We start from the raw sequence: 54,701 nt of genomic DNA, 5'->3' as shown, positions 1-54,701 counted from the left end.
ACCGATAACGGCCCTGAAGTGGAAAGCGTGAACACGTTGACGAACGGCCTCGAGCGCGTCCAGGTTTTCTATCAAAACGCGGAGGAAGAGACCGCGCTGCGCCAGAGCTTTGACTGGACGCTGACTGAAGCCCGCTCGCTGACATTTGGGGCGGAAGCGGCGTTCAATGCCCTCGACGCCAGCCTGGCCCTGTTTGAAGATCTGGGCTCAGGCTTCGTGGAAATCCCCCTGCCCGTCAGCGACACCCGCGTTGAAGAAGTGCGCGGCGAGGCGTTTGCAGACGCTGTGTGGGTGATCAATGACGCCTTCTCCATGGAAGGCGGCCTGCGCTATGAGTATAGCGAGATTTCCCAGTCCGGCCCCGCCGGTCAGTCGCGCACCTTCACCTATCTCAAACCGCGCGCCAGCGCGACCTGGCGGCCGGGCGATCAGCGCCGTATGCGCGTCAGCATTGAACGCAATGTGGACCAGCTTGATTTCGGCAATTTCGCCAGCTCGGTGGACCTCAATTCCGATCAGGTCGATGTGGGCAATCCCGATTACCGACCCCAGACCGACTGGACGCTGGAAGCGGAGTTTGAGCAGCGGTTCAACGAAGACGCCTCGGTGACGCTGACGCTGGGCCGGGTCTGGCGTCAGGATCTGGACGATTACATCGCCATCATCACCCCGACCGAGGTGTTTGACGCACCGGGCAATATCGGCGACGGCGCGCTGAACCGGGTGACTTTGGACTGGACCAGCCCGCTGGGTTGGTTGGGCCTTCAGAACGCGACGCTCGACGGGTTTGTGGAATGGTTTGACAGCAATGTGGATGACCCGGTCACGGGCGTGGAGCGTTCCTGGTCAGGAATTTCGGAATGGGAGCTGCGTTTCGATTTCCGTCAGACCTTCCCCGAGCGTCAAATGGCCTGGGGCTGGGACTATTTCTATCTCTCGGACGCATCCTCCTACCGGGTCAGCCGATTCACCAACATTCAGCGCCCGGCCGGCGATCTGGATGTCTATGTGGAGACCACGCGCTGGTTCGGACTGACCACGCGACTGGGCGCCAATGGCATCCTCGACTCCACCGAAAGACAGGACCGCATCCTGTATGACGGTTCCCGCGCAGACGGTGTCGAACGCCTGCATCAACAGCGCTATTTCGAGAACGGCCCGCAGATCTTTCTCAGCGTACGCGGCGCCTTCTGACCCCAGGCCATCTGACAGTAATGTGAGAATTATTTCCTTTTCACTCTCTGATTTTTTGGCGGCGCGACCTAGTATCCGCCGCCATGAAACAGATGCTTATTCCCTGCCTGATGGGTTTGACCCTCAGCGCAACGCCTGCCCTCGCCCAAAGTCCCGTCGCGCCCGTACCCGAGCAAGCGGGCGCCGTGCTTTCCTATGAGCCGGATTTCTTTGCTGACTATAACCCGCAAACCGCGCTGGATCTGGTATCGCGCGTCCCCGGATTTGATCTGCAAGGCGGGAATGGCGGTCGCGGGCTGGACTCTGCCCTGGGCAATGTCCTGATTGATGGTCGACGCCCCAGCTCGAAAGCCGGCGTGACGACCTTGTTGCAGCGTTTGCCGGCCGCCACGGTTCTGAAGGTGGAGCTGATCCGGTCTCCCATACCGGGCATCGACATGGCGGGTCAGGATCAGGTGGTCAATGTGATCACCGATCGCTCGGGCGGTTGGAGCGGGGCCTGGAACGGTGAGGGTCGACTGTTTGAAAGCGGACGGCTGGTCCCGCGGGGTGAGGCGTCCATGACGCAGTCATCCTCGAACGCCACACTGACTTTGGCGGTCAATCTCAGCGCTCACGCCAATGGACGCGACCAGATCCGGCAGAACTTCGACCTGACCAACGGCGCCGAGCTGGAACGCCGGATCGAAGACCGCTTTCAGGAGCGGTTCTGGGACCTGACCCCGTCGGTGGGCTATCAGCGCCAGTTTGATGCCGGACATAGCCTGCGTGTGGATGCACGGGTCTGGGCATGGGGTTTCGCCGAAAACCGCACCGGTTTGTCTCAGGACGCACAAGCAATGCTGCTGGGCTCCGCCGCCAGCCGGTCTGAGACTGAAGCGTACGGCACTGAAGTGTCCGCCGATTATGACCATCGCCTCAACGCGGCGTGGTCGCTGAAACTGACCGGGCTTCAACGCCTGACCACAGAAGACAGCAATGACCGCTTTATCAATTTCGAAGCCTCCGGGGCGATTGGCCGCGTAACCCGGATCGAGGAAGCGGAAGACGAGGGCGAAACCGTCCTGCGTATGGAAGCGCGGCGCGCCACCTCACCCGCCCGCTCGCGCACTTTCATTCTGGAAGGGGCATATAACTTCCTCGAGGGCGATTTTGACCTGTTTGAGGATGACGGCGCAGGCGAGGTCGAAGTGGTTTTGCCCGTGTCGGACACACGGGTGGAAGAGCATCGGGTCAATGCCGGCGTGAGTGAGCTATGGCGCCTGTCGCCCCGATGGACGCTGGACGCCACGGCCGCGGTGGAGGTCAGCCGCATCGCCCAGACCGGGGATGCCGAGAAGGAACGCACCTTCACCTATTTCAAGCCTGAAGCGACCCTGACCTGGACCCCGCGTGAGGCCGATCAAATCCGTTTCAGCCTGCGCCGCAGCGTGGGGCAATTGTCCTTCGGAGACTTCATCTCGTCTGTGGATGTGGTCGATGACACCGAAAGCCTGGGCAATCCCGATCTCGAGCCGGAACGCACCACCGCCGCTCAAGTCGAATGGACCCGCCGTTTCTGGCAAGAAGGCGCCTTCACCGTGATCGTGCGGCATGAATGGGTCGAGGGCGTGCTCGATAGCGTGCCAGCCGGCGTGTCAGGCGACGCCCCGGGCAATCTGGGCGATGGCCAGCGCAGCTGGATCGAGTTTGAAGTCGACCTTCCGACCGATCGGTTGGGCGTGAACGGCGGCCTGCTGGCCCTCAGCGGTCGCCTGCGCGACACCAATGTGCCCGATCCGGTGACCGGCGACGACAGACGTTTCCGCGGTGATGAAGACTGGCGGTTCAGCCTCGACTTCCGCCAGGATCTGCCTGATTGGGGCGTGGCGTGGGGTTTTGACTATTCTGTGCAGGGTGATGAGGACTTTTATCGCCGCCGGGAGTTCAGCCGCACTTCTGCAGCCCGGCTCAATCTGGATGTCTTTGTGGAAAAACAGATCTGGGGCGATATGACGGCCCGGCTGGGGCTTGATCTCAATGGCGGGGATGCTGGCCGGGAGCGCTATCGCTGGCCTGTGAGCCGGGCTATCGGCTTTCCGACCCAGCTGGAACGACGCGAACAGGACGCAGACGGTTTTGTGACCTTTGCCTTGCGCGGCGTCTTCTGACACGTCTGAATTGTAATCCCGGCGCGGCGCACAATCTGATAGGTTTATGACAGCAGGGCGAAACGCCGGGCGATGCGTGCGATCGGGCGATCCTGCTGGGAGGAGATCGTCATGAACCGCGTCATAGAGGCGTTCACAGCTGCGGCGCTGTCCTTGGGACTCGCCGCCAGCGCCTGCGCTCAACCCAGTGTGATTGAGCTGGAACGCACCCCGTCTGGCTATTTCGTCGCGCCCGTCTTTATCGGGCCTGACGGGCCCTACCCGTTCGCGCCCGACACTGGAGCCAGTCACACCGCCATCGCCCAGACCCTGGCTGAAGCCCATGGCTTCATCAGCACACGTGAGCGACTGGACGCGGTTCAGACGCTGACGGCGGAGGTTCAGGCCGAACGCCATGTCCTGGTCGATCTGCGTCTGGGGTCCTTGCCTCTGGGTGTGATCGACACCGTGGTCACCCCCACTTCTCCCGAGATTCAGCTGGAGCTGTTCGGCCTTCTGGGCAGCAACGCCTTTACAGGCCGCGCCATCACACTGGACTATCCACGGGCGCGGATGGAGGTGGACGCCTCCCCGCCCCGCCATGCGGATGCGCGGATTGATCCGGTGCGCCAGGTGCTTGTCGGCGCGGCGCAAGCGCGCAGGGTCGACGGTGATATTGCTGTGCTGATCGACACAGGCTCCCCCATCACGCTCGTCAACCCGGCGCTGGCGCGTCAGCTCAAGCAGAGAAGACCGCTCAGCATCGTGAATGTCGGCAGCGTGTCGCGTATTCCTGAAACCGTGGAAACAGAAGACAGGGTCGTGCTCAGCCGGTTCCGCATGGGCGGCGTTTGTCTGCACAGCATGGCGGTGAGCGAAGCGGATCTGGACGTGTTCCACGCCATGGGCTGGGATGACCAACCCGCCATGATCGTCGGACTCGACCTGTTGCAAAGCACCAGCCTGACCATCGATTTCGAGACAGGCCGGGCGCAGATCGATCCGGGCCCCGAACGCTGGCGCTGCCGCGGCGGGCGGCGCGCCCAGCTGAGCCATTAAAAAAGCCCCGGAGCCAGGCTCCGGGGCTTTTCTCTTGGCGCAAGGTCTTGCGCTTACAGCAGGTCGCGAGCGTCCTGATCCGGGCCGGCGGCTTCCGCCTTGGCGCTGATCTGGTCTTCCGCACGGCCATGGCCGAGGCCCTTCAGCCAGAAGCTGAGCACGCCGAACACAACGCCGAGGATGATCGCGAACAGACCGATCGAACCGAACACGGAGGCGTAGCCGTTGAGCGCCCGTTCAGGATCAAGCACCTGGCCCGCCACGGTGTCGGTGGCGGTGAAGGTGGCGATGATCCCCGCCACATATTGCGCAAAGGCCGAGGACAGGAACCAGCCCGCCATCATGGTGGAGACGACCGCCGCCGGGCTGAGCTTGGTGATGGCCGACAGGCCCACAGGGCTCAGGCACAGCTCGCCGGTGGTGTGCAGCAGATACGCGCCGGCGAGGAAGATCAGCGGCACGCGATAATCATCGCCTGCGAACTGTACGCCCCAGACCAGCACCATGAAGCCCAGCCCCACCTGAACCAGCGCGAGGCCGAATTTCAGCGGCGTATTGGGGTTCTTCTGCAGCTTGGCGAGGAACGCCCAAAGAGCTGCAAAAGCCGGTGCGAACAGCAAGATGAAGCCGGCGTTGAAGGACTGCACCTGGCTGGCGGTGATCGAGGCCGAGCCCACCGACAGATCGGTGTTGCGCGCCGCGAACAGGTTCATGGACGAGCCCGCTTGCTCAAAGAGCGCCCAGAACACGACCGACACCAGAATCAGGATCAGCGCCAGGATCAAGCGTTCCGCCTCAACCCGGGTGCAATTCTTGACCATGTAGACGCCCATATAACCCAGGAAGCCCAGGCCGCCGATCAGCAGGAAGAGCGCCAGCAAATCCTGTTCGCCCATGCCCGGCAGGGTGAAACGCACGGTGTGCGCCTGAACCATGAACCAGACCACCACCACGGTGACCAGACCGACGCCATAGAGCAGCCATTCGGTGTTGAGCGGGCCCAGCGCCTTGGCCTTGAGTTTTTCAAGGCTCGGCGGATTGCCCACATGGTCAATGAGGTTCTTGCCCGGCAGGAAGAACAAGGCGCGGCCGCGCACGAACACGATGAAGCCCAGCGCCATGCCGATCCCGGCCAGGCCGAAGCCGGCCCACCAGCCCACGGTCTCGCCCAGAAGGCCGCACAGAATGGCCGCCCAGAACGAGCCCAGATTGATGCCGTAATAGTAAAGCGTGAACCCGCCATCGCGCCGCGGATCATTCTCTTCATAGAGCTGGCCGACGATGGAGGAGATGTTGGCCTTCAAGAAGCCCACGCCCACAATGATCAGCGCCAGCGCGAAGTAGAAGATGTTCAGGAAGGTGCGATCCCGCTCCGCTTCCAGAATTTCAAACTCGCCCTGGGGCAGAACCGCCGGGATCGACGCCGAGGCCGGCAGATCCGCGATCAGGAAATCGCCCTCGCCATTGGCGGAGAATTGATAGAGCGCGCCATCAACCTCCAGCCCGACGTCGCGCAGGGAGCCGCGGCCTTCGGCCACCAGCTCGTATTGCTGGCCCTGATAGCTCAGCTGTTGGGTCGCAGGCTCGCCTTCAATGCCCATGGTGGCGTGACCGGCCACCAGAAGCAGCGCGCCAAAGGCAATGGCTTTGCGATTGCCCAGATACCGGTCGGCCAGATACCCGCCCAGAAGCGGCAGCAGATACACAAGCGCGGTATAGGCGCCGTACTGAGCGCTGGCGAGGCTGTCGTTAAACAGGAAATGCTGAGTGAGATAGAAGATCAGCAGGCCGCGCATCCCGTAATAGGAAAACCGCTCCCACATCTCGGCGAAGAAGAGAATGTGCAGGCCTTTGGGATGCTTGCGCATCTCTAAAAAGACCGGAATGGCGGTGGCGATCGTGATCACGATCCCCGCCAGAACGACAATATTCATGTGCTGAGGTCCTCCCCATCACGGCCCGACGCCCCTCATGCGTCTGTCAATTCAAGGGCCGCGATCAACTTCATGAAGAAAATACTACCGCGCAAAACACCACGCGCGCCGCGGAGTCGCAAGGGCCTTGCGGCAGTGGGGGTATTCACTGAGGTGGGGGCCTAGAAACGCGCAACCCTCACTACCCTGCCTCTTTCCCGGCGAAGGCCGGGATCTGCTGACAGCGTCTCAGCGATCAGAACAGAGCGAGTCCGCCATATCCCGGATCGCTGCGCGTTCGGGATGACAGAGAGCGGATGAAGCTGAATTCCCGGGCGAGCATGGCGAGACCCGGGACCTCTCTCCGCATAAAGCGCCCTATCCTGGTCGAGCCCCCGGCTCTGCGCTGCGCTTGGCCGGGGTTTCAACAAAGAGTTAGTACGCCGCCTCTTTGAAGATCGGCTCGACGCTTTCGCCCCAGGCGCCGTGATAGCGCTCCAAAAGGCGTTCGGCGGGGCTGATCCCGGTCTTGGCGATTTCGTCGAGATCATCGAGGAACAGCGCTTCGTTCTCGCCATGGGCGTTCAGGCGCTGGCGCGCTTTCAGGCCCGCGCGGGAGATGGCGAGCGCTTGCGTCGCGATCTCTTGCAGGGTGGTGTTGCGGAACGGGGTTTTGAGCGCCGTTTTCGCCGCGCCCAGGCGCATGGCGTCACGTTCTTCCGCGGTCCAGTCTTTGACCAGATCCCAGGCCGCATCGAGCGCGCTCTGATCATAGAGCAAACCCACCCAGAAGGCCGGCAGGGCGCACAAGCGGTTCCACGGGCCGCCATCGGCGCCGCGCTGCTCGAGGAAGGTTTTCAGACGCACTTCGGGAAACAATGTCGAGAGATGATCTTCCCAGTCTGACAAGACCGGCAGTTCGCCGGGCAGGATCGGCAGCTCGCCTTTCAGGAAATCGCGGAAGCTCAGGCCCGACGCGTCCTCATAAACCGAGTTGCGCTTGACGAAATACATCGGCGCATCGAGCGCCCAGTCCACATACTGCTCATAGCCGAAGCCCTCTTCGAAGGCGAAGGGGAGCATGCCGGTGCGGTTATTGTCGGTGTCGGTCCACACATGGGCGCGATAGCTCAGAAAGCCGTTGGGCTTGCCGTCGCCGAAGGGCGAATTGGCGAACAATGCGGTGGCGATGGGCTGCAGCGCCAGCGAGACGCGCATCTTCTTGACCATGTCGATTTCAGAGCTGAAATCGAGATTGGTCTGCACCGTGCAGGAGCGAAACATCATCTGATGGCCCAGCGTGCCCACTTTGGGCATGTAGGCTTTCATGATGTTATAGCGGTCCTTGGGCATCATCGGGGTCTCTTCAAGAGACCATTTCGGCGAAAAGCCGAGCCCCAGGAACCCCGCGCCGACCTCGTCAGCCACCTCGCGCACTTCGCGCAAATGCCCGTTCACCTCGCGGCAGGTCTCGTGCAGGGTTTCCACCGGCGCACCCGACAACTCGAACTGCCCGCCGGGCTCGAGAGTGATCGAGCCGCCATCGCGCTTGAGCGCCACCGGCTTGCCGTTCTCCTCGACCGCCTCCCAGCCAAAGCGCGTCAGGCCTTCGAGCAGCTTGCGCACGCTGGGGCCGTCGCTCTCATAGGGCAGCGGGGCATGGTCTTTCAGCGCGAAGCCGAACTTTTCATGCTCGGTGCCGATGCGCCATTGACCTTCAGGCTTTTCACCCGCGGCGATATGGCCGATCAGCTGGGATTTGGTCTCGATCGGGGGGCCTTCGCCGCCTGCGTTATAGGTGCCGCTCATGGGTGGTGGTCTCCCCGCCAAGGCAAATCAGTGTGCCGCACAGTTAGGGGGCCGATCTCCCTACGGCAAGCAGGGAAACAGGTTTTCGGTCACAAGCGTGTGAGGGCGCAGGCGCGAAATCACCAATCCCCAAGGCAGGATTGCCAGACTGACAAGGCCGCTGCGACGGCGGTGTCGGCGCGCAGAATACGCGGCCCCAGGCTGACCGGCAGGACGCAGGGTTGCGCGTGCAACAGCGTGCGTTCTTCGACGGAAAATCCGCCTTCAGGCCCCGTCACCAGCGCCCATTTGCCGCCGCGCTCTCGCCCGGATAACGCCTGGTGAATGGGCAGAGCCCGGCCATGCTCGCCGCCCCAGGGCTCGGTCTGGCTGTCGCCGCTTTCATCAGCGAACATCAAGGTGCGGTCCGGCTCCCACTCCTTGAGCATCTGGGTCAGGCTCACCGGCTCTGAAATCTGCGGGATGTCCAGACGCTCGGTCTGCTCGGCGGCTTCGCGCGCCAGCGCCTGCAGCCGGTCGGTGCGCACCCGGTCTGACTGGGTGCGTTGAGTGATCACCGGCGTGATCGCGGACACGCCCAGCTCGGTCGCTTTCTCGACGATGAAATCGGTGCGCGCCTTTTTCACCGGAGCGAAGAACAGCGCCATGTCCGGCGTCGCACACTGGCTGCGGCGCTGTTGAACGATCTGAAGGCTGGCGCGTTTTCTGTCAGCGCGCGCCACTTCAGCGCGCCACTCGCCGTCGCGGCCATTGAACAGCCGCACGCCATCGCCTGGCTTGCGGCGCATGACATTGACCAGATAGTGCGCCTGGTCCCGATCAAGATCCAGCACAGCGCCATCAGTCAGCGGCGCATCAATAAAAAGACGCGGTTCGACACTCATGAATTGCGTTCTAGCGGCCCGTCGCCCACGTTCAAGCTCTGTGTTGCGCCTGATACGCACACCTACGATCCGCACCTGAAACCGCCCCGGCCAAAGGAGCCCGTCATGAAGTCCATCAATCCCTATACCGGCGACACTGTGTTTGAAGCGCAGTCCCATGGGCACGCGGCGATCGAGGCGGCCCTGACCCGCGCTGTGCATGCCGTGCAAAAGCTCAAGGCCATGGGGATGGACGCCAGGCTCGACGCGCTACGCCGGGCCGCGGACATTCTGGACGATCAGCGCGACGACATCGCCGAGCTGATGACGCGCGAAATGGGCAAGCCAATCAAGCAGGCCCGCGCGGAGGTGGAGAAATGCGCCTGGGTGTGCCGCTATTACGCCGATGAAGCGCCGGACATGCTCAAGCCCGATCCGATCGAAGCGCCCGAAAAAGGCGCGTGCAGCCTTCACCACCTGCCCATCGGGCCGGTCTTCGCCGTGATGCCGTGGAATTTTCCGTTCTGGCAGGTCTTCCGCTTCGCCGCCCCCAATCTCGCCGTCGGCAATCCCGGGCTTCTCAAGCACGCCTCCGCCGTGCCGGGCAGTGCGTTGAAGATCGCACATGTTTTGTCCAAGGCCGGCTTTCCCGAAGGCGCGTTCCAGACGCTCCTGATCGGGTCGGACAAGACTGAGACCATCATCACCGATGATCGCATTCGCGGCGTCACCCTGACCGGCTCTGAAGGCGCGGGCTCGGCGGTGGCGTCTCTGGCGGGCAAGGCGATCAAGCCGTCGGTGATGGAGCTTGGCGGCTCTGACGCCTTCATCGTCATGCCCAGCGCCGACCTTGATAAAGCGGTGGAGTCCGCCGTCACCGCCCGCACCCAGAACAATGGCCAGTCCTGCATCGCGGCCAAGCGCTTCATCATCCACCAGGACATCTACGAGGCGTTCACCGCCAAGTTCGTGCAATCCATGAAGGCGCTCAAAATCGGCGATCCAATGGACGACAGCACCGATATCGGGCCGCTATCCAGCGCGGACGCCGCCGATGAGGTGTATGATCTGGTCCGTCAGACGATTGATGGCGGCGCACGCGTGCTGTTCGCGCCCGAGCGCAAGGACCGCGCCTTTCTCACGCCCGGCGTTCTGGCGGACATTCCGCGCGGCACGCCCGGACATGATGCTGAAATTTTCGCGCCGGTGGCCCTGATGTTCAAAGCCGAGGACGTGGATCACGCCATCGCCATCGCCAACAACCACCCCTATGGCCTCGGCTCGTCATTCTGGTCGAAAGACAAGAACGAGATCGAAACCGCCTGCACCGACCTGGAGGCGGGCTCCACCTATGTGAACCAGATGGTGGCGTCTGATCCGCGACTGCCTTTCGGCGGGGTGAAAAAGTCCGGCTATGGCCGTGAGCTGGCGCGCGACGGGCTGCTCGCCTTCACCAACCCCAAGACCATCGCCATCACCGGGCTCGACTAGAGAGCCCGCGCGGGGCGGGTGGAAAATCTGCCCGCCTTGCGACCCTCAGGCTCTTTCGAACCGGCGCGCGGCGCGCTATCGATGCATGATGACCATCGCCCCTGATCGCCGCGTCGCTGATTCCGTGCCTGCCTCCTGGGTGGACCGCGCCCCCTCAGCCCTGCGCCCGTATTTGCGGCTGGCGCGCTATGACCGGCCCGTGGGCTTCTGGCTCTTGGCGATCCCGTGCTGGCAAGGTCTGGCGCTGGCGAGCGTTCAGGCGGGGCTCGATTGGATGGACCTGTACTGGGCGATCCTGTTTGGCGTGGGCGCGATCGCCATGCGCGGGGCCGGCTGCACCTATAACGACATCATCGACCGCGATATCGACGCGCAAGTCGCCCGCACGGCGGACCGTCCGCTGGCGGCGGGCACGGTCAGCCTGAAACAGGCCTGGGCGTTTCTGATCGCGCAATGCGGGGTGGGCCTTCTGGTGCTGATCCAGCTGCCCCTCTCCGCGATTCTGACCGGGCTTGGCGCACTGGCGCTGGTGGCGGGCTATCCCTTCATGAAGCGCATCACCTGGTGGCCGCAAGCCTGGCTGGGCCTGACCTTCAACTGGGGAGTCCTGGTGGCGGGCGCCGCCGCGCTCGGGACGCCCTTTGCGCCGGAAATCCTGCTTCTCTACGCGGCGAACCTGTTCTGGACGCTGGGCTATGACACGATCTACGCCTGTCAGGATATGGAGGACGACGCCATGGTGGGGGTGAAATCCTCCGCCCGCGCGCTTGGCGGCCAGATCAGCCTGGGCGTTTTAGTGTTTTATCTCATGGCGGCGGCGCTGGCCGCGCTTGCGGGGCTGGTCGCGGGCGCCGGGCTGATGTTTGCGCCGGCCTTCGCGGTCTTCGCCGCGCATCTGCTGCTTCAAACCCGCAAACTTGATCCGACCGACGGGCGCGAATGCCTGCGCCGGTTCAAGGCGAACCAGATCACCGGCTTGTTGCTAGCGGGCGCGTTCTTGCTGGGCGCTCTGTAAGCGAGCACGCTGGCTTCACCAGCATGTGACTGGTCATGACGCGCTCTGAGCTTAACTGTGAAGGGTGACGCCAAGAGGAGGCCTTCTCATGACCACGCTCAGCCGCCGCCTGTTTCTCGCCACCGGCCTTGCCGCATTCGCCAGCCCCGCGTTCGGGCAGAGCGATCAGGACGGGCTGGACGTTGCGCTGTTTGATCACCCCGGCATCACGCCCTGGGGCGAGGCCGAGATTGATTTCATGAGCCTGACGCGCGATCAGTGGCGCGAGCGCCTGAATGGCGAGCAATTCCGCGTCTTGCGCCAGGAAGGCACCGAACGCGCCGGGACCAGCCCGCTCAATCGCGAGCATCGCGACGGCATCTTCGTCTGCGCGGGCTGCGCCCTGCCGCTCTTCTCGTCCGAGACCAAGTATGAAAGCGGCACGGGCTGGCCCAGCTTCTGGGCGCCGATCCGCGGCGCGGTCGCCACCAAGGCCGATTATCGTCTGTGGACGCCGCGCACCGAGTATCATTGCGCCCGCTGCGAAGGCCATCAGGGCCATGTGTTTGACGACGGCCCGCGCCCGACGCGCCAGCGCTGGTGCAATAACGGCGTCGCCCTCAATTTCGTGCCGCGCCCGGATAACGCCTGACCTGTTGTTCCTGAAAGGATCTGACGATGAGCAATGACAATTACGCCCATGCGACGCGCGCCAACGCCGACTACGCCGCAGGCTTTGATCGCGGCGGCAAGCCCATCCCGCCCGCCAAGCAGGCGGCGATCCTGACCTGCATGGATGCGCGCATCATTCCCACAGAAGCCCTGGGCTATGAGCTGGGCGACGTGCATGTGATCCGAAACGCCGGCGGCCGCGCCAGCGACGATGCGATCCGCTCGCTGGTCATTTCCCACAAACTGCTGGGCACGAAAGAGTTCTTCGTGATCCACCACACTGATTGCGGTATGGCCTTGTTTGATCAAGAGACCATGGAGCGTCTTCTGGCTTCCAGCCTGAACACCGCAACGCCCGGCCCGGACGGCTGGAGCGATCCGGGCGGATCAGACGGCTCTGACGCCGGCAAGGATGTGGACTGGCTGACCTTCAAGGACGCCGCCGACGCCGTCACCGAGGATGTGGAACGCGTGCGCGAGCACCCGCTGGTGCCGGGGCGCATTCCGATTTACGGCTTCATGTATGATGTCGACACCGGAAAACTCACCGAAATCGAAGCCGCCAGCGCCATCGGCAAACCCCGCTGAGACTCTGACGCCCGAACAGGTTCTGACCGCGCATTGCCGCATCGCAAGCGCGCCGCTGACGCCGGAACTGCGCTTTCACCTCGCCGATCCGGCGAGCGATCTGTGGCGGGAAGAGGAAGACGTGCTGGTCGCCAAAGGTCTGCCCGCGCCCTTCTGGGCGTTCGCCTGGGGCGGCGGGCAGGCGCTGGCGCGGCTGGTGATGGAGCAGCCCGATCTGGTGCGCGACAAGCGCGTGCTCGATTTCGCCTGCGGCTGCGGTATCGCGGGCATTGCAGCGGCGAAGGCGGGCGCGGACCTTGTCACCGGGACCGAGATCGACCCTTTCGCCGTTCACGCCGCCCGCGCCAACGCCCGGCTCAATGACGCAGACATGCAGGTGCTGCACGCAGACCTCGTAGGCTGTGACGATGGCTGGGATTTGGTTCTGGCGGGCGATGTGTTTTACGAGACCGAAGCGGGCGCCGCGATTACGGACTGGCTTGAACGCCTGCATGACCGCGGCGCGACCGTGTTGATCGGCGATCCGGGCCGCGCCTATCTGCCCAAGGACAAGCTGAGCGTCATGGCCCGGTTCGAGGCGCCCAAAGCGGGCGATCTGGAAGACCAGGATGTGGGCGCGGCGCGGGTCTGGCGCTTTCACGCCGAGCCCCGCGGCCTGCCCGAGTTGGACTAACGCAGATTGGCGTAGCCGCCATCGAGCGCGATGATCTGCCCCGTCACATAATCAGACGCGGGAGACGCCAGAAACGCCGATAGGCCGATCATGTCGTCCGGCGCGCCGATGCGGCCCAGCGGGATATGCGCCGAGACCGCGTCGCGGCCTTCGGGATTGCCCAGGGCGAACGCGGTCATCTTGCTCTCAAACGGGCCCGGCGCGATGGCGTTCACGGTGATCTTGTCACGCGCCAGGCGCCGCGCCATCACCTTGGTCAGATGGTGCACCGCCGCCTTGCTGGCCGGATAGGCATAGGTGTCTTCCATCATCGGCACGGCGAGGCCTTCGATGGAGCCGATATTGATGATCCGGCCCCGGCCCGCCGCTTTTGACGCCGCCTGAAGCTGGGGCAGCAAAGCCTGGGTCAGGAAGAAGATGGATTTGACGTTCAGATCCATCACCCGGTCCCAGCCGTCTTCTGGAAACTCTTCCAGCGCCGCGCCCCAGGTCGCCCCGGCGTTGTTGACCAGGATGTCGATGGCGCCGGTTTGCTCAGACAGCCATTTCGCGAAGGCCTGCCCGCCTTCATTCGTCGACAGATCAGAGGGGATGGCGTGAACCTCGCCGAACGCCGAGAGCCGCTCCTGCGCAGCTTTCACCGCGTCGGGCTTACGCGAGGTGATGAACACCCGCGCGCCTTGCTGGAGCAGGCCGGTGGCGATCATCTCGCCAATGCCGCGCGTGCCGCCGGTGACGACGGCGGTCTTGCCGGTGAGGTCAAAGAGTTGGGTGACGGACGTCATGATCGCGCTCCTTCATTCAATAAGCGCTTAAGCAAGCAGCTAAGACGGGCGGAGGGAAGAGGGGTTCGCTTTATTTTTCAGGCTCTGCCCCGGTTCAGCAGCGGGGAAAGTCTTTCACACCCGAATGAATCGCGACATGAAACAGGCATGGCTCGCGTTCGCGCCGTTGACCGGCGACTCTTTTTGCTGATCGAAATCGCCGCCCGGCGCCTGAGCCGGGAAGCGGATGCGCGACTGCGCGCCGAAGCCAATGTCACCGCTAGCCAGTCCGCCGTCCTGTTTTTGCTGCTACGCCGCGGCGAACGACGCCTGGGCTCGATCGGCGACATGCTGGCGCTCGGCGCGCCGGCGGTGACGGGCCTTATCAACCGGATGGAGACCGCCGGTCTGGTGATGAAACGCAAGGATACGAGCGACCGGCGCGGCGCCCTGGTGGATTTGACCGAAGCGGGCCGCCGCGCCGCTGAGCGCGCCGACCAGGTGCTGCGCGGGTTCAACGCCGAGCTCGATGAGAAATTGGGCGAGCCTGACGCCGCCGTGGTCTATGACGCCCTGACCCGGCTGGCGATGGATCGCGACGAATAATCAAACCGCCCGCGTTCAATTTCTGGACGCCGTTCACGCTGCGGCGTAGCCTTCCTTCACAGAAAAGAAGAGTTGGGGAGGACGGGTCATGGTTCGATTGATTGTGGGGGTGCTGGGCGTCGTCCTGGTGCTGGGCCTGGTGCGCATCGGCTATGTGGTCACCCGCGCGAGCGGGACGCTGAGCCATCCTGAATACACCGACAACGCCGCCTGTACGCCGGTCGAGATCGCGCCCGGCACTGAAGACGTGACCTATGATGCGGTGAGCGGGCTGGCTTTCGTGTCCGCCGCCGAGCGCCGCTCCGGTGAGATGCATCCGCGAAATGGCATTTATGTGTTTGACCCTGACGACGCCGACAGCGTCCGGCTGGTCTCGATTGATGCGCCGGCGGATTTTCGCCCTCACGGCATCAGCCTGTGGCGTGGTCAGAGTGAAAGCGGCGAGCCCCTCGCCCGTCTGTTTGTGATCAGCCACCCCTATAGCGGCCATCAGGTGCTGATCTATGACGTGGCCGAGGATGGCGCGCTGTCGCATCTTCAGACCGTGAGCTATGACGCCCTGCGCTCGCCCAATGACATTGTCGGGGTCGGGCCAGACCAGTTCTACGCCACCAATGACGTCTATTTCGGCGACACGCCGATGGGCTATCTCGAAGCGTTCCTGGGCCTGCCTCTGGGCTCGATCAGCTATTATGACGGCCAGGAGGGCCGCATCGTCGCCGAGGGCCTGGCCTACGCCAACGGGATCAACATCAACGCCGACGGTTCCGAGCTTTACGCCTCGGGCTTTATCGGGCGCACGCTGCATGTCTTTGACCGGGATGCAGACACAGCCGAGCTGACGCGCACGGCACGGCATCCGGTTCCGCTGGGCCTTGATAATATCGAGATCGGTTCAGACGGCGCGCTCTATATCGCAGGGAATGTCAGCGTGTTTGAGTTCCTGGCGCACCAGTCAGACCCTGAAGCCCGCGCGCCGGCCCAGGCCGTCCGGGTTAACCCGCAAACGGGGGACTGGACGACGGTGTTCGCCGATCCCGGCGAGGCGATCGATTCCCCCTCCGTGGCGACGCGTGTCGGCGATCAGCTCTTGCTGGGCGCAGTGTTTGATTCCCACGTCCTCGTCTGCCCCTATGGAGCCAATTAATGCCTAAAGAGTCCAAGGATGGCGTAATGACTGACCTGATCTGTGTAAGCGACGCGAACGGCGTACGCACCCTGCGCTTTGATCGCGCTGACAAGAAGAACGCCATTACCCGCGCCATGTATTCGGCGATGGCGGAGGGCCTTGAAGAGGCCAATACCCGGTCTGACATCCGCGTCGTGGTCATCGCCGGCGGCGAAGGCTGTTTCTCCGCCGGCAACGACCTGATGGATTTCATGGAGGCCCCGCCCCATATCGGCGGCGGCGAAACCCCGCCCGTCGAGCGTTTCATGATGGCGCTGATGATGTGCGAGAAGCCGGTAATCGCGGCGGTGGACGGGCTAGCGGTCGGCATCGGCACGACGCTTCTTCTGCACTGTGATCTGGTCTACGCCACCGAGCGGGCGCTGTTCACGACGCCCTTTGTCAATCTGGCGCTGGCGCCGGAATACGGTTCCTCCCAGATCTTGCCGGGCATTGTCGGCCGGGCCGTGGCCAGCGAGATGCTGCTTCTGGGCGCGAAATGGGATGCGAAGAAAGCCGAAGCGAAAAACCTGATCAACGCGGTTCTGCCGGCCGAAGGCTTTGACGCGGCGGTCGAAGAGATCGCACAGCAGATCACCCAGCTGGCGCCGGGCGCGGTGAAAACCGCCAAAATGCTGATCAATCTGCCGCCCGAAGACATCAAGGACCGCATCGTGCGCGAAGGCGGCCTGTTCGCCGAGCAATTGCGCACCGATGAGTTCAAGGAAGCCGTGACGGCCTTCATGGAGCGCCGGACGCCGGACTTCTCAAAGTTCGGATAGGCGTTAGATTCAGACCGCCCCTGGCGGTCTGACCTCTCATCTGGAAATCCATAGTTTCAAAATTCGACGCAGACGCGCGCCGGCCTGCTGCTTAAGTTGAACCGAGCAAGCAATGCCGGAGGACGTCATGACCGATTTCACGATTACCGAAGAGCGTTCGCAAACCAAGGGTCGCTATGTGGCGACGGCTGACGGCAAACCCGAGGCCGAGCTGACCTATTCGATCGCCAATGACCATATGATCATCATTGATCATACCGGCGTGCCCGATGAGTGGCGCGGCATGGGCGTGGGAAAAGCGCTGGTTCAGCGCGCAGTCGAGGACGCCCGCGAGCGCGGCGTTCAAATCATTCCGCTCTGCCCGTTCGCCAAAGCCCAGATCAACAAGACCCCGGACTGGCACGACGTGCTTGAGCCCAAAACAAAATCCTGAAAACGCATAGAAAAACGGGCGGACCAGAGGTCCGCCCGATCAAGTCTGTGCTCACAGGGGAGATTATGAGTTCAACCTAGCCCGCGAGTTGTTTAAATTTGGTTAGTGAGCTTTTTCACTGAATATATTTTCTCACAAGCTGCTTGACCCTGCCCCTAAGCGCGCGGACCCTCAGAAAAAAGGGGAGGATTTTCAATGCGCCGTCTTATTTGGGTGATCGCGCTGATCGCCGCACTTGTGGTCGGCGGCTGGCTCTATGTCAGCCAGTCCAGCTGGGGCCGGATCTATTTGCCGTCCGGCGCCGGACTCACCGCCAAACAGGCCTGTTCGCTGACCTTTGTCTCCGGCCTGGATCCGGAACGCGCCAAGACGGTGTATGTCGATCCTTTGCTGGGCCCCGCGCAATCGGTCATCAGCCTGGATGTCGACACCGAGGCGCGCACCGCAACGAGCGCCATCCTTGGGCTGTTCTATCGACAGACCGCCGTTTTCCGCGACGGGCTTGGCTGCACCCTGGTGCATGACCCCAACCAGTTTGACGCCGGTCTGACCGTGCCCATGCCGCCTCCCTCGACAGTGATGGAGGTCGATACAGCCTGGCGAGACGCGCATTTTGATGCGGACGCGCTGAACGCGGCCATGGACGCCGCATTCACCAATGATGGCCGCAATACGCTCGCCACGCTGGTGCTGCACGACGGGCGGCTGGTGGCGGAACGCTATGCCGAGGGCGTGGATGCGCGCAGCCCGCTTCTGGGCTGGTCCATGACCAAATCCACCGCCGTGACGTTTGCGGGCGTGCTGGTGGAGCGCGGCTTGATCGACATGCGGGCCGAAGGCTTGTCGCCGGAGCTTAACGCCGTGGGCCGGCCGGACATCACGCTGGACGACATGCTGCGCATGACGGGAGGGCTGGACGGGTTCGAGCTGAATAACGGCCATGACCCCAACTCGGAAATGCTGATGACCCAGGCCGACATGGCCGCCTACGCCGCCTCGCGCAACAAGCTGCACGAGCCAGGCGAGGAATGGAGCTATCAAAGCGTGAACACCATTCTGGCGGGCGCCGCGATGGAAGAGTTCATGGGCGACACGCTCCCTGACCGGATCAGCACCCTGCGCGCCTGGCTGTTTGAGCCCTTGGGTATGAATTCAGTGGTGTTCGAACCCGATCAGTCCGGCACGCTGCAATGGTCGAGCTATATGTACGCCACCGCCCAGGACTGGGCGCGATTGGGCCAGCTCTATCTCGACAATGGCCGCGTGGGCGACACCCAGATCATCCCGCCCAACTGGCTGACCTATGTGGGAACCCCTACGGTTGACTGGTACGGCTCAGGCTTCTGGCTCAACATTGAGGGATTGCCTGCCGACACGGTCGCCATGCAGGGCTTTCAGGATCAGCGCGGCTATGTCATTCCGTCTGAAAATCTGGTCGTACTGCGCATGGGCGCCACCTTGGGCATGGAGAGCGGCGCGCCGGAATTCGGGGCGGCCGTCATCGCCGCCAAACGCGATACTCCGGTTCAGGACGTCCTCACTGACGGCCAGCAGGCTGACGGCTAGTCCACGTCTGTGCGTTGCAGGATACGGTCGAACGGGTGCGGGGTCACCCGTTCGGCCTTGCTCATGAAATCATTGAACATGGGGTGACGCCCGCGCCAGCCGCGCACCGTTTTGCGCGCCCTATCTGAATTGGACAAAATCAATGCGGCGCCCATCGCGATCAGCACCAGCCCGAACGGCAAAGGCGTCCAGAACAGCGGCACGCCCAGCGCGATCAGCAGAAAACCCAGTGTTTGATATACGAACCTCATGCATCACAAATGCGCAGGGCGGCATTTGGTTGCAAGGGTGTTAACAGCGCTGACCTGAGTCCAGATTGACACGGGCAACGCAGCTCCGCGCTTGGCCCGCCTGCCGCGCAGGCCTAGTTTGCACTCCATCTGACAGGAGGGCCGGATGGCGTATAAATCTCTGCGCGACTTCATCGCTTTGCTGGAAGCGGAGGGCGAGCTCAAGCGCGTCGCCCGCCCGGTCTCCACCCATCTGGAAATGACCGAGATTCAGACCCGGCTGCTGAAAACCGGCGGTCCGGCGGTCCTGTTTGAAAACCCGGTGCATAAAGACGGCCGGCCGAGCGAAATGCCGGCGCTGGCCAACCTGTTCGGCACGGTGGGCCGCGTCGCCCGCGCGGTGACGCTGGGCGGCGAGCCACGCAAGACGGCGTCCGATCTGCGTGAAGTGGGCGAGCTTTTGGCCTTTCTGCGTCAGCCCGAGCCGCCGCGCGGCCTTAAGGATGCGCTCGGCATGCTGCCTTTGGCCAAAACCGTGATGAGCATGCGCCCCGCCAATGTGCGCAAGGCGCCCTGCCAGGAAATCGTGCTGCAAGGCGATGACATTGATCTCGACCGTCTGCCCATTCAGGGCTGCTGGCCGGGCGAGCCCGACCCGCTAATCACCTGGCCGCTTGTCGTGACGAAAGGCCCGTCCGAAGACAAGCAGGACGACTTCAACTTAGGCATCTACCGAATGCAGAAGCTGGGCAAGGACCGCGCGATCATGCGCTGGCTCAAGCATCGCGGCGGCGCCCAGCATTTTCAGCGCTGGAAAAATGAAAAGCCCGAACCCCTGCCCGTGGCCTGCGTTCTGGGCGCCGATCCCGGCACCATTCTCGCCGCCGTCACGCCCGTCCCGGATACGCTGAGCGAATACCAGTTTGCGGGCCTGCTGCGCGGCCAGAAGGCCGAGCTGGTGGACTGCAAGACCGTGCCGTTGAAAGTCCCCGCCGAGGCTGAGATCGTGCTCGAAGGCCATGTGATGCTCGACGAGTACGAGGATGAAGGCCCCTACGGCGATCACACCGGCTATTACAACTCGGTCGAAAAATTCCCCGTCTTCAAGATCAGCGCCATCACCATGCGCAAGGACCCGATCTATCTGACCACATTCACAGGCCGTCCGCCCGATGAGCCGTCCGTGCTGGGTGAAGCGCTCAACGAGGTGTTCATCCCGCTGGTGCGCCAGCAATTCCCCGAGATCGTCGATTTCTGGCTGCCGCCCGAAGGCTGCAGCTATCGCATCGCCGTCATCTCGATGAAGAAGGCGTATTCCGGCCACGCCAAGCGGGTGATGATGGGCGCCTGGTCCTATCTGCGCCAGTTCATGTACACCAAATGGGTGATCGTGGTGGATGACGACATCAATGCGCGCGACTGGAAGGATGTGATGTGGGCGATCTCCACCCGCATGGACCCGGTGCGCGACATCACCCCGATCGAGAACACGCCCATCGACTATCTCGACTTCGCCTCCCCGGTGTCAGGGCTGGGGTCCAAGATCGGCCTCGACGCCACCAATAAATGGCCCGGCGAGACCAATCGTGAATGGGGCGAAAAGCTCTATATGGAGCAAGACGTCATCGACCGCGTCGACGCCATGTGGAGCGAGCTGGGGCTGGACTAAGACCCAGCGCCCGGCACAACGGCTTAGGCCGTCGCCGGTTTCGGTTTCATGACCAGCAAGGCCACGCCCACCACAAAGAACCACGCAATAAAGCCGAGCCCGAAAATCATCGTCGCGACCGAGGCCAAGACGGGCAGGGTTGAGGCTAAGCCCGCGCCGCCCACCACCAGCCCCAGCAGATTGACCGGCATGGGGAGGGTCCGGGACTGAAACCCGGCCAGGCTCAGCAGAACGATCCACATCCCGCCGGTGATCTCATTCCCGCCGCCCAGTCCGGCCGCCACCACGACCGTGCTCCGCCACAAGGATGCGGCGGCATCCATATCGGTTTCGGCGAGCTGGACGATCTGGCTGGTGGCCACATTGGTCAACATGCCCGTGGCCAGGATCAATCCCGCCCAGATCAGTCCGAACGCCGTCGCGGTCTGCACCAATCCATTCGGAGCCGCTTTCACCCGTTGATGCACGGCGATGACCAACACCACCATGAGCACGGCGTTGAGCACATAGATCACCAGATTCCAGGCTGACATCAGAGCCGCATTTTCAACCAGGAACCCCACATGCTGCTCCGCAGGCACGGACAGGCTGCCATATTGAACCGGCCCCAATATGCTGAAATAGACCCAGAACCCGATCACATAGGTCAGGCCCGCCGCGATTGCGGCCACTCCACCGAGACGTTGAAACATCCGTCTTCCTTTCCTTCAAAACTCAGTTTGAAATCGGTCTAGCCCGTTGAGACTTTCCGTGTGTGTCCGCGTGACGGCGTGGACATCAGCGCTGCATTCCACCGGCTGCGAGCCGGACTTTCACCCCGAAGACCACGGTCCAACCGATCACGGTCAGAACCGGGACAGACAGAACAAGCGGAGTGCGAAGCGCTTCGGGCAGCACGTGGTTATTGCCAAAGAAAAAGATTCCTGTGGCCAGGAAGAAGGCGAAACCCATCCGCCAGAGATGACGACTGAGCCAGCTCACGCGCTGCGGCGCCGTGTTCCGGGCATAAAACAGATCCAGCACGAACAGCCCGAAACTCACCCCCGCAAGCAAGTAGAAGGCTGCCGGGGGGAGGTCATTGAGCCTTCCCTCAGGGGAAGACGCGGCAATCAGCCCGCCCGACACAGCCCCCAGACACAGCCCGCCTGAAACAAGGCCAGACCATCGCGCCAGAACGATTGAGAGCCAGGCCTGTCGCCGGGCCGCAGCCCAACTGGTCAAGACGGCATGTCCCGCTATGCCTGACAGAAACACCGTGAACAGAATGTCTCGCGCCAGACTGAGCCAGAGACCGCTGAGCGCCAGGGCCAGCATGGCGATCACAAATATGGACCCCGAGGCGCGGTGCCAGACCTGCCCCTTGCGAGATGACAAGGCCGCCAGTCCAGCCAGCACCGCCACGCACCCCACTGCAAAATGGGCGATCCCCAAAAGATCAGGCTCAGTCATCATCCCGCACTTCCATGACGTGTCCGCGCGAACGCCGCGCACATGTGTCATCGGCATAGGAGGCGAGACGGCCAAATGTCGTCCGCGCGTGAGGGCGAGGACACAATCGGGCAGGGATAGAGATTGAACGGGACAATGCGCTGAACTAGACCCAAGCCATGCAAACTGACGCCCTGCTCGTGATCTCTTCCATACTGGTCGGCATTTCCCTGACCGGCGTTGTCATGACCTTGCGCGGGTCTGCACCGGCGCCCGGTCGCCATACGCTGATCGTCGTGTTCGGATTGTTTCTGGGTTTGGCCGGACTGCCGCTGATCGCGCGGTTCGCCAGACCCATGTATGATCTGTACCTGCCCGCGCTTTTGCCCTGTCTCATGCTCTTGCCGGCCTGTCTTTTCCAGTATGTCACAGAGCGGATTGACGCCATCGGCCACAGGCCCTGGCGGCGTCGGCATCTGGGGCTCCCGTTCCTCGGCGTGATTGTCATGATCGGCTACTGGGCCCTGCCCAAGCCGGTCCGGCGAACCCTGCTGATCGAAGGCGATCTGCCAGAGGGCTGGTTCCCGGCCCTGCTCGCGCTGACAACCTTTGCGCTCATTCTGATCTGGGCCGTGACGTCCCTGATTTACCTGGCCGTGATCGTGAAACACCTGTCGCGCTACAGAGCCCGGCTCAAAGCCCTCTATTCCAATACCGAAGCGTACGAGCTGCGCTGGATGGATGGGTTCATCCTCATGCTCGTCATCGGCTGGGGCCTCTCAGGCCTCTCAGTCATCAGTGACAATCTGGGTCCTGGTTTGATCGTGCCGGCTGAAGGGGTTGTTCTCACTCTTGGCCTGGCCGTGCTGATGCTTGTGGTCTTCGCCACCAGACAAATGCCTGTTCAAGACATCCCGCCTAAACTTCCCCCCGAGCCGGACAAGTACGCTCGCTCGGCGTTATCGTCCGAACGCACGGAACACATCGCCCGCAAGCTCGAAACGGCCATGCGAGCCGAGGCGCTCTATCTGGATCCCACGCTGTCGCTCCAAAAACTGGCCAAGCATGTGGCCGCACCCCACAATCATGTCTCCCAAACCCTGAACGGGCATCTGGGTACGACATTTTTTGATTATGTGGCGCGATGGCGCGTTCAAGCGGCCCAGCCCTTATTGCTGGCCAAAGAAGCCTCGGTCCTGACCATCGCCCTCGATGTCGGCTTCAATTCACGCTCCACCTTCTACAAGGCGTTCAAACGTGAAACCGGGCTGACCCCTAAAGACTATCAGAAACAGAACGCGCCAACGGCTTAACCCCACGGTAACTCACATTACCAGTTCCGCGTGCAATTTCCGGATGTTGGGCGCATGCTCCGGTCATGAACTCGGTTTTCTCATCCGGCGTACAAGCCTTCCAAGCCGCCACAGCGCGGCTGGATGCTGCGGCAGGCATGGTCAATCGCGTTCGCCCATCGACCATCCCTGCCGCGCTGACCCAAAGCGCTTCAGCTCCTAACGCGCCTGCCGGGCGATCCGACGCCCCCCCACCACCCGCCGGACCCGGCGGGCGCGTTTCTTCTTTTGACGATGACTATGTCACCGCCATGGTCGATATGATCAAAGCGGAACACCAGGCTTCCGCCGCCGTCTCCGTCATTCGCACGGCCGATGAGATGATCGGTAAGTTGCTGGACGCCAAAGCGTAAATCAGCCAACTCTTCCTGCCAAAAATACACCGATGTTCAGGAAGCCGTTAAGGCTTTACGCCTAGTTTGCCGAGCATGGCTGTGTCAGAATCCATCCCCGCTGCGGGCATCTCACCCGACGTGTCGGCGCCCGTCCTGGATGCGGGCGAAGATCGGCTGCATATTCATATCTGCGAAGCCAGCCGGGTGCAGCGCGCCATTTTGTGCCGCATGCTGGGCGAAGCCGGCTTTGAGACCAGCGCGTCCGGTCATGCCGAAGACAGCCTCAAACAGCTTAGCGACACCCCGCCCGACATCTTCATGACGGCGATCGAGCTGCCGGATTTCTCAGGACTTGAGAGCTGCTGGCTGGTCAAGGCCAATCCCGAGACCGAGCACATACACACCATGGTGCTGACCGCGTCAGGCCAGGAGGACAAGCTCGCTGAGTCGCTCGATTCCGGCGCGGACGATTATCTGACCAAACCGCTCGACCCCAACGAGTTGAAAGCCCGCCTGCGCGCTGCATCGCGAATCGTGCGCCTGACCCAGCGCATGCGTACGGAAGCGGAGACGGATGCGCTGACCGGGGCCTATAATCGCCGGGTCTTCATGCGCACGCTCGAGCGCGAACACAAAAAAGCGCTCGACCAGGCGCTGCCGTTCAGCGTCGCCATGGTCGATCTCGATTTCTTCAAGAAGATCAACGACACCCATGGTCATGCCAGCGGCGACCGGGTGTTGATCGAAACCGTGCGCCAGCTCAAAGCCCTGCTACGCCCGCCCGCCATGCTGGGTCGGCTGGGCGGCGAGGAGTTCGCGGTCGTCTTGCCCGGTCAGGATGAGCAGCAAGCGCGCCAGACATGCGAAACCCTGCGCGAGACCGTTCAGGCCATGCATGTGGAAAACGATGTGGGACAGCACATCGCCGTCACCGCCTCTCTGGGGCTCGCGGTTCTGAACCCGGGTGATCTCAACTCGACCGGCGAGCACATGCTCGCGCGCGCTGACGGCGGCCTTTACGACGCCAAGGAAGGCGGCCGCAATCAAGTGTGCATGGCTTGATCTTTTCGAGCTGACGCGAACGCTCTAGGGTCCGGCCATGACCCAAGTTTCTGTTGATATCGTCTCTGACATTGTGTGCCCGTGGTGCTGGCTGGGCCTGCGCTATTGGGATCAAGCCCGCGCTCTGGTTCCCGAGATCCAGACAGAAACCCTGTATCGTCCATTCCAGCTCGATGGCGCGATCCCGCCCGGCGGCGTCGCCTATAAGGACTATATGACAAAGAAGTTCGGCGACGGTCCGGACGACCGCTTCAAGATGATGCGCGAGCATCTCGAACAGGCCGGCCCCGCCGCCGGGATCACTTTCCGCTTTTCCGGCATTCCCGTGCGCCCCAACACGCTGAACGCCCATCGCGTCATCCGCTGGGCGCAGGGCCAGGATCTGGGCGAAGCCGCCTCCGAGCGTCTGCACAAGGCGTTTTTTGAAGACCATCTTGATATTGGCGATCTGGCGGTTCTCACTCAGCTGGCGGGCGAGATCGGGCTGGACGCCGACATCGTCGCCTCGCTGCTGCCATCAGACCAGGACCGCCAGGCGGTTCTGGACGAGGAGCAGTTCTACCGGCGGCTAGGCGTTCAAGGCGTGCCGTGCTTTATTTTCAACGGACAGTTCGCAGTCTCCGGCGCTGAAGCGCCCGAAGTGCTGGCGGACGCGATCCGGCAGGCCGCCAGCCTGCCGCAGGACGATGACGACGCCGGATGACCGGCGCGCCTCAGGGGGAACTCCATGACCGCAATTCAAGTCGCCAGCCTTTATGTTGGCCTCAACTTACTGATTTTGCTGATTCTCGGGGCCAATGTGGTCCGATATCGGCTCAGCACCAAGACCAGCCTCGGCATGGGCGAAAACCCGGCGCTTGAACGCGCCTGCCGCGCCCATGCCAATGGCGCGGAATGGACGCCGGGGGTGCTGATCGCTCTGGTGGTGATGGCGCTGATCGGCGCGCCGATCATGGCCCTTCACGCCATTGGCGTGACGCTGACCGTTGCGCGCGGCATTCATGGCTGGGGCGTCGCCACCCAGGATGGACCCAATATCGGCCGCTTCCTGGGCGCCCTGTTGACCATGACCATTTATGCGGTTCTGGCGGTCGGTCTGATCCTTCATGCGGTCACCGGCTGAACCCTTAGCCGTTCTGACGCGTTGCGCTCGGGGCCGTGTTGACGTTATGGGATCGGTATGACCGATCAAAACGCCAGCGTCGGCCTGGGCGCGCCCGACACCCGTTCGCTTCTGTCTCTGGCTCATGAGCTGGTCGACCGCGCCAAGGCGGCCGGCGCCCAGGACGCGGAAGCCCTGCTCTCTGAATCACGCGCCATCGAGGCGGGCGTGCGAGAAGGCAAGCTTGAAACCGTCGAACGCAGCGAGACCCGCGATGCGGGCCTGCGCGTTCTGATCGGCAAGCGTCAGGCGGGCGTCGCCTTCTCTGACCTCTCAGAAGCAGGGATGAGCCTCGCCGTCGAACGCGCGGTGGCCATGGCCAAGGCCGCGCCCGAAGATCCCTATTGCGGTCTGGTCGAGCCTGAAAAACTGGCGCGCACCCTACCCGACATCGCCACCTATGAAGCGTCGGACTTCACCCCCGACCAGCTCGAAGCCGCGGCGCTGGAGATGGAAGCGGCGGCTCTGGGCGTCAAAGGCGTGGCGATGACGTCAGGCTGCGGCGCCAGCGCCGGCGTCGGCGGCTCGGCCTTCGTCACCTCCACCGGTTTTGAGCGCGCCCGTCTGGGCTCGCGTTGCGGGCTGGGCGTCGCCGCTATCGCCAGAAATGCGTCTGGCGCGATGGAGCGCGATTACGACACCCACGCCGCCCGCCGCCGCTCGGACCTCAAAACCGCGCAGGAGATCGGCCTTAGCGCCGGCGAGCGCGCGGCCAGCCGCGTGGGCGCGGAAAAACTCGCCACGGGCAAGATGGCGGTGGTTTTTGACAAACGCGTCTCCACCACTTTCATCTCCTCGCTTCTGGGCGCGATCTCCGGCCCGGCCATTGCGCGCGGCACATCCTTCCTGCGCGACAAGATGGGCGAGCGCCTGTTCAGCGACGGCGTCGACGTGATCGAAGATCCGCTGCGCGACTGGAGCTTCGGCGCCCGCGCGGTGGACGCCGAAGGCATCGCCTGCACACCGCGCGCGCTCATCGAAGACGGCGTGCTGACCACCTGGCTTCTGAACGCGTCGAGCGCGCGCCAGCTGGGGCTGGAGTTGACGGGTCACGCCTCGCGCAATCTCGGCGGCGCGCCGGGCGTCGGGTCCTCCAACGTGCATCTGAGCCCGGGCGAGCTGGACCGTGACGGCCTGATCGAAGCCGCCGGAACCGGCGTTCTGGTCAGCGAAATGTTCGGCCCGTCGCTGAACGCCAATACCGGCGACTGGTCCGTCGGCGTGGCGGGTTACGCCATCGAGAACGGCAAACTGGCCGGTCCCGTCAGCGAGATCACCGTGGCGGGCAATCTGCTGGATATCTTCGCACGCCTCGTCCCCGGTTCGGATCTGGAGTTTGACAGCTCCATCAACGCCCCCAGCGTTCTGGTGGATGCGCTGTCCATCGGCGGGCGCTGATGAGCGATGCGCGCGCTGATCGGGACTTGCTGGTCGATGCCGCGCGCGCGGCAGGGAAACTCGTGCTTGCGTTCAGGGCGCGCGGCATGCGCGATTGGGAAAAGCTGCCCGGCGACCCGGTCAGCGAGGCGGACCTCGCCTCTGACGCGCTGCTTCAGGAGCGGCTCAAAGCGGCCCGCCCTGAGTATGGCTGGTTGTCGGAAGAGACCGTGGATGATCAGTCCCGGCTGACCGCCAAGCGCAGTTTTCTCATTGATCCGATCGACGGCACCCGCGCCTTTTTGAAGAACAAGCCCGAATTCGTCATCTCTTGCGCCGTGGTGGAAGACGGCCGCCCGGTCGCCGCCGCCATCTATGACCCCAGCGCGGACGCCATGTATGACGCGGCTTTAGGGCATGGCGCGCGCAAGGATGGCGCGCCGCTGACCATCAGCACGCATGATCAGATCACCGGCGCGCGGCTGATCGGCGATCCCGGACGGCTGGCGGATTTGCGCGCGCTCGGCGCCGAAGCGCATACGGTCAATTCCGCCGCCTTGCGCCTGTGCCGTCTGGCCGAGGGCAAGGCGGATGCCGTGGTGGCGGTCAGGCCCAAATGGGACTGGGATCTGGCGGCGGGGCATTTACTGGTGGAGGAGTCAGGCGGCGTCTTCACTTCGTCGAAAGGCGAGCCGGTGTATTATAACAGGACAAGCGCTGTTCAGGACCCGCCGCTGGCGGCTGGTCCGGTGCTGCATGCCTTGCTATTAGAGCGCCTGACGCAGACCCCATAACGTCCTTTCGGGAGACTCCCCATGACCGAAACGTCTGAACAACAATTGCTTCACCTGGTGATCGGCGGCGAGCTGAAAGATATCGGCCCCTGCGCGCCCGAATTCAAAGACCTCACCCAGGTCGATTTCGTCGGCGCCTATCCCAATTACGATGCTGCCCGTGAAGCGTGGAAATCCGCCGCCCAGCGCACCGTGGACAATGCGCATATGCGCTATTTCGTGATCCACGCGCACAAGATGCTGGATCCGTCCAAAAAGGACTAAGCGCCCTGTCTGCTGACCCGCCTGTGACGGACGGCGCCCTGCCCGGCGCGCCCAAGCCTCAACGCGCGCGCTCGTTTGCGCTGGCGGCGCGGTTATGGCGCGAGCAGATCACCAAGCATAAAGCCCTGCTGGCCTGGGCGACCCTGCTGGCGACGATCACCGCCGCCGCGGCGTCTGGCTATGGCGTTGTGGTGCAACAGGCGTCAGGCCTTCTGGAAAACCGCGACCCCAGCGTGCTCTGGCTCGCCCCGGCGCTGATCCTGGGCGCGGTGATCGTGCGTTCCGTCAGCCTGTTTCTGCAAAACCTCGCCACCAACCGGCTGGCGCTGGCGATCATGCGCGATCTTCAGATCGCCATGTTCGACCGGCTGATCACCGCCGATTTCCAAAGGCTTGAGCGAGAGCCGGTGGGCGCGATCATCTCGCGCTTCACCAATGACATCACCATGCTGCGCGAAGGGCTGATCCGCGCCGCCAACAACCTCACCCGCGATTTCCTCACCGTGGTGGGCTGCCTGATCGTGCTGTTCTGGCTCGACTGGGCGCTGACGCTGGTGGTGCTCGCCGTGCTGCTGCTCGCGGGCCATCCCATCACCGTCATCGGCAAGGCGATCAGAAAGCGCTCAGGCGATATCCAGGACCAGATGGGCGATGTGTCGAGCTTTCTCGAAGAAGGCTTTTCCGGCGCCCGCATGATCAAGACCTTTTCGCTCGAAGACTGGTCGCAAACCCGCGCCAAGGGCCGCTTCCAGCAGCGCTTTGAACTGTTGCTCGCCATGGTCGCCCAGCGCGCCCGGATCGAGCCGATCATGGAAGTCGCCGCCGGCGTCGCGCTGGCGGTGATCTTCGGCTTTGCGGGCTGGCGCGCGCTCAATGGCGCCACGGAACTGTCAGACCTTCTGGGCTTCATCGTCGCCTTTGGGGTGATGAGCTCGCCCATCCGCGCCCTCGCCTCGCTGTCGGGCGTGCTGCAGGAAGGCTTCGCGGTGCTCGACCGGGTCTTCGCCCTGCTCGATGAAGAGTCCAGTCTCACCGAAGCCGACGACGCCAAACCCCTCGCCCTCACGGGCGGCCATGTGCGCGTCAATGATGTGAGCTTTCAGTATGAGCCGGGCGTGGACGCGTTGTCTCACATCACGCTGGAGGCCAAACCGGGCGAGACGATCGCGCTAGTGGGACCGTCAGGCTCGGGCAAGACCACGCTTTTGAACCTGATTGCGCGGCTTTATGACCCCCGTGAAGGATCGGTCGAGATCGACGGTCAGGACATCGCCCAGGCCCAGCTCGCCTCGCTGCGGCGTCAGCTGGCGCTCGTCAGCCAGGAAGTGACCCTGTTTGACGACACGATCAGAAACAATATCGCGCTGGGAAAGCTCGGCGCCTCGGACGACGAAATCATCACGGCTGCGAAAGCCGCCGACGCCCATGACTTCATTCTGGGCCTGTCGGGCGGCTATGACACGCAAGCGGGGCCGAAAGGCTCAAACCTGTCGGGCGGCCAGCGTCAGCGCGTCGCCATCGCCCGCGCGATCCTGAAAGACGCGCCGATCCTGTTGCTCGATGAAGCCACCAGCGCGCTCGACGCCAAGTCAGAAGCGCGCGTGCAGCACGCCCTTGATGAGCTGAGCCGCGACCGCACCACCCTCGTCATCGCCCACCGCCTCGCCACCGTGCGCAAGGCGGACCGCATCTATGTGCTGAAAGCGGGCGAGATCGTGGAAAACGGCGACCATGACAGTCTGATCCAAGAGAGCGGCCTCTACGCGCAATTGAGCGCGCTGCAGTTCGCGGACGGGTAGGTCATGGGTCCCCGGGTCAAGCCCGAGGACCGGGATGAATGAGCTTATACCTCTCGGCCTTCGGACTTGATCCGGAGGCCCATGAGTCAGATCCAGCTCACACGCTCTCAGACTGTCATCCCGGACGCGCAGCGATCCGGGATCTACCGAACACACTCTGTTCTGATCACAAAGACGAAACGGGTAGATCCCGGCTCAAGGCCGGGATGACAGACTATGAGTTTTCCTCTTCCCCGGCCCCCAATCAAGTTGAGGGTAAACTTCAGCCGGGGCCCAGAGCCGGTTGCATGGCGCTTGATGATCTCTGGGTCCCCGCCTTCGCGGGGAAAGAGAGATGGAGAGATTTACCCCGGCCACAACCCGCAGCGTCTCAAATCCCCCACCCGCTCACCGGGCACATAGACGGTGTTCTCAAAGCCTTCTTCGCCGGGACGGAGGCGGCCGCCGTCATAGGCGGCGCGGGTATAGCCCAGCTCTTCAGTCAGCACCTGATCGGCGAGCTCGTTGGATTGCATCAAGATGAGCGGACGACAGCGCTGGAGCGTGTCTTTGGCGCCGCGCACCACCGCGTCAAACCAGCCCGGCGCGTCGATCTTGAGAAAGCCCGGATTGAGACCCAGCATGTCCAGCGTGAAGGTGCGCGCCTCACCCGCCATCATTTCCAGCTGATCAGGATCAAATCCGCTCACCCGGTGTTCGCTCAGCCAGCCGCCCGCCTGGTCAGGATCAAACGAGGCGAGCCCGTCATAGACAAAGCTGCGATAGACCGGCACGTAAAGCCGCCGCGCCTCGTCCTTGTCGCTCAGCCCGCAGGCATAGACCGCGAGCGCCGGATCATCGTCAAACAGGTGCGCCATTGCGCAGGCCAGCGGCACATTGGGCTCAAACGCATGGATCAGGGCGTCAGGCTGGTACAGCCTTATGGCGTCCACGCTCTGGCCGCGATGGGCGCCCACATCAATAAAGACCTCGCCGGGATCAGGCCGCCAGCGCGACAAGAGCGAGAACTCGCGTTCGAACGGGCGGCGCAGCGTGCGGCGCATGAAACGCTGGGCGCGGGCCTTGGCGTCGACAAATCGCGGAAACCGGCTTTGCAGAGCCCGGACATGACTGGTGATCGGCATGAGGCGCTCCCTCCTGCATCCTGAAGATGCAAGCGGTGCGCCATCAACCTCAAGCTATTCGCGGCGTAGGATTTTCTCGGTCAGGGCCGACCCCCACCAGCTGGCCATGAAGCCGTCATGGCACGCCTGGCGGTCATATTCGGTACGCACCCAGTCCAGAAAATCGATCGGCGAGGCGGCGTTTCTCTGACGATAGAGATCAAAGAAATGATCCAGCATCCCAGTCTTGCCCTGCTTGATATGGCCGTATTTGAACGACAATTGCTCGACCGCCTCTTCAAACGGCGCCTTCTCGTGCAGCAGCTTGTACATCACCGCCACGATGCCCGCCCGGTCCGCGCCGGACTTGCAATGCATGAAGGCGGGATAGGCGATCTCATCAAAGACTTTGATCAGATGCTCGATCCGCTCCACATAGGGCGCCTCGCGCGAGCCCCAGGGCAGGTCGACGATCTCAAGGCCGAGCGCGTCGCAGGTATGATGCTCAAGATCATAATAATGCCGCCCCGGCTGGGTGCCGCGCAGGTTGAGGATCGTCTTGAATCCCATATCCTTGAGCGCTTTCAGGCGCTTGGGGCTGGGCTGATTGCCGCGCCACATCTCGCCGCCTACGCGGTGCATGTTGTGAAAGCTTTGGCGCAGCACGCCATGATCGCCCCACATCAGGCCCTTCATCGCGCGCTTGTAATCTGCCGGATCGTTCAAATCATACGTCATGGCGGGGTGAAGTAAGGCGCTTGAACGCCCTATGCAATGGCCTGTTGCGTGCGATTGACGCGTACGGAACGCTTGACGGATCGGTCCGGGGCGGCGATCCAGCCATACCATGTTGAAGTCCATCCTCTCCTCGCCTCCGGTTCAGGCGCTGATCGCTGCGTTGCTGGCGGGCTATATGAGCCTTGTCAAAGCCACCACACGCTGGGAGGTGCGCGGGCGCGAACATATTGACCCCATCTGGGCAGGTGGAGACGGCGTGATCCTGGGCTTCTGGCATGGCCGCATCCTGATGACGATCGCCGCCTGGCCCAAGCAGGTGCAACCGCCCGCCATCCTGATCTCGCGCTCTCGCGAGGGCGATGTGGTCACCAAGGTCGCCGAACATCACAAGGTGGGTGTTGTACGCGGATCGTCGCGCAACAAGAAGAAAACCGAACAGGAAAAGGGCGGGCTGAGCGCGTTTCGCGAAATGATCCGCTGGGTCGAGGGCGGCGGCGCCATGGCGCTGACCCCGGACGGGCCGCGCGGGCCGCGCATGCGCGCCGGTATGGGCGTCGCCAAACTGGCCCGCTCCACAGGCGCGCCATTAATCGGTATGGGCTGCTCCACGTCGCGCGCCATCATCTTCAAAAGCTGGGATCGCTTCGTACTGCCGCTGCCCTTTGGAAAGGGCGTCATCGTCTGGACAGAGCCGGTTCACATCGACAAGCGCGCCGATAAAGATGCGCTTGAAAACGCCCGCGCCACGCTGGAGGCGCGCATGATCAGCGCCAATATGGAAGCCGATCTCGCCTGCCGGGGCGAAGCGATCACCGCCGCGCCGCGCCCGGACGCCCAAACGGAGTCCGCATGAGCGCCCCCGGCCTGTCGCTCTATCGCGCCGCCAGCACCGCCCTGAAACCTGTGGCGCGCTGGCTTCTGAACCGGCGGGCGGGCGCCGGAAAGGAAGACCCAGACCGGCTGACCGAGCGACTGGGGCAAGCCGGAGAGCCCCGCCCCGAGGGCCGGTTGATCTGGCTGCACGCCGCAAGCGTCGGCGAAAGCCAGATGGCGCTGACGGTCGCTGACGCCCTGCTTGATCAACATGCAGACGCTCATGTGCTGATCACCTCCGGCACGCGCACGTCTGCAAACCTCATCGCCCATCGCGGCCTCGATCGGCTGATCCATCAGTTTCCGCCCGTGGACGCGCCAGACTGGGTGAGCGCCTTTCTCGATCATTGGATGCCCGATCTGGCGGTGTTCACCGAAAGCGAGCTGTGGCCGAACCTCATCCTCGCCGCGAAAGCGCGCGGCGTGCCGCTGGGGCTCATGAACGCACGGATGAACCGCAAATCTCTCGATGGCTGGGCGCGCTGGCCCCAAAGCGCGCGGACGCTTCTGGGCGCGTTTGACTGGATCGGGGCGGCGGACCAACGCACCGCGGACGGTCTGTCCGACCTCACCGGCCAGCCGATCATCAATGCGGGCAATCTCAAGCTCGAATGCGGCTTGCCTGCGCCCGACCCTGACACGCTCGCGCAGGTCAAAGCCTGGATCGGCGACCGCCCGGTCTATGTGGCCGCCAGCACCCATGCGGGCGAGGAAGCGCTAATCGCCAGCGCGCATAAAGCGCTGATCGAGGAGCAGCCTGATGCGCTGATGATCCTAGTTCCGCGTCACCCGGAACGCGCGAGCGATGTGGCGGCGATCCTGACAGAAGCGCAGCTCAGCTTCGCCCAGCGCTCCAAGGACGAAACGCCTCAGAGCGCTCAGGTCTGGCTGGCGGACACGCTGGGCGAGATGGCGCTGTGGTATGCGCTGTGCCCGATCGCGGTGATCGCGGGCAGCTTTGTTGACGGGATTGGCGGCCATAACCCGATCGAGGCCAGCCGCGCGGGCGCTTCGGTCGTGACCGGTCCTTACGTGGACAGCTTCGCCGATGTCTACGCCGTCTATGACGCCCATGACGCCCGAAGGGTCGCGCACACAGCGGACGAGATCACTGCGCATGTTCGTCAGGGCTGGAGCGATGGCGGCAGGATGATCGAAAACGCCCGCGCCGCGCTGGACGCCTTGCCCGGCGGCGCGCTGCCCCTCACCTTGTCAGCCCTGAACCGCCTGTTGGACCAAGGACTCCCACGATGAGACCCCCGCCCTTCTGGGATGACACCGCCCCGCGCAGCTCCGCCGCATTGACCCGCGCTCTGCTGTCGCCGCTGGGGGCGCTTTACGCCTGGGCCGGGGCGCGCCGTCTCCGCACCACCACGCCCGCGCCCGCCCCGGCGCCGGTGATCTGCGTGGGCAATCTGACCGTGGGCGGGGTCGGCAAGACGCCGGTGACCGCCGCCCTTATGCGCGCGGCGCACCAAAAAGGGCTGAAAGCGGCGGGGCTGAGCCGCGGCTGGGGCGGCAAGTTGGCAGGACCTGTGAAAGTCGACGCCAAGCTGCATTCCGTCTCTGATGTGGGCGATGAACCGCTGCTGCTCTCGCGCCTGGCGCGGGTCTATGTGGCCCGCCAGAGGCCTGAGGGCGCCCTGATGGCCGCTCAGGAGGGGGCCAACCTCATCTTGATGGATGATGGCCATCAGAACCCCAGCTTAGAGAAAACGCTCTCCATCGTGGTGGTGGATGCGGTGACCGGTTGGGGGCCGGGGACGATCTTCCCCGCCGGGCCCTTGCGCGAACCGGTCAAGGCCGGCCTGGCGCGGGCGGATGCGGTGATCGTGATGTGTCCCAGCGCCGAATACACGCCCGACCTTGAAAAGCTTCAGCTCTCAGACCTTGAAATACCGGTGCTGACCGCCTGGCTGGCGCCCGAAGCCGCGCCGCCCTCCGGTCCGCTTCTGGCGTTTGCGGGCATCGGACGCCCGCAGAAATTCTATGACGCGCTGGAAGCGGCCGGCGGAACCCTGGCCGACACCGCGAGCTTTCCCGATCACCACGCCTTCACGAGGGGCGAGATCGAGGAATTGGCCGATCTGGCTGAAAGCCATAACGCCACTCTGATCACCACGGAAAAAGACCATGTGCGCCTGCCCGGCGGCGTCAAGGGCTCCGTCATCGCCTGGCCGGTGCGCGCCGTGTTCAAGGACGAGGCGCGGCTGGACGCGCTGATTGATCAGGCCATGGATTCCTTCGCCAACTCCCGCTAAGCCAGAGCCATGTCAGATTTGATGAAATCCATCGGCTTTCGCGCCGAAGCCCTGGGCTGGGACGCCTATCAGGGCCTGTTCCGCTCTATGGGTCTGGAGCGCGCCTCGGACTATGGCGCCAAGCTGCTGCGCACTTTGGGGCCTAAAGTGTCGGTCCATCATGTGGCGCGCGTGAACATGCAGATCGCGTTTCCCGAAGCGTCAGAGCGCGAGCTCGATAGCCTGCTGGACGCCATGTGGGACAATTTCGGCCGCCTGGTCGGCGAATTTCCCAACATGCACCGCTTTGATCTCGGCCCGAACAGCGATCAGGTCGAAGTGGTGGGCGCGGACATCCTCGCCGAGCTCGACCGTCAGGGGCGTCCCGCCGTGCTGGTGGGCGGGCATTTCGCCAATTGGGAAATGCTCGCCGCAGTGATCGTGCAGCACATGAAAGACTGCCGCATCACCTATCGCCACGCCAATAATCCGCTGATCGACAAGCGCATCATCGATCAGCGCAAGGCCTATGGCATCAACATCCTGGCCCCCAAGGGCGGGCATGGCGCCAAGGAATTGATGCAGGCGCTGAAAGCGGGCGCCTCGGTGGGTCTGATGAACGATCAGAAGATGAATGACGGCATCGCCGCGCCGTTTTTCGGGCGTGACGCCATGACCGCCGCCGGCCCGGCGCGCATGGCGCTGCGTTATGACTGTCCGCTGGTGCCGATGAATGTGGTGCGCAAGGACGGCGCCCGCTTCAAGGTGACGATCTATGAGCCCCTGCCCAAGCCTGCAGGCCAGGACGCAGCGGCGATCCTAGAGACCGTCACCACCATCAACCGCTTCATCGAAGACCGCATCCGCGAAGCCCCCAGCCAATGGTTCTGGGTGCATCGCCGGTTCGAAAAGCCGCTCTACAAGATGGCGAAGGCGGAGGGGGCTTAGGGGCCTCCCCTCTCCCCCTTGGACAAGGGGGAGAGGTTGGGTGAGGGTGTGCGCTTCAATGTGTTCAGCACCTGGAACCTGACCCGCCGCTCACCCCTCACCTGTCCTCTCCCCTCAAAGATGGGAGAGGGACGCTCCCAACCGTTTCACACTTTCCCGTCATCCCGGACTTGATCCGGGATCTGCTGCAGGCGTCTTTGCGATCAGAACAGAGCGATTCCACCAGATCCCGGATCGCTGCGCGTCCGTTACTTCAGGCGCCTAACGCAGCCCGCTGGGATCGACCTCAAGCGCGGCGGCGGGGTCGATATAGCGATTGTGCCATTTGATGCGCCAGTCGAGGTGCGCGCCGGTGGAGCGGCCGCCCGAGCCGACCTCGCCGATCACCTCGCCTTGCGCGACCTGCTGGCCGACTTCAACGTTCACAGCGCCCAGATGCAGGAAGGCGCTGGTCAGGCCCTGGCCGTGATCGATAAAGATCAGACCGCCTTCGTAATACATGTCGGGATCAGCCAGCGTCACCACGCCCGCCGCAGGCGCGATCACCGGCGTGCCGCCCGGCGCGGCGATGTCGATGCCATAGTGAGGACGACGCGGCTCGCCATTATAATAGCGCTGGCTGCCATACACGCCCGTCAGGCGCCCCTCGACCGGCATTTCAAACGCGGTGGCGAAGCCGTCGCCCGCCCATCGCGAGGTATAAGCGCCGCGCTTTTCGCGGCCCTCCGCGCGGATGCGGTCGAGCACCTCTTCGGGCGGGGTGACATATTGCTGGGGCACGCCCTCAATGCGCTGAATATCATACTCGCGCTGCGCGACGCTGACGGTCTCTTCATAGGATAGCCCCGCCCCGCTGACGCTCAGCAGGGTCTGGGGCGCAGCGTCCCGGTCATGGCCCAGAACCACCCAGCCCGCATCATCAGCGGAGACGGTGATGTCGCCCAGGCTCACATCCGCGCCCGGCGCCGTGCGGCAGACGATCATCGCGCCCTGGCGATGGGTTCCGGCGCAATTGATCGGCGAGACCGCGCTCGGCGCGCTTTCCGCGATCAGCGCCGCCATGGGATCAGCCGCGCCCTCCGGCGCTGAGGCGACGGATTGAACAAGGGCGAGCGCGGCGATCAGAACCATGGTGATTATCCCGGTTTTTGCTGTTTGGTGCTGCCAGGGCCTTGATAGACCTCGCGCCAGCGCGTCGTAGCGGCGTTGGCGTCAAGATAGGCCTCCTGCAGCTCGGCTGACCAGTAGCGCAGATTGTTGATGGCGATTTTCTCACCCGTCACCGCGCATTTCACATAGGCGCCGGGTTTCAGGATCATGAAATCCGCGTCGCCATACTCAAGCATGGCTTCGCCGGTGAAATCACGATCATAAGCGGTCAGATCAGTATCGGTCATATCGCTTTCCTATCACGTCTCTTTGCGCGAACGGAAGATGGCAAACAGCACGGCTTTCTTGACCGACTCACACCGCGTCGCGAGGTTGGTCCCATGAGCATCATCCGCCGCCTGTCGCCAGAAACCGTCAACCGCATCGCCGCCGGCGAAGTGATCGAGCGCCCCGCCAGCGCCGTCAAGGAGCTGGTGGAGAACGCGCTGGACGCCGGCGCGCGCCGGATCGACGTGCGCATTGAGGGCGGCGGGCTGACCCGCATCGTCATCGAGGATGACGGCTCGGGCATGGACGCCGACGGGCTGGAAACCGCCATCGAGCGGCACGCCACCTCCAAACTGCCCGTGGGCGAAGACGGCCAGGACGATCTTTTAAACATCCATTCCATGGGGTTTCGCGGCGAGGCCCTGCCCTCCATCGGCTCGGTGGCGCGGCTGACGATCACGACCCAGGATGAAGAGCTGGGCGGCGCCTGGGAGCTGTGCGTTGAAGGCGGAACCAAATCCGGCCCGCGCCCGGCGCCGTCGCTGGGCCGCCGTGGCACACGGGTGGAAGTGTGCGATCTGTTTTACGCCACGCCTGCGCGTCTCAAATTTCTCAAATCGGAACGCGCGGAAAGCACCGCCGTTGCAGACGTGATCAAGCGGCTCGCCCTCGCCCGGCCCGATGTGGGCTTCTTCCTGTCCGTCGAGGGCCGCTCTCGCGTCTCCGCTCCGGCGGAAACCACCGAGGATCGCGACGAGGCCCGGCGCGGGCGTTTGTCGTCAATCCTGGGCGCGGATTTTGGCGAGAACGCTCTGGTGATCGATCAGGAGCGCGAGGGCGTGCATCTGACCGGGCTCGCCAGCCTGCCCACCTATAATCGCGGTTCGAACCAGCACCAATTCCTGTTCGTCAATGGCCGCCCGGTGAAAGACAAGCTGATCGTCGGCGCGGTGCGCGGCGCGTATCAGGATTTTCTCGCCCGCGACCGGCATCCGGTGGTGGCGCTCTATGTGGACCTGCCCACCGGCCATGTGGATGTGAATGTGCACCCGGCCAAGGCCGAAGTGCGTTTTCGCGATTCAGGGCTGGTGCGCGGTTTGATCGTCGGCGCTTTACGTCATGCTTTGGCGGGCGCGGGGCATCGCGCCTCCACCACGGTCGCAGGCTATGCGCTTGGCCGCGCGCGACCTGAAGGCGCGCCGAGCCACGCCTTGCCACTGACGCGCGGCAGTTCGATCTCCAGCGGCTGGGCGAACCGGCCCTCTCCCGCCTGGGAAACCCAGCTGTCCGAGCATCACGAGACTTCGGGTTATGGTTATGGTGAGTCTCAAACCGAGACGTCCCAGTATGAGCGCTCAGATCTCGCGCCGGGCATGTCCGCGCGCACCGAGCCCTCCTATGGCGGCGAACCTGTAGACGGCGCTGCCGAGCCTGAAACCCGGCATCCCGATTACCCGCTGGGCGTGGCGCGGGCGCAGGTGCACGCCACCTATGTGATCGCGCAAACCGAGGATGGCCTCGTCATCGTCGATCAGCACGCCGCTCATGAGCGCCTCGTTTATGAGCGGATGAAGAAACAGCTCGCCGCCACCGGCGTGGCGCGGCAAGCCTTGCTGGTGCCTGAAATCGTCGAGCTCGATGAAGCCGAGGCGCGCCGCGTGCTCGACCGCGCCGATCAGCTCGCCGAGCTGGGCCTGATCATCGAACCCTTCGGCGCGGGCGCGCTGGCGGTGCGCGAAACGCCGGCCCTTCTCAAACGCCTCAACGTGCAGGGGCTGATCCGAGACCTGGCCGACGAGATCGCCGAATATGACGAAGCGCTGTCGCTGAAGGAAAAGCTCGAAGAAGTGGTCGGCACCATGGCCTGCCACGGCTCGGTGCGCGCAGGCCGTCGCCTGACCGGCGATGAAATGAACGCGCTTCTCCGCGAAATGGAAGCCACGCCCCATTCGGGCCAGTGCAATCACGGCCGCCCCACCTATGTGGAGCTCAAACTCGCCGATATCGAACGGTTGTTTGGGAGACGGTAGCCACTCTCCTACCTCTTTCCCGGCGAAGGCCGGGACCCAGAGGTCATCAAGCGCTGCACCCGCGGCTCTGGGCCCCGCCGGTGTTTACCCTCAACTTGATTGGGGGCCGGAGAAGAGAAGAAACGCCTCCTCCCAGCCCGTCATCCCGGACTTGATCCGGGATCTACCCACTTCATTTCTGCGATCAGAACAGAGTGTGTCCGGTTGATCCCAGATCAAGTCCGGGATGACGATGGAGGGTGAAGCACTGTTTCGCCCCACACTCTGTCGCAGTCAGATTGCGGCGCTTTCACTGGACCGTGTGGCGCGCGCCCTGCTAAGCGTTTCAGCAGAGGGAATGCAGGGACTTGATCATGCAGCGAATGTTTTCGCGTCGGCGCAGCGCCGGGTCGTTCACGATTTTCGGCTTTATCGTCGCCAGTCTCGTGCTGATCGCAGACCAGGCCAGCAAATACTGGATCCTTTACGGGCTCGATCTCGACGGGCGCACGCCGCAACAGGTTCAGGTGCTCGATCCGTGGTTCAATCTCACCATGGTGTGGAATCATGGCGTCAGCTTCGGCATGTTCCAGGCGGATTCCGATTTGCAGCGCTATCTGCTGGCGGGCGTGTCCCTGGCGATCGCGGGCATGCTGATCCTCTGGATGTTTCAGACCACGCGCCGGCTGCAGGCTTTGGCCTTCGCCCTGATCATCGGCGGCGCCATCGGCAATGTCATCGACCGGCTGATCTATGGCGCGGTGGTCGACTTTTTCGACTTCTCGGGGCTCTACTTCCCTTATGTGTTCAATGTCGCCGACGCCGGCATCTGCGTGGGCGTCGCCGTGATGATTTTGGACCTGATCGTGAACGGGGACCGTTAAACTGGTCTTCCAGCGGCGCCGGGCCTCTGGCCAGAGCGTGCGCCAGTCTGATACAAGCGGTGAGAACCGCCCATGAAAGCGAGCTTTCGACCCATGCGTATGCGCACCGCCCTGATCCTTTCCGCCACCGCCCTGTTCGCGTTGACCGGCTGTAATTCCGGCGTCCGCCAGGCCCTTGGCGTAGACAAGACCACCCCGGACGAGTTCCGCGTCGTGACGATTGCGCCGCTGTCGGTGCCGCCCGAATACAATCTGACGCCGCCGCGTCCCGGCGAGCTACGTGCCGAAGACATGTTCCAGGACCAGCAGGCGCGCCGCGCCCTGTTCGGTGACCTGTCCGGCACCAACGCCAGCGACGCCGAGATCCTGTTCGCATCCCGCGCAGGCGCCGCGGACGCCAATCCCAATGTGCGCGCCATCATTGATGGTGAAACCGCTTCGCTTATCCGCAAGGATCAGAGCTTTGCAGACCGTGTCCTGTTCTGGCGCGACAATGAACGCCTGGCCCAGCAAGGCGGCGAGCCGATTGATCCTGACGCCGTCACCGCCGCAATCGAAACCGTGACCGGCGGCGGAGAAGTCGAGATCGAGCGCCGCCGCACCGTGCGCCGCAAGCTGCCGGGCCTGTAAGCCCCGCCGCTGCTCTTCTAATAGAACTGCGAACGCCCGGCCCTGCGCCGGGCGTTTTGCATTCAGCAGACCCTGTTTCATGCCGTTTGAGGTTTGACACTCGCCCCGGAGCCGGACACTTTTGCGGTTAAGCTCTAAAGAGCACCAAAGGGGAGACAGATATGAACCGCACGATTGCTGCGCTTGGCGCGCTGACGCTCGCCGCCGCACCCGCTTTCGCCGACCATCATGGCGAAGCGCCGCTCACCGTCATCCATGCCGGCCATCTGATCGCAGCCCCCGGCGAAGAGCGTGTGCGCGAAGGCGTCTCGATCCTGGTGCGCGGCGATGAGATCGAAGCGATTGAAAACGGTTTCGTCACGCCGGACGGCGCGGAGATCGTGGATCTGTCGAACGCTTGGGTGATGCCCGGCTTCATCGACGCCCATGTGCACATCACCAATCAGCAAGGCGCCGGTCGCCGCATCTCCGCCTTCACCGAAGGCACGGCGGATCGCACCATTGACGGCGTGATGTATGCGGGCCGCACCCTGATGGCGGGCTTCACCACGGTTCAGGATGTGGGCGGGGACATTGAAGCCGTGCGTGCCCTGCGCGACGGCGTGGAAACCGGCGATATTATCGGCCCGCGCCTGCGCATCGCCGGCGGCGCCGTCACGCCCACGGGCGGACATGGCGACGCCAATGGCTGGAGCGTCCAGGTCCTGCGTGAAAGCGGCAGCCCCTATGCGTGCAACGGTGCGGATGATTGCGCCCGCGCGGTGCGCCAGCTGGTGCAAGAGGGCGCGGACGTCATCAAGATCACCGCCACGGGCGGGGTTCTGTCCTCCACCGGCGCCGGGGTCGAGCAACAATTCTTCCAGGAAGAACTCGAAGCCATTGTCGGCGCGGCGCACATGATGGGCCGCCGCGTGACGGCGCACGCCCATGGCGTGACCGGCATCAACGCCTTCCTTCGCGCGGGCGGGGATTCTGTTGAGCACGGCACCTATCTCGATCGTGAGTCCATCCGCCTGTTCCGCGACAATGACGCGGTTCTGGTGCCCACCGTGATGGCAGGCGAATGGGTGGCGAACCAGGCCGACGCCGGCTGGATGACGCCGTTTCAGGCGGCGAAAGCCCGCGTGGTCGGCCCGCAAATGATCGAAATGGTCCGCCGCGCCCATGAGGGCGGCGTCACCATCGCCTTCGGCACCGATTCCGGCGTCTCCGCCCATGGCGACAATGCGCGCGAGTTCCTGCTCTACACGCAAGCCGGCATGACCGAGATGGAAGCGCTCGCCACCGCCACCACCATCGGCGCGCGTCATGTGCGGCTGGAAGACGAGATCGGCCGCATCGCGCCGGGCTTCTCCGCCGACATCGTGGCCACCAATGGCGATCCGCTGTCTGACATCGAAGAGCTGATGGACATCGACTTCGTCATGGCCCGCGGCGTGGTGCACAAGAACGAAGAGTAATCGTGAAATCCCGGACGGCGCGAGCCTCTGTCCGGGACCTCTCTTCGCCTTTGGCGCCAATCAGCACAGAGGTCCCGGCTCGGTCTTTCAGACCGTCCGGGATTTCAACTTAGACAACAAGAGTGACCCCGACCCATGTCCCAACTTGACGACACCTATACCGGCACCAAGCCGGTCGCAGACGCGCTGAAATTTGATCAGTCCGCGCTGGAGCGCTGGATGGCGGAACACGTCGAGGGGTTTGAGGGACCGCTGACCATCGAGCAGTTCAAGGGCGGGCAATCCAATCCCACCTACAAGCTTGAAACGCCCAAGGCGCGCTATGTGCTGCGCCGCAAGCCGCCGGGCAAGCTGCTGCCGTCCGCCCACGCGGTGGACCGCGAATACCGGGTGATGAAGGCGTTGGGCGAGCAGGGCTTCCCCGCGCCGCACATGTTCGGCCTGTGCGAGGATGACAGCGTCATCGGCACGGCGTTCTACATCATGGATTTCGTCGAGGGCCGCATTTTCTGGGACCCGTATCTGCCCGACCTCAAGCCCGAGGATCGCGCCGCGATCTATGATGCGTCCAACGCCACCCTCGCCCATCTGCATTCGATTGACCATGAGGCCGCGGGGCTGGGCGATTACGGCAAGCCGGGCAATTATTTCGAGCGCTCCATCGGCCGCTGGTCCAAGCAGTACAAGGCGGCGGAGACCCAGACCATCGCCGCGATGGACAAGCTGATCGAATGGCTGCCCGAGCACGCCCCCGCGCAAGAGCGCACCAGCGTGGTGCATGGCGATTATCGCCTCGACAATATGATCTTCCATCCCACCGAGCCCAAGGTCATCGCGGTTTTGGACTGGGAATTGTCGACGCTGGGCGATCCGCTGGCGGACTTCACCTATCAGCTGATGCAATGGCGCACGCCGAAAGACATGCGCAACGGCTTCCTCGGCGCGGACCTTAAGGCGATGGGCATCCCCACCGAAGACGAATACGTCAAAGCCTATTGCGAGCGCACGGGACGGGACGGCATCCCCAAGCTCGATTTCTATTTCGCCTACAACATCTTCCGCCTGACCAGCATCGTGCAGGGCGTCTACGCCCGCTCGCTGCAGGGCAACGCGTCCAATGAAAAAGCCAAGGAAATGGGCGCCCTCGTCCAGCCCATGGCCGAGTACGCCTGGAGCATCGCTGAGGGCGCGTAGGGCTGTCTACCCGCCCAGATGGCTGAGGAAGGGCGCGCCCAGCGCGCCCGCCATCACCAGCTCGAAGCCCAGCGCCATGGCGTTATAGGAGGTGCGGGTTTCGTGCTCGGCGTCGGTGAGCATGGACAAGGCGCGCCCGATCACCATGCCCAGCCAGTACAGGCTGGCGGCGAAGCTTGCGCCCATCACCGCGCCGGCGCCCGCCTGAAAGCTCATGATGAGCGTCAGCAGCACCGCAGCGTGCAGCAGGCACAAGGCGCCGCCATAGCTGGCGCGAAACTCCGCCCAGCCCCCTTGCCAGCGCGGGTCCGGCATCAGGCGCACGACCGATTGGCCCCAGCGTGGCATGATCAGGGCGCCTAAGCCCATCGCCGTTCCCAACAGGGCGGCCAAACCGGCGATAATCCAGGGCGCGGAAAAGTCGATCATGCTCATCTCTAAGACTGCTTGTTCGATTTTACGCGCGGCGACGCAAGACAGATCACTTTATGAGCAGTCATAAATAGCGTCAGCGCATCTCGGACCGGATCATCCCCGCCTTTTCCAGCAAACCGTTGAACTGTTGATCCAGCGCCTTGCGCTCTGCCGCCGTCATTTCGGGCCAGAGAGTCATCGCCCCGATATAGGCGGCGTACTCGATCATGCCGATCTGTCTGGCCAGCGCGTCATCAAGCCCCGAGGACCGGTAAAGCTCGATCACGAAGTCCAGACGCATCCGGTCCACGGACGCCACAATCTCGGACGCGCCCGGATGGGCCGGGGCGAACCGTCGGATGGCGGTTTCCAGTCCCGAATCAATCGTCACGGCAAGATCGGTCAGGGCCTGACGCTGCTCGCTCGGCGGCTGAGCGGCGGAATGCGCGGCGATGTCTTCAGTATATCGCTTCCGCCAGTGACGCATCATGGCGTCGATAAAGGCGCTGTGGTCCTTGAAGTGATGATACAGCGAGCCGCGCGTACGCTGCGCCGCCTGGCACAAAGCGTCCACCGTCAGCCCGGCTGCGCCATGCTGCGTGAGCTGGCGTAATCCCAGATCCAGCCAGTCGGTTCGACCCAAGCGTTTGCCTTGTTTCAACTCAGACACCCCCAAGCCCCCACCAGCGCAACCGGCACGAAGAGCCAGCCTTGCGGGTGATCTGAATATTTAAGCCGAAGACTGGGCGGCATGACGATTCCGTATAAAGCGATGGATGCGGTCAGACCGACCGCGACCCAGCCCACATCCATACCGCCCGGCCTCAAGCCGGCATACAAGAACATGATGCCCAGCGCCGCCAGAACGAGTGTCACAATATGCCAGCAAAAATAACTGGTGTGTTTGGGCTTGCTGGGCATGGGCGCTGTCAGCAAAGGACGCGCAATACGCGCTCCGCCGACGAATGTGTGGAGCAAGAATATTCCTAACGACAAGGCCGCAGCGACCAGAAGCAAAGCGTTCATGACACCCTCCAAAAACATAACATAACTTATGGTATGTAAAATGAGGGTCCAAAGCCAGCCATGCAGTGTGCGACACGGGCGCGCAGGGCGCTCTGGCCGAAGAAAAAAGCCCCGGCGTGAGCGCCGGGGCTTTGAGGGGGGTGAGTTCAGAGGCAGGCTAGCCGTTGAGCCATTTCTTGGCTTCCAGGCGGGCGATGGTGCGCTCATGCACCTCGTCCGGGCCGTCGGCCAGGCGCAGGGTACGGATGCCAGCGTAGGAATAGGCCAAAGGCGTGTCATTGCTGACGCCGCAGCCGCCATGGGCCTGGATGGCGTCATCAATGACTTTCAGCGCCATGCGCGGGGCGGCCACCTTGATCATGGCGATCTCGCCGCGGGCGACCTTGTTGCCCACGGTGTCCATCATCCAAGCCGCCTTGAGGGTGAGCAGGCGGCAGGTCTCGATCTCGATGCGAGCCTGAGCGATGCGGCTGTCCCAGACCGAATGCTTGATGATCGGCTTGCCGAAGGCTTCCCGGCTCATCAGGCGCTTGACCATCAGCTCCAGCGCGCGCTCCGCAGCGCCGATGGTGCGCATGCAATGGTGGATGCGGCCCGGCCCAAGCCGGCCTTGCGCGATCTCGAAACCGCGGCCCTCGCCCAGAAGGATGGCGGAGGCGGGCACGCGGACATTTTCGAGCTTGATTTCCATATGGCCGTGCGGCGCGTCGTCATAGCCGAACACCGGCAGGAAGCGCTCAATGGTCACGCCCTTGGCGTCTGCGGGCACGACGACCATGGATTGCTGGGAGTGCACATCCGCATCGGGATTGGTCTTGCCCATGACGATGAAGACCTTGCAGCGCGGGTCGCCAGCGCCCGAGCTCCACCATTTGCGGCCATTGATGACGTATTCGTCGCCATCACGCTCGATCTTGCATTCGATATTGGTCGCGTCGGCGCTGGCCACGGCCGGCTCAGTCATCAGGAAGGCCGAGCGGATCTCGCCCGCCAGCAGCGGCTTGAGCCATTTTTCCTGATGCTCTTTGGTGCCGTAGCGCACGAAGACTTCCATATTGCCGGTGTCGGGCGCGGCGCAGTTGAAGACCTCGCTGGCCCAGGGCACCCGGCCCATTTCTTCCGCCAGCGGCGCATAATCGGAATTGGACAGGCCCGCGCCCTCTTCGCTGTCAGGCAGGAAGAGATTCCACAGGCCGGCGGCCTTGGCCTTTTGCTTCAACTCCTCGATGATGGCGGGGACCTGCCAACGCTCGGTGCCGAACGCCGCCATCTGCGCAGCGTAGACCGGCTCGTTGGGATAGACATGCTCGTCCATGAAGGCGCGCACCCGCGCCTGATAGTCTTTGCAGAGGTCGGAATATTCAAAATTCATGGCGATAGGCCTCCCCTTGGCGGCGATCCGGACCCGGTTCGCCGAACAGTTCTTAAGAGCTTATCTAATTATCGTCATCCCGGCGCGAAAATCCAGTCTTAAAACCCTGCGTCACAATGGCGCCCGCAGATCGGTGTGCTAGCATGTGCAGCAATTTCAAAGGTGAAAGGCCCCGCCATGTCCTCGCTTCTGATTGCGCCTGATGATCCCGCCCGCGCTGATGTGACCGCCCTCCTGCAAACGCACGCCGCGTTCGCGCTGGAGGAATCCCCGCCCGACACCTGTCATTTTCTGGATGTGGCCGGGCTCAAAACGCCAGACATCAGCTTCTGGAGCGCCCGCAAGGACGAAACGCTTCTGGGCGTGGTGGCGCTAAAAACCCTGTCAGACACGGATGGCGAGGTGAAATCCATGCATGTGGCCGAAGCCGCCCGCGGTCAGGGCGCGGCGCGCGCGCTGATGGAGCATTTGATCGAACAGGCGCGCCAGAAAGGCTTACAAAAGCTGTGGCTGGAGACCGGCAACACCCAGGGCTTTCAGGCGGCGGTCACGCTTTACGCCAAGCTGGGTTTCACACAATGCCCGCCTTTTGGGTGCTATCAGGAAACCGATTTCAACGTCTTCATGACGCTTGATCTGAGCGGCGCCCATGCAGCTTGATCCGCAAACCCTTGAGAACGCGCATGTGCGGCTGGAGCCCCTGACCGATCAGCATCGCGAAGCCCTGCGTCCGCTGGCGCAGGAGGAAACGATCTGGGCGCTGACCACAAAGCGCGGGGACGGGCCGTATTTTGATCCCTGGTTTGATCTGATGCTGACAGGACAGGCGAACCGCACCCAGATCAGCCACGCCGTCTGGTCCAAGGCGACCGGCGCCTATGCCGGCCACACGGCCTTCCTGCAGATCGATGCGGACAATCAACGCGTTGAGATCGGCTGGACCTGGTATGGCGCGCCCTGGCGCGGCGGCGTCACCAATCCGGCGTGCAAATCCTTGCTGCTGGAGCGCGCTTTCAGTTGCGGCGCGCAGCGGGTGGAGCTGAAAACCCATCACCTCAATGAGCGCAGCCAGGCCGCCATGCTGAAACTGGGCGCGATCCGGGAAGGCACGCTGCGCAGCCATACCCGCACCTGGCGCGGCGACCGGCGCGACACGGTGTTCTTTTCCATCCTGCCCGAGGACTGGCCGGGCGTGCAGGCCCGTCTGGACTTACGGCTGACAAACGCTTGAGTTTGCGAGGCAACCGGTGATGATGGGGCCTCAACTTACAGGGGACGTTTCCATGCTTCGCACAGTTTTGGCGCTTGGCGCTTTATCCGCCTTCGCCGCGCCTGCTCTGGCCCAAGAAGAGCCCGGCAGCGTCTATTTCCAGATCGACAGCTGCGCCAGCTATCAACTCCCCGGCGAGCCGGTCTGGGAGACCGCCTGCCTGACCCATGACAATTGGAGCATCTTCCTGCACTCCTCAGAGCACGGCAGCGCCATCGCCTATGCCTATAACGGCAGCGAGCGCACCGGGTTCTACACGCCGCCCCGCACACTTTTGTTCGGCGGTTATCATTCGACCATGGAATGGCGCCGCACTTCAGAAGGCGCTTTCGCCACCATCCACCGTTATGTGAGCGAAGGACCGTCCATGGATGCGGATCCCAATGGCGGTCCGGATTCAGGTCTGGACGAACGCCAGGACCATCTGGTGATCACAGCGCTCAACCCGGACAGTTACGAGCGTGTCGCCTGCCCGCTCTATGTGGTGGACGCCAGCCAGATCACAGACGCCAATGAAGCCGCCCGCATCCTCGCGGACACGTTTGCCCCCGGCCATGTGTGCGATGAGAGCGAGCCCTTCGTCTTCACCGAGATTGGCGAGGTCTACGCCACGGTCGAGGCCTATGACATGGAAATGGAAGCCGAACAGGGCGGCGCAGACGGGGCGTCAACGCAGCCGCCCAAATCCAGGCCTTGATCCCGTCATCCCGAACGCCGACATGAAACACTGACAGCGTTCGGGGCAGGAGCACTTTGCGATGATGATCATAGTCAGAGAACGCGGCGGGTGTTTCGGCGGCGGATGCCTGGGCGTTGTGGCGCTGGCGGGCTGGATCACCGCGGTCGTGCGCGACGCCATGATGCTCAAATGGCTCTGGCTGATCTTTGATCTGGCGCTGGCCCCGCTCGGCGCGATCCGCGGTATCATGATGTGGTTTGGCTGGGCCTAATCCACCGGACGCTTTTTCCGCCGCGCCCGGAAGAAGGCTTTCAGCATTGCGCTCGAGTCATCGGCCAGAACGCCGCCGGTCACATCCGGACGGGAATGACAGGTGGGCTGCGCAAAAAACTGCGGGCCATGATCCACCGCCCCGCCCTTGGGATCGGACGCGCCATAGACCAGCCGGCCGATCCGGGCGTGGCTGATCGCGCCCGCGCACATGGCGCACGGCTCCAGCGTCACATAGAGCTCAAGCCCCGTAAGCCGATAATTGCCAAGCCTTTGGGCGGCCAGACGCAGGGCGCGAATTTCTGCGTGCGCCGTCGGATCCTGCTCTGAAATCGGGGCGTTGCCCGCTTCAGCGACGATCTCATCCGTCGCCGGATCGACGATCACGGCGCCCACAGGCGTTTCGCCCGCGGCGGCTGCGGCTTGCGCTATACCCAGCGCTCGCCGCATAAAGCGCGTTTCACGATCCTGTTCTGGCGTCGAGTTTTGCGTCGTCATGAGCGGGCCTTACCTCTGGCCTGGAGCGCTGGCAAGTTTTGACAGACACCCCGTCTACCCCTGACACGCCTGAAGACAGCGGCGAACGCATCGCCAAAGTGCTGGCCCATGCCGGCATCGCCTCGCGCCGCGAAGCGGAAAAACTGATTGAAGCGGGCCGGGTCAGCGTCAATGGCGAAACCCTGAAAACGCCCGCCTTCAAGGTGCGGGCTGGCGATGATGTGCGGCTGGACGGCGAATCCATTGGCGCGCGCCCGCCGACGCGCGTCTGGCGCTATCACAAGCCAGTGGGGCTTCTGACCACCCATTCCGACCCGCAAGGGCGCGAAACCGTGTTTCAGGCCCTGCCAGACGATATGGGCCGGGTGATCTCGGTCGGACGGCTTGATCTCAATTCCGAAGGCCTGCTGCTTTTGACCAATGATGGCGAGCTGGCGCGGGTGCTGGAGCTGCCCAGCACCGGCTGGACGCGCCGCTATCGCGTGCGCGCCTATGGCCACGCCACCGACAAGGCGCTGGCGGAGCTCGAAAAAGGCACGACGGTCGACGGCGTCGTCTATGGCCCGATCGAGGTCAGCGTGGATCGCCGGACGGGCGCCAATGTCTGGCTGACTGTCGGGATCAAGGAAGGCAAGAACCGCGAAGTCCGCAAAGTGCTGCAAAGCGTCGGGCTGACCGTGAACCGGCTGATGCGGGTGGCCTATGGCCCCTTCCAGCTCGGCTCGCTGAAACGCGGCGATGTGTCGGAAGCCAAGCTGGGCGTGTTGCGCGACCAGCTGGGCAAGCTCTATCCGCTCGATAATGGCGGCCTACCGCTGAAACCCGGCGAGACCGCCCAGCCTGATACCCGCACCGGCACGGCGAAAGCCAAGCCGCGCGCCGTGAGGCCCGCCTCTCGCGGCGCTTCATCGAGCGGCAAACACAAATCGGGCCCGGACGCGGAGTCCATCATGCCCGCGGGCAAGTCCAAAGCGGCCAAGGGCTGGGCGAAAGCCAAACCCAAGGCCAATGAAAAACCCAAATCCAAACGCGCCGACCCGAAAAAATCCGGCGGCAAATCAACTGAAGGCAAGCGTGATGCGGATCGTCGCCGGCGTCCATAAGGGCCGCGCCATCATCGCCCCCAAGGGTGACGCCACCCGCCCGACCACCGACCGTGTGCGGGAAAGCGTATTCAACAAGCTCACCCACGCGCCCTGGGGCGTTGAGCTTGACGGCGCGCGGGTGCTCGACCTGTTCGCAGGCTCGGGCGCTTTGGGCTTTGAAGCGATCAGCCGCGGGGCGAGCTTCACGCTGTTTGTCGAGACCGATCCGGCCGCCCGCGGCGCCATCCGAACCAATGTGGACGCGCTGCAATTGTTCGGCTGCACCAAGCTGCATCGCCGCAGCGCCATTGATCTTGGCCCCAAGCCGGAAAAAGTCGGCACGCCCTTTGATCTGGTGTTTCTCGACCCGCCCTATGACAAGGGTCTGGGCGATATCGCCCTGGCCAAGCTCATTGAGGGCGCTTGGGTGACCGAGGGCGCCCTCGCCGTGCTCGAAGAGCGCAAGGGCGTCGAGGTCAGCGCGCCGGGCTGGGCGCTGCTCGACACGCTGGAAGCGGGCGACACGATCGTGCGGTTTTTCAGGCGGGCGATTTAGTCCCGCCCTCACAGACTGTCGTTCGCCGGTTTATCCTTTGAGCCCATGTCGTGGCCTGTGATCAATCCAACTGTCATGGATCGGCCGCATGAAGCGGGGGATGACAGGTCTAGAGGGTTAAAAGTGTCCTCTTCCCCGGCGAAGGCCGGGGCCCAGAGGCGGATGTGCGGCGCTTGATGATCTCTGGGTCCCGGCCTTCGCCGGGAAAGAGGTAGAAAGAAATGGCGCTGGAAAGCCCTAAACCCTCAGCATGTCCCGCGCCGTAGCGCTGTCAGCCGCGATCTGGGCGGTCAGGGCGTCGAGCCCGTCAAATTTCTGCTCGGGCCGGATGAAGTCGATCAGATCAACTTCCAGGGTCTGCCCGTAAAGATCCGCCTCAAAATCAAACAAATGCGCCTCAAGCCGCGCCTCGGTCCCGTCAACGGTCGGGCGCGAGCCCAGATTGGCGACGCCGGCGACAGTGTCGCCCGAGGGCAGGTGCGCACGCACCGCGTAGACGCCAAACTTCGGGCGCAGATACTCGCCCAGTCCGATATTGGCCGTCGGAAAGCCCAAAAGCCGCCCGCGCTGATCGCCCTGGCTGACCACGCCTTCAATGGCGAACGGGCGGTCCAGCAGCGCTGCAGCGGCCTTCACGTCGCCGTCGCGCAGGGCGTTGCGCACATTGGTCGAGGAGATCTTGCCCGACGCGTCGTCCAGATTGACCGCTTCTGCGATGGTCACCGCAACGCCATAGCGCGCACCCAGCGCCTTGAGCGCCGCCGCATCGCCCGCCCGGTCCTTGCCGAAACAGAAATCCGCGCCGGTCACCACGCCTTTCAGGCCCAGACCTTCACACAGCACGTCGCGCACGAATTCGTCGGGCGTCATCGCCGCCATGGCCTTTGAAAACGGGATTTGAAACACCGCTTCCGCCCCGGCCGCCTTCAAAGCGCGAGCGCGCTGATGGTCAGTCATCAACAGGAAGGGCGGCGCATCGGGCGCAAACACCTGACGCGGGTGCGGGCTGAACACCGCCCCGGCGCAGGGCGCGTCCAGCGTCTCGGCGAAAGCGCAGGCGGCAGCGATCACAGCCCGATGGCCACGATGCACGCCGTCAAAATTGCCCAAAGCCGCCACGCAGCCGCGCGACACCTCAGGCAGGTCGGTATAGCCGTGATAGACCGACACGCGCTTACGCCGGGCTCTTGCGGCGTTTGCGGACAATCACTTCAGCATCAGCTTCCATACAGGTCTGGCCTTCCACTTCGCAGACGCAGGCGAGTTTCACCCGGCGCGCCTTGATGTCCACCTCGGTGACAGTCGCGCGCGCGATCACGGTGTCGCCGATCCGCACGGGGCGTTCAAAGCGCATCGTCATGCCGGCGAACACAGCGCCCGGCCCCGGCAAATGATTGCCCAGAACGCAGGAAATAAAGCTCGCCACCAGCGCGCCATGGGCGATCCGGCCCCGAAACGGAGAGCGGGCTGCATACGCTTCATCCATATGCAGCGGGTTGAAATCACCGGACACCTCGGCGAATTGCTTCACCGTATTATCATCCACGAGCCGTGTGATTTCAGCAGATTGCCCCACCTCCAGCTCGTTGATGCCGTAGCCCTCAAAATCACTCATTGTGTCACTGCCTTTCCACTTGCGGCGCGTGTTTAACCGAATTTTGACCGCGCTTGTCTACAGTCAGTTTTGTACTGAGCCCTCAATCAGGAGCTTTGAGGGGTTCAGCTATGGTCGTTAATTGGATGGAGGAAGGGTCATGGCTGTCGAAATGACGATGCCGATCCTGGTGGTGGACGATTACAAAACCATGGTTCGCATCATCAAGAACCTGCTCAAGCAGATCGGGTTCGAGAATGTGGACGAAGCTTCGGACGGGACCGAAGCATTTGAAAAGATGAAGAAGAAAAAATATGGCCTAGTCATCTCCGACTGGAATATGGAGCCGATGACCGGCTATGAGCTGCTGCAGAAAGTCCGCGCTGACGAATCCGTCAAGGCGACCCCTTTCATCATGGTCACGGCGGAATCCAAAACCGAGAACGTGATCGCAGCGAAAAAAGCCGGCGTGAACAATTATATCGTGAAACCGTTCAATGCCGGAACGCTAAAAGCCAAGATGACCGCTGTCATCGGCGAATTCTAGGGCGGGCGCTTCGTCCGCCCCTCATGACTAACAAGTCGTTAGGGGCGGTGTTGTTGAAGTCCCGCTAGGGCTGGAGTGAAAGGAAGACCGACATGCCTGCCGCAGAAGTCGCCGCACGGGTACGCCAGTCTCTGGAAGCGGTCAAAGTTTCCGATCTCGAAGACGTACAGCTGATTGAGGTGTTGCGCATGGCGCAACAGCTCACCGACACGATGCAGATGTTTTTCGGTTCCTTGGACAAATCGATCCACGAGGAATTCAATTCCATCGCGGAATATATCGCCAAGACACGCGATGAAATCGCCCATCTGCGCCCCAACGACATCCGCGATTCCCGGCTTCCGGGTGCGGGCGCCGAACTGGAAGCGCTGATCGCCGACACTGAACGGGCGACGGAAACCATCATGAGCGAAGCTGAAACGCTCATGTGCAGTGAGACCGAAGACCTGGACGCCTACAAGATGGAGGTCACCGATTCGATGACCAAGATCATCGAGGCGTGCTCGTTCCAGGATCTCACCGGTCAACGCGTGTCCAAGGTTGTCAGCTCGCTCAAGCATATTGAAGAGCGGGTGGCGCGCTTCGCCCAGACCATGGGCGTGAACGACGCCGAGGCCACCGCCAACGAAAAGGCCGAGGAGGAGCGCAAAGCCGCCCTTCACCTCAACGGCCCGGCCATTGGCGGACCGGAAGTGGGTCAGGACAATGTCGATGACCTGCTGGCCATGGACCAGGATTCCATCGACGCGCTGTTTGATTAAACCGGAGAGCTTTTTCAGCAAAAGGGGAAACCGGTTTTGCGGTTCGAAAAAGCGACCTGATAAATCTTTCAGACTCCATGCGTGTTGATGCACGCATAAAAAAGCCCCGCCGGATCCCGGCGGGGCTTTTTTTCAACTTTATCCCTCAGACTGCCTAGGCGGCGTCGAGCTTGCGGCCGGAGCCTTCTTCGACGCTGACCACGTCATTGTTTTCATCCAGCAGCACCACGGTGGGGACGAACTGGCGCGCTTCTTCCGCCGCCATGCCCGCATAGGCTACGACGATGATGCGGTCGCCAGGCTGGGCCAGACGGGCCGCGGCGCCATTGATGCCGAACATTTTCGAGCCGCGCGGCGCCGAAATGGCGTAGGTGGTGAACCGTTCGCCATTGTTGATGTTCAGGACATCCACCTGCTCATTGACCAGAATGCCCGCCGCTTCCAGCAGGTCCTGGTCGATGGAGATGGAGCCTTCATAGTGAAGGTCCGCTTGCGTCACCGCCGCGCGGTGAAGCTTGGTCTTCATCATGGTGAGTTGCATGTCGCCCTCGTCATGAAAATGTGTCTGTTGCACTGCGGTATACGCTATTGGTGAAGAAATTACAGCCCAACCTTCACTGACAGATTTGTCAGATAGGTTTCCCATGTGCGTTTTTTAAGGCCATGCTGGCCTCAAGCGCTCCGGGGGGTACGTCAAAATGTTCAAAATCGCGGTCCTGCAACACGCCATGGCGGCGGAGATCGACGCCAATCTCGACACCGCCGAACGCCTGATGCGCGACGCGGCCGAGGCGGGCGCGCGGCTGGTGGTCTTCCCCGAGCTGCAGCTCAGCCCCTTCTTCCCCAAGCGCCGCGCCAACGCCAAGCAAGACCCGTCCGCCCAATACCTGATGGATCGCGCGCACCCGGCCCTCAAACGCCTGTCAGAGCTCGCCAAGGCCCACAAGCTCGTCACCGTGGCCAATCTCTACATGTCCCGGAACGGCCGCCGCTTTGA

The 54,701-nt window shown here is 63.2% G+C and carries 60 protein-coding genes (2 of these 60 running past the window's edge); 41 read left to right on the top strand and 19 right to left on the bottom strand.

Annotated features, from left to right (window positions below):
• The 3 genes from ACQ66J_RS11060 to ACQ66J_RS11050 all read left to right on the top strand — a co-directional run.
• Positions 1–1,194 carry the 3' portion of a TonB-dependent receptor plug domain-containing protein gene (locus ACQ66J_RS11060; RefSeq protein ID WP_430431680.1) on the top strand. Its footprint begins 903 nt before the window's first position, so only the last 1,194 of its 2,097 coding nucleotides appear in the window; the start codon falls outside the window, past its left edge; it ends in the stop codon at positions 1,192–1,194.
• An 83-nt stretch (positions 1,195–1,277) separates the two neighbouring features.
• A complete protein-coding gene (locus tag ACQ66J_RS11055; RefSeq protein WP_430431679.1) occupies positions 1,278–3,344 on the top strand; it encodes a TonB-dependent receptor plug domain-containing protein in 2,067 nt (688 codons plus the stop codon).
• 111 nt (positions 3,345–3,455) lie between these two features.
• Complete coding sequence (locus tag ACQ66J_RS11050) at positions 3,456–4,382, top strand: aspartyl protease family protein (protein ID WP_430431678.1); 927 nt, start codon at positions 3,456–3,458, stop codon at positions 4,380–4,382.
• Between the two features lie 53 nt (positions 4,383–4,435).
• Here ACQ66J_RS11050 and ACQ66J_RS11045 read toward each other — a convergent pair whose 3' ends face one another.
• The 3 genes from ACQ66J_RS11045 to ACQ66J_RS11035 form a co-directional block, all read right to left on the bottom strand.
• Complete coding sequence (locus tag ACQ66J_RS11045) at positions 4,436–6,316, bottom strand: peptide MFS transporter (protein WP_430431677.1); 1,881 nt, start codon at positions 6,314–6,316, stop codon at positions 4,436–4,438.
• Positions 6,317–6,730: 414 nt separating this feature from the next.
• Positions 6,731–8,104: a glutamate--cysteine ligase gene (locus ACQ66J_RS11040; RefSeq protein ID WP_430431676.1), complete on the bottom strand. Its 1,374-nt coding sequence runs from the start codon at positions 8,102–8,104 to the stop codon at positions 6,731–6,733.
• Positions 8,105–8,223: 119 nt separating this feature from the next.
• On the bottom strand, positions 8,224–8,988 hold the full coding sequence (locus ACQ66J_RS11035) for a 16S rRNA (uracil(1498)-N(3))-methyltransferase (protein WP_430431675.1): 765 nt from the start codon (positions 8,986–8,988) through the stop codon (positions 8,224–8,226).
• Positions 8,989–9,093: 105 nt separating this feature from the next.
• Between ACQ66J_RS11035 and ACQ66J_RS11030 the strand changes: the two genes are divergently transcribed.
• The 5 genes from ACQ66J_RS11030 to ACQ66J_RS11010 all read left to right on the top strand — a co-directional run bounded on the left by ACQ66J_RS11030 (position 9,094) and on the right by ACQ66J_RS11010 (position 13,385).
• Positions 9,094–10,458 carry an NAD-dependent succinate-semialdehyde dehydrogenase gene (locus ACQ66J_RS11030; protein ID WP_430431674.1) on the top strand — a complete coding sequence of 455 codons (1,365 nt, stop codon included), beginning with the start codon at positions 9,094–9,096 and terminating at the stop codon, positions 10,456–10,458.
• Positions 10,459–10,546: 88 nt separating this feature from the next.
• Positions 10,547–11,473: a 4-hydroxybenzoate octaprenyltransferase gene (ubiA, locus tag ACQ66J_RS11025; RefSeq protein ID WP_430432251.1), complete on the top strand. Its 927-nt coding sequence runs from the start codon at positions 10,547–10,549 to the stop codon at positions 11,471–11,473.
• 88 nt (positions 11,474–11,561) lie between these two features.
• A complete protein-coding gene (gene msrB, locus ACQ66J_RS11020; protein WP_375549723.1) occupies positions 11,562–12,104 on the top strand; it encodes a peptide-methionine (R)-S-oxide reductase MsrB in 543 nt (180 codons plus the stop codon).
• 26 nt (positions 12,105–12,130) lie between these two features.
• Positions 12,131–12,712: a beta-class carbonic anhydrase gene (locus ACQ66J_RS11015; protein WP_430431673.1), complete on the top strand. Its 582-nt coding sequence runs from the start codon at positions 12,131–12,133 to the stop codon at positions 12,710–12,712.
• Positions 12,648–13,385, top strand: a complete 738-nt coding sequence (locus ACQ66J_RS11010) for a class I SAM-dependent methyltransferase (protein ID WP_430431672.1) — start codon at positions 12,648–12,650, stop codon at positions 13,383–13,385. The genes ACQ66J_RS11015 and ACQ66J_RS11010 overlap by 65 nt, the downstream gene beginning before the upstream one ends.
• Here the strand turns inward: ACQ66J_RS11010 and ACQ66J_RS11005 are convergent.
• Positions 13,382–14,170: a glucose 1-dehydrogenase gene (locus ACQ66J_RS11005; RefSeq protein ID WP_430431671.1), complete on the bottom strand. Its 789-nt coding sequence runs from the start codon at positions 14,168–14,170 to the stop codon at positions 13,382–13,384. The two genes, ACQ66J_RS11010 and ACQ66J_RS11005, sit on opposite strands and share 4 nt — an antisense overlap.
• A 147-nt stretch (positions 14,171–14,317) precedes the next feature.
• Between ACQ66J_RS11005 and ACQ66J_RS11000 the strand changes: the two genes are divergently transcribed.
• From ACQ66J_RS11000 to ACQ66J_RS10980, 5 genes are all read left to right on the top strand, one after another.
• A complete protein-coding gene (locus tag ACQ66J_RS11000; RefSeq protein ID WP_430431670.1) occupies positions 14,318–14,755 on the top strand; it encodes a MarR family winged helix-turn-helix transcriptional regulator in 438 nt (145 codons plus the stop codon).
• Between the two features lie 88 nt (positions 14,756–14,843).
• A complete protein-coding gene (locus ACQ66J_RS10995) occupies positions 14,844–15,902 on the top strand; it encodes a strictosidine synthase family protein (protein WP_430431669.1) in 1,059 nt (352 codons plus the stop codon).
• Between the two features lie 26 nt (positions 15,903–15,928).
• Entirely contained in the window at positions 15,929–16,705 is a 777-nt protein-coding gene (locus ACQ66J_RS10990) for an enoyl-CoA hydratase (protein WP_430431668.1), read from the top strand.
• A 127-nt stretch (positions 16,706–16,832) separates the two neighbouring features.
• Positions 16,833–17,138, top strand: a complete 306-nt coding sequence (locus ACQ66J_RS10985) for a GNAT family N-acetyltransferase (protein ID WP_430431667.1) — start codon at positions 16,833–16,835, stop codon at positions 17,136–17,138.
• Positions 17,139–17,333: 195 nt separating this feature from the next.
• Complete coding sequence (locus tag ACQ66J_RS10980; RefSeq protein WP_430431666.1) at positions 17,334–18,704, top strand: serine hydrolase domain-containing protein; 1,371 nt, start codon at positions 17,334–17,336, stop codon at positions 18,702–18,704.
• On the opposite strand, the gene ACQ66J_RS10975 is transcribed toward ACQ66J_RS10980, so the two are convergent.
• A complete protein-coding gene (locus ACQ66J_RS10975) occupies positions 18,701–18,955 on the bottom strand; it encodes a hypothetical protein (protein ID WP_430431665.1) in 255 nt (84 codons plus the stop codon). The two genes, ACQ66J_RS10980 and ACQ66J_RS10975, sit on opposite strands and share 4 nt — an antisense overlap.
• Positions 18,956–19,100: 145 nt before the next feature.
• On the opposite strand from ACQ66J_RS10975, the gene ACQ66J_RS10970 reads away from it, so the two are divergent.
• A complete protein-coding gene (locus ACQ66J_RS10970) occupies positions 19,101–20,603 on the top strand; it encodes a UbiD family decarboxylase (RefSeq protein ID WP_430431664.1) in 1,503 nt (500 codons plus the stop codon).
• 23 nt (positions 20,604–20,626) lie between these two features.
• On the opposite strand, the gene ACQ66J_RS10965 is transcribed toward ACQ66J_RS10970, so the two are convergent.
• Positions 20,627–21,295 carry a DUF4386 family protein gene (locus ACQ66J_RS10965; protein ID WP_430431663.1) on the bottom strand — a complete coding sequence of 223 codons (669 nt, stop codon included), beginning with the start codon at positions 21,293–21,295 and terminating at the stop codon, positions 20,627–20,629.
• An 85-nt stretch (positions 21,296–21,380) separates the two neighbouring features.
• The gene (locus ACQ66J_RS10960; RefSeq protein ID WP_430431662.1) at positions 21,381–22,055 is read right to left on the bottom strand and encodes a DUF2306 domain-containing protein; all 675 of its coding nucleotides are present in this window, start codon (positions 22,053–22,055) and stop codon (positions 21,381–21,383) included.
• A 155-nt stretch (positions 22,056–22,210) separates the two neighbouring features.
• On the opposite strand from ACQ66J_RS10960, the gene ACQ66J_RS10955 reads away from it, so the two are divergent.
• The 9 genes from ACQ66J_RS10955 to ACQ66J_RS10915 all read left to right on the top strand — a co-directional run bounded on the left by ACQ66J_RS10955 (position 22,211) and on the right by ACQ66J_RS10915 (position 30,176).
• Positions 22,211–23,344: a helix-turn-helix domain-containing protein gene (locus ACQ66J_RS10955; protein WP_430431661.1), complete on the top strand. Its 1,134-nt coding sequence runs from the start codon at positions 22,211–22,213 to the stop codon at positions 23,342–23,344.
• Between the two features lie 65 nt (positions 23,345–23,409).
• Positions 23,410–23,736: a flagellar basal body rod C-terminal domain-containing protein gene (locus tag ACQ66J_RS10950; protein ID WP_375549735.1), complete on the top strand. Its 327-nt coding sequence runs from the start codon at positions 23,410–23,412 to the stop codon at positions 23,734–23,736.
• Between the two features lie 75 nt (positions 23,737–23,811).
• Positions 23,812–24,780 carry a GGDEF domain-containing response regulator gene (locus ACQ66J_RS10945; protein WP_430431660.1) on the top strand — a complete coding sequence of 323 codons (969 nt, stop codon included), beginning with the start codon at positions 23,812–23,814 and terminating at the stop codon, positions 24,778–24,780.
• Between the two features lie 37 nt (positions 24,781–24,817).
• Positions 24,818–25,483 carry a DsbA family oxidoreductase gene (locus tag ACQ66J_RS10940; RefSeq protein WP_430431659.1) on the top strand — a complete coding sequence of 222 codons (666 nt, stop codon included), beginning with the start codon at positions 24,818–24,820 and terminating at the stop codon, positions 25,481–25,483.
• Positions 25,484–25,507: 24 nt separating this feature from the next.
• Positions 25,508–25,903: an MAPEG family protein gene (locus ACQ66J_RS10935; protein WP_430431658.1), complete on the top strand. Its 396-nt coding sequence runs from the start codon at positions 25,508–25,510 to the stop codon at positions 25,901–25,903.
• Positions 25,904–25,960: 57 nt separating this feature from the next.
• A complete protein-coding gene (locus tag ACQ66J_RS10930; RefSeq protein ID WP_430431657.1) occupies positions 25,961–27,340 on the top strand; it encodes a TldD/PmbA family protein in 1,380 nt (459 codons plus the stop codon).
• Positions 27,340–28,113: a 3'(2'),5'-bisphosphate nucleotidase CysQ gene (locus ACQ66J_RS10925; protein WP_430431656.1), complete on the top strand. Its 774-nt coding sequence runs from the start codon at positions 27,340–27,342 to the stop codon at positions 28,111–28,113. Before ACQ66J_RS10930 ends, ACQ66J_RS10925 begins: the two co-directional genes overlap by 1 nt.
• 21 nt (positions 28,114–28,134) lie before the next feature.
• Positions 28,135–28,377, top strand: a complete 243-nt coding sequence (locus ACQ66J_RS10920; protein ID WP_107711339.1) for a DUF4170 domain-containing protein — start codon at positions 28,135–28,137, stop codon at positions 28,375–28,377.
• 23 nt (positions 28,378–28,400) lie between these two features.
• Entirely contained in the window at positions 28,401–30,176 is a 1,776-nt protein-coding gene (locus tag ACQ66J_RS10915; protein WP_430431655.1) for an ABC transporter ATP-binding protein, read from the top strand.
• A gap of 344 nt (positions 30,177–30,520) precedes the next feature.
• On the opposite strand, the gene ACQ66J_RS10910 is transcribed toward ACQ66J_RS10915, so the two are convergent.
• Positions 30,521–31,300, bottom strand: a complete 780-nt coding sequence (locus ACQ66J_RS10910; protein ID WP_430431654.1) for an FkbM family methyltransferase — start codon at positions 31,298–31,300, stop codon at positions 30,521–30,523.
• A gap of 54 nt (positions 31,301–31,354) precedes the next feature.
• On the bottom strand, positions 31,355–32,005 hold the full coding sequence (locus ACQ66J_RS10905) for a fused DSP-PTPase phosphatase/NAD kinase-like protein (protein WP_430431653.1): 651 nt from the start codon (positions 32,003–32,005) through the stop codon (positions 31,355–31,357).
• Between the two features lie 121 nt (positions 32,006–32,126).
• On the opposite strand from ACQ66J_RS10905, the gene ACQ66J_RS10900 reads away from it, so the two are divergent.
• The 4 genes from ACQ66J_RS10900 to ACQ66J_RS10885 are packed head-to-tail and all read left to right on the top strand — an operon-like array spanning position 32,127 to position 36,078.
• A complete protein-coding gene (locus ACQ66J_RS10900; protein ID WP_430431652.1) occupies positions 32,127–32,870 on the top strand; it encodes a lysophospholipid acyltransferase family protein in 744 nt (247 codons plus the stop codon).
• Positions 32,867–34,144 carry a 3-deoxy-D-manno-octulosonic acid transferase gene (locus ACQ66J_RS10895; RefSeq protein ID WP_430431651.1) on the top strand — a complete coding sequence of 426 codons (1,278 nt, stop codon included), beginning with the start codon at positions 32,867–32,869 and terminating at the stop codon, positions 34,142–34,144. Before ACQ66J_RS10900 ends, ACQ66J_RS10895 begins: the two co-directional genes overlap by 4 nt.
• A complete protein-coding gene (lpxK, locus tag ACQ66J_RS10890) occupies positions 34,141–35,151 on the top strand; it encodes a tetraacyldisaccharide 4'-kinase (protein ID WP_430431650.1) in 1,011 nt (336 codons plus the stop codon). The genes ACQ66J_RS10895 and lpxK overlap by 4 nt, the downstream gene beginning before the upstream one ends.
• A 9-nt stretch (positions 35,152–35,160) precedes the next feature.
• Positions 35,161–36,078, top strand: coding sequence for a lysophospholipid acyltransferase family protein (locus ACQ66J_RS10885; RefSeq protein WP_430431649.1), 918 nt, complete (start codon positions 35,161–35,163; stop codon positions 36,076–36,078).
• A 261-nt stretch (positions 36,079–36,339) separates the two neighbouring features.
• Here the strand turns inward: ACQ66J_RS10885 and ACQ66J_RS10880 are convergent, their stop codons facing one another.
• Positions 36,340–37,209 (bottom strand): M23 family metallopeptidase, encoded by an 870-nt coding sequence (locus ACQ66J_RS10880; RefSeq protein WP_430431648.1) that lies wholly within the window; start codon positions 37,207–37,209, stop codon positions 36,340–36,342.
• A gap of 5 nt (positions 37,210–37,214) precedes the next feature.
• Positions 37,215–37,475, bottom strand: a complete 261-nt coding sequence (locus ACQ66J_RS10875; protein ID WP_430431647.1) for a DUF2093 domain-containing protein — start codon at positions 37,473–37,475, stop codon at positions 37,215–37,217.
• A gap of 93 nt (positions 37,476–37,568) precedes the next feature.
• Between ACQ66J_RS10875 and mutL the strand changes: the two genes are divergently transcribed.
• From mutL to ACQ66J_RS10850, 5 genes are all read left to right on the top strand, one after another.
• Positions 37,569–39,485: a DNA mismatch repair endonuclease MutL gene (mutL, locus tag ACQ66J_RS10870; RefSeq protein ID WP_430431646.1), complete on the top strand. Its 1,917-nt coding sequence runs from the start codon at positions 37,569–37,571 to the stop codon at positions 39,483–39,485.
• A 353-nt stretch (positions 39,486–39,838) separates the two neighbouring features.
• Positions 39,839–40,348, top strand: coding sequence for a signal peptidase II (lspA, locus tag ACQ66J_RS10865; RefSeq protein ID WP_375549753.1), 510 nt, complete (start codon positions 39,839–39,841; stop codon positions 40,346–40,348).
• Between the two features lie 72 nt (positions 40,349–40,420).
• Positions 40,421–40,978, top strand: a complete 558-nt coding sequence (locus ACQ66J_RS10860; protein WP_375549754.1) for a DUF3035 domain-containing protein — start codon at positions 40,421–40,423, stop codon at positions 40,976–40,978.
• A 161-nt stretch (positions 40,979–41,139) separates the two neighbouring features.
• Complete coding sequence (locus ACQ66J_RS10855; protein ID WP_430431645.1) at positions 41,140–42,438, top strand: amidohydrolase family protein; 1,299 nt, start codon at positions 41,140–41,142, stop codon at positions 42,436–42,438.
• Positions 42,439–42,573: 135 nt separating this feature from the next.
• Entirely contained in the window at positions 42,574–43,632 is a 1,059-nt protein-coding gene (locus ACQ66J_RS10850) for a phosphotransferase (protein ID WP_430431644.1), read from the top strand.
• 6 nt (positions 43,633–43,638) lie between these two features.
• Here ACQ66J_RS10850 and ACQ66J_RS10845 read toward each other — a convergent pair whose 3' ends face one another.
• The 4 genes from ACQ66J_RS10845 to ACQ66J_RS10830 form a co-directional block, all read right to left on the bottom strand.
• Positions 43,639–44,061 carry a hypothetical protein gene (locus tag ACQ66J_RS10845; protein WP_430431643.1) on the bottom strand — a complete coding sequence of 141 codons (423 nt, stop codon included), beginning with the start codon at positions 44,059–44,061 and terminating at the stop codon, positions 43,639–43,641.
• Between the two features lie 79 nt (positions 44,062–44,140).
• The gene (locus ACQ66J_RS10840; protein ID WP_430431642.1) at positions 44,141–44,716 is read right to left on the bottom strand and encodes a TetR/AcrR family transcriptional regulator; all 576 of its coding nucleotides are present in this window, start codon (positions 44,714–44,716) and stop codon (positions 44,141–44,143) included.
• Positions 44,704–45,072, bottom strand: coding sequence for a hypothetical protein (locus ACQ66J_RS10835; RefSeq protein WP_430431641.1), 369 nt, complete (start codon positions 45,070–45,072; stop codon positions 44,704–44,706). The genes ACQ66J_RS10840 and ACQ66J_RS10835 overlap by 13 nt, the downstream gene beginning before the upstream one ends.
• 157 nt (positions 45,073–45,229) lie before the next feature.
• The gene (locus ACQ66J_RS10830) at positions 45,230–46,444 is read right to left on the bottom strand and encodes an acyl-CoA dehydrogenase family protein (protein WP_022701599.1); all 1,215 of its coding nucleotides are present in this window, start codon (positions 46,442–46,444) and stop codon (positions 45,230–45,232) included.
• Between the two features lie 177 nt (positions 46,445–46,621).
• On the opposite strand from ACQ66J_RS10830, the gene ACQ66J_RS10825 reads away from it, so the two are divergent.
• The 4 genes from ACQ66J_RS10825 to ACQ66J_RS10810 all read left to right on the top strand — a co-directional run bounded on the left by ACQ66J_RS10825 (position 46,622) and on the right by ACQ66J_RS10810 (position 48,664).
• Positions 46,622–47,104, top strand: coding sequence for a GNAT family N-acetyltransferase (locus ACQ66J_RS10825; RefSeq protein ID WP_430431640.1), 483 nt, complete (start codon positions 46,622–46,624; stop codon positions 47,102–47,104).
• Positions 47,094–47,675, top strand: a complete 582-nt coding sequence (locus ACQ66J_RS10820; protein ID WP_430431639.1) for a GNAT family N-acetyltransferase — start codon at positions 47,094–47,096, stop codon at positions 47,673–47,675. The genes ACQ66J_RS10825 and ACQ66J_RS10820 overlap by 11 nt, the downstream gene beginning before the upstream one ends.
• Positions 47,676–47,727: 52 nt before the next feature.
• Positions 47,728–48,411: a hypothetical protein gene (locus ACQ66J_RS10815; RefSeq protein WP_430431638.1), complete on the top strand. Its 684-nt coding sequence runs from the start codon at positions 47,728–47,730 to the stop codon at positions 48,409–48,411.
• 61 nt (positions 48,412–48,472) lie between these two features.
• The gene (locus ACQ66J_RS10810) at positions 48,473–48,664 is read left to right on the top strand and encodes a hypothetical protein (protein ID WP_430431637.1); all 192 of its coding nucleotides are present in this window, start codon (positions 48,473–48,475) and stop codon (positions 48,662–48,664) included.
• Here the strand turns inward: ACQ66J_RS10810 and tadA are convergent.
• Positions 48,661–49,161, bottom strand: a complete 501-nt coding sequence (gene tadA / locus ACQ66J_RS10805; protein WP_430431636.1) for a tRNA adenosine(34) deaminase TadA — start codon at positions 49,159–49,161, stop codon at positions 48,661–48,663. The genes ACQ66J_RS10810 and tadA overlap by 4 nt on opposite strands.
• Positions 49,162–49,199: 38 nt before the next feature.
• Between tadA and ACQ66J_RS10800 the strand changes: the two genes are divergently transcribed.
• Complete coding sequence (locus ACQ66J_RS10800) at positions 49,200–50,264, top strand: pseudouridine synthase (RefSeq protein WP_430431635.1); 1,065 nt, start codon at positions 49,200–49,202, stop codon at positions 50,262–50,264.
• A complete protein-coding gene (gene rsmD / locus ACQ66J_RS10795) occupies positions 50,239–50,802 on the top strand; it encodes a 16S rRNA (guanine(966)-N(2))-methyltransferase RsmD (protein ID WP_430432250.1) in 564 nt (187 codons plus the stop codon). The genes ACQ66J_RS10800 and rsmD overlap by 26 nt, the downstream gene beginning before the upstream one ends.
• Positions 50,803–51,039: 237 nt before the next feature.
• On the opposite strand, the gene ACQ66J_RS10790 is transcribed toward rsmD, so the two are convergent.
• Entirely contained in the window at positions 51,040–51,972 is a 933-nt protein-coding gene (locus ACQ66J_RS10790) for a bifunctional riboflavin kinase/FAD synthetase (protein ID WP_430431634.1), read from the bottom strand.
• 4 nt (positions 51,973–51,976) lie between these two features.
• Positions 51,977–52,417 carry a MaoC family dehydratase gene (locus ACQ66J_RS10785; RefSeq protein WP_375549767.1) on the bottom strand — a complete coding sequence of 147 codons (441 nt, stop codon included), beginning with the start codon at positions 52,415–52,417 and terminating at the stop codon, positions 51,977–51,979.
• A 139-nt stretch (positions 52,418–52,556) separates the two neighbouring features.
• Here ACQ66J_RS10785 and ACQ66J_RS10780 point away from each other — a divergent pair, with 139 nt between their 5' ends.
• Both ACQ66J_RS10780 and ACQ66J_RS10775 read left to right on the top strand, forming a co-directional pair.
• Positions 52,557–52,943 carry a response regulator gene (locus ACQ66J_RS10780; RefSeq protein WP_022701589.1) on the top strand — a complete coding sequence of 129 codons (387 nt, stop codon included), beginning with the start codon at positions 52,557–52,559 and terminating at the stop codon, positions 52,941–52,943.
• 92 nt (positions 52,944–53,035) lie between these two features.
• A complete protein-coding gene (locus ACQ66J_RS10775) occupies positions 53,036–53,704 on the top strand; it encodes a protein phosphatase CheZ (protein ID WP_375549768.1) in 669 nt (222 codons plus the stop codon).
• A 154-nt stretch (positions 53,705–53,858) separates the two neighbouring features.
• On the opposite strand, the gene panD is transcribed toward ACQ66J_RS10775, so the two are convergent.
• The gene (gene panD, locus ACQ66J_RS10770) at positions 53,859–54,245 is read right to left on the bottom strand and encodes an aspartate 1-decarboxylase (protein ID WP_022701587.1); all 387 of its coding nucleotides are present in this window, start codon (positions 54,243–54,245) and stop codon (positions 53,859–53,861) included.
• 157 nt (positions 54,246–54,402) lie between these two features.
• Between panD and ACQ66J_RS10765 the strand changes: the two genes are divergently transcribed.
• Positions 54,403–54,701: the 5' end (the start) of a carbon-nitrogen hydrolase family protein gene (locus ACQ66J_RS10765; protein WP_430431633.1), read on the top strand. Its footprint extends 538 nt past the window's final position; only the first 299 of its 837 coding nucleotides appear in the window; the start codon lies at positions 54,403–54,405; the stop codon falls past the right edge of the window.

The sequence above is a fragment of the Oceanicaulis sp. genome, from assembly GCF_965284345.1.
In the GTDB taxonomy this organism is placed as follows: domain Bacteria; phylum Pseudomonadota; class Alphaproteobacteria; order Caulobacterales; family Maricaulaceae; genus Oceanicaulis; species Oceanicaulis alexandrii_A.
Note: the sequence above shows the minus strand (reverse complement) of the source record. Positions and strands in the feature narration are given on the sequence as shown.

Coding starts and splice junctions, on each gene's coding strand:
- ACQ66J_RS11055 (WP_430431679.1), top strand. CDS start 1,278: ATGAAACAGATGCTTATTCCCTGCCTGATGGGTTTGACCCTCAGCGCA.
- ACQ66J_RS11050 (WP_430431678.1), top strand. CDS start 3,456: ATGAACCGCGTCATAGAGGCGTTCACAGCTGCGGCGCTGTCCTTGGGA.
- ACQ66J_RS11045 (WP_430431677.1), bottom strand. CDS start 6,316: ATGAATATTGTCGTTCTGGCGGGGATCGTGATCACGATCGCCACCGCC.
- ACQ66J_RS11040 (WP_430431676.1), bottom strand. CDS start 8,104: ATGAGCGGCACCTATAACGCAGGCGGCGAAGGCCCCCCGATCGAGACC.
- ACQ66J_RS11035 (WP_430431675.1), bottom strand. CDS start 8,988: ATGAGTGTCGAACCGCGTCTTTTTATTGATGCGCCGCTGACTGATGGC.
- ACQ66J_RS11030 (WP_430431674.1), top strand. CDS start 9,094: ATGAAGTCCATCAATCCCTATACCGGCGACACTGTGTTTGAAGCGCAG.
- ubiA (WP_430432251.1), top strand. CDS start 10,547: ATGACCATCGCCCCTGATCGCCGCGTCGCTGATTCCGTGCCTGCCTCC.
- msrB (WP_375549723.1), top strand. CDS start 11,562: ATGACCACGCTCAGCCGCCGCCTGTTTCTCGCCACCGGCCTTGCCGCA.
- ACQ66J_RS11015 (WP_430431673.1), top strand. CDS start 12,131: ATGAGCAATGACAATTACGCCCATGCGACGCGCGCCAACGCCGACTAC.
- ACQ66J_RS11010 (WP_430431672.1), top strand. CDS start 12,648: ATGATGTCGACACCGGAAAACTCACCGAAATCGAAGCCGCCAGCGCCA.
- ACQ66J_RS11005 (WP_430431671.1), bottom strand. CDS start 14,170: ATGACGTCCGTCACCCAACTCTTTGACCTCACCGGCAAGACCGCCGTC.
- ACQ66J_RS11000 (WP_430431670.1), top strand. CDS start 14,318: ATGGCTCGCGTTCGCGCCGTTGACCGGCGACTCTTTTTGCTGATCGAA.
- ACQ66J_RS10995 (WP_430431669.1), top strand. CDS start 14,844: ATGGTTCGATTGATTGTGGGGGTGCTGGGCGTCGTCCTGGTGCTGGGC.
- ACQ66J_RS10990 (WP_430431668.1), top strand. CDS start 15,929: ATGACTGACCTGATCTGTGTAAGCGACGCGAACGGCGTACGCACCCTG.
- ACQ66J_RS10985 (WP_430431667.1), top strand. CDS start 16,833: ATGACCGATTTCACGATTACCGAAGAGCGTTCGCAAACCAAGGGTCGC.
- ACQ66J_RS10980 (WP_430431666.1), top strand. CDS start 17,334: ATGCGCCGTCTTATTTGGGTGATCGCGCTGATCGCCGCACTTGTGGTC.
- ACQ66J_RS10975 (WP_430431665.1), bottom strand. CDS start 18,955: ATGAGGTTCGTATATCAAACACTGGGTTTTCTGCTGATCGCGCTGGGC.
- ACQ66J_RS10970 (WP_430431664.1), top strand. CDS start 19,101: ATGGCGTATAAATCTCTGCGCGACTTCATCGCTTTGCTGGAAGCGGAG.
- ACQ66J_RS10965 (WP_430431663.1), bottom strand. CDS start 21,295: ATGTTTCAACGTCTCGGTGGAGTGGCCGCAATCGCGGCGGGCCTGACC.
- ACQ66J_RS10960 (WP_430431662.1), bottom strand. CDS start 22,055: ATGATGACTGAGCCTGATCTTTTGGGGATCGCCCATTTTGCAGTGGGG.
- ACQ66J_RS10955 (WP_430431661.1), top strand. CDS start 22,211: ATGCAAACTGACGCCCTGCTCGTGATCTCTTCCATACTGGTCGGCATT.
- ACQ66J_RS10950 (WP_375549735.1), top strand. CDS start 23,410: ATGAACTCGGTTTTCTCATCCGGCGTACAAGCCTTCCAAGCCGCCACA.
- ACQ66J_RS10945 (WP_430431660.1), top strand. CDS start 23,812: ATGGCTGTGTCAGAATCCATCCCCGCTGCGGGCATCTCACCCGACGTG.
- ACQ66J_RS10940 (WP_430431659.1), top strand. CDS start 24,818: ATGACCCAAGTTTCTGTTGATATCGTCTCTGACATTGTGTGCCCGTGG.
- ACQ66J_RS10935 (WP_430431658.1), top strand. CDS start 25,508: ATGACCGCAATTCAAGTCGCCAGCCTTTATGTTGGCCTCAACTTACTG.
- ACQ66J_RS10930 (WP_430431657.1), top strand. CDS start 25,961: ATGACCGATCAAAACGCCAGCGTCGGCCTGGGCGCGCCCGACACCCGT.
- ACQ66J_RS10925 (WP_430431656.1), top strand. CDS start 27,340: ATGAGCGATGCGCGCGCTGATCGGGACTTGCTGGTCGATGCCGCGCGC.
- ACQ66J_RS10920 (WP_107711339.1), top strand. CDS start 28,135: ATGACCGAAACGTCTGAACAACAATTGCTTCACCTGGTGATCGGCGGC.
- ACQ66J_RS10910 (WP_430431654.1), bottom strand. CDS start 31,300: ATGCCGATCACCAGTCATGTCCGGGCTCTGCAAAGCCGGTTTCCGCGA.
- ACQ66J_RS10900 (WP_430431652.1), top strand. CDS start 32,127: ATGTTGAAGTCCATCCTCTCCTCGCCTCCGGTTCAGGCGCTGATCGCT.
- ACQ66J_RS10895 (WP_430431651.1), top strand. CDS start 32,867: ATGAGCGCCCCCGGCCTGTCGCTCTATCGCGCCGCCAGCACCGCCCTG.
- lpxK (WP_430431650.1), top strand. CDS start 34,141: ATGAGACCCCCGCCCTTCTGGGATGACACCGCCCCGCGCAGCTCCGCC.
- ACQ66J_RS10885 (WP_430431649.1), top strand. CDS start 35,161: ATGTCAGATTTGATGAAATCCATCGGCTTTCGCGCCGAAGCCCTGGGC.
- ACQ66J_RS10880 (WP_430431648.1), bottom strand. CDS start 37,209: ATGGTTCTGATCGCCGCGCTCGCCCTTGTTCAATCCGTCGCCTCAGCG.
- ACQ66J_RS10875 (WP_430431647.1), bottom strand. CDS start 37,475: ATGACCGATACTGATCTGACCGCTTATGATCGTGATTTCACCGGCGAA.
- mutL (WP_430431646.1), top strand. CDS start 37,569: ATGAGCATCATCCGCCGCCTGTCGCCAGAAACCGTCAACCGCATCGCC.
- lspA (WP_375549753.1), top strand. CDS start 39,839: ATGCAGCGAATGTTTTCGCGTCGGCGCAGCGCCGGGTCGTTCACGATT.
- ACQ66J_RS10860 (WP_375549754.1), top strand. CDS start 40,421: ATGAAAGCGAGCTTTCGACCCATGCGTATGCGCACCGCCCTGATCCTT.
- ACQ66J_RS10855 (WP_430431645.1), top strand. CDS start 41,140: ATGAACCGCACGATTGCTGCGCTTGGCGCGCTGACGCTCGCCGCCGCA.
- ACQ66J_RS10850 (WP_430431644.1), top strand. CDS start 42,574: ATGTCCCAACTTGACGACACCTATACCGGCACCAAGCCGGTCGCAGAC.
- ACQ66J_RS10845 (WP_430431643.1), bottom strand. CDS start 44,061: ATGATCGACTTTTCCGCGCCCTGGATTATCGCCGGTTTGGCCGCCCTG.
- ACQ66J_RS10835 (WP_430431641.1), bottom strand. CDS start 45,072: ATGAACGCTTTGCTTCTGGTCGCTGCGGCCTTGTCGTTAGGAATATTC.
- ACQ66J_RS10830 (WP_022701599.1), bottom strand. CDS start 46,444: ATGAATTTTGAATATTCCGACCTCTGCAAAGACTATCAGGCGCGGGTG.
- ACQ66J_RS10825 (WP_430431640.1), top strand. CDS start 46,622: ATGTCCTCGCTTCTGATTGCGCCTGATGATCCCGCCCGCGCTGATGTG.
- ACQ66J_RS10820 (WP_430431639.1), top strand. CDS start 47,094: ATGCAGCTTGATCCGCAAACCCTTGAGAACGCGCATGTGCGGCTGGAG.
- ACQ66J_RS10815 (WP_430431638.1), top strand. CDS start 47,728: ATGCTTCGCACAGTTTTGGCGCTTGGCGCTTTATCCGCCTTCGCCGCG.
- ACQ66J_RS10810 (WP_430431637.1), top strand. CDS start 48,473: ATGATGATCATAGTCAGAGAACGCGGCGGGTGTTTCGGCGGCGGATGC.
- tadA (WP_430431636.1), bottom strand. CDS start 49,161: ATGACGACGCAAAACTCGACGCCAGAACAGGATCGTGAAACGCGCTTT.
- rsmD (WP_430432250.1), top strand. CDS start 50,239: ATGCGGATCGTCGCCGGCGTCCATAAGGGCCGCGCCATCATCGCCCCC.
- ACQ66J_RS10785 (WP_375549767.1), bottom strand. CDS start 52,417: ATGAGTGATTTTGAGGGCTACGGCATCAACGAGCTGGAGGTGGGGCAA.
- ACQ66J_RS10780 (WP_022701589.1), top strand. CDS start 52,557: ATGGCTGTCGAAATGACGATGCCGATCCTGGTGGTGGACGATTACAAA.
- ACQ66J_RS10775 (WP_375549768.1), top strand. CDS start 53,036: ATGCCTGCCGCAGAAGTCGCCGCACGGGTACGCCAGTCTCTGGAAGCG.
- panD (WP_022701587.1), bottom strand. CDS start 54,245: ATGCAACTCACCATGATGAAGACCAAGCTTCACCGCGCGGCGGTGACG.